The 56,525-nt window shown below is 74.4% G+C and carries 50 protein-coding genes (1 of these 50 running past the window's edge); 24 read left to right on the forward strand and 26 right to left on the reverse strand.

Annotated features, from left to right (window positions below; genetic code table 11):
- Nucleotides 1-175: 175 nt before the first annotated feature.
- Together ACGF0D_RS28265 and ACGF0D_RS28270 are read right to left on the reverse strand one after the other, a co-directional pair.
- A complete protein-coding gene (locus ACGF0D_RS28265; protein ID WP_392920989.1) occupies nt 176-2,479 on the reverse strand; it encodes a glycosyl hydrolase family 18 protein in 2,304 nt (767 codons plus the stop codon).
- Between the two features lie 183 nt (nt 2,480-2,662).
- Complete coding sequence (locus tag ACGF0D_RS28270; protein ID WP_392920991.1) at nt 2,663-3,067, reverse strand: RidA family protein; 405 nt, start codon at nt 3,065-3,067, stop codon at nt 2,663-2,665.
- 259 nt (nt 3,068-3,326) lie between these two features.
- On the opposite strand from ACGF0D_RS28270, the gene ACGF0D_RS28275 reads away from it, so the two are divergent.
- Complete coding sequence (locus ACGF0D_RS28275; protein ID WP_392920993.1) at nt 3,327-4,100, forward strand: enoyl-CoA hydratase family protein; 774 nt, start codon at nt 3,327-3,329, stop codon at nt 4,098-4,100.
- Between the two features lie 50 nt (nt 4,101-4,150).
- On the opposite strand, the gene ACGF0D_RS28280 is transcribed toward ACGF0D_RS28275, so the two are convergent.
- A complete protein-coding gene (locus tag ACGF0D_RS28280) occupies nt 4,151-4,909 on the reverse strand; it encodes a maleylpyruvate isomerase family mycothiol-dependent enzyme (protein WP_392883940.1) in 759 nt (252 codons plus the stop codon).
- Between the two features lie 115 nt (nt 4,910-5,024).
- Here ACGF0D_RS28280 and ACGF0D_RS28285 point away from each other — a divergent pair, with 115 nt between their 5' ends.
- Nucleotides 5,025-5,780 (forward strand): acyltransferase, encoded by a 756-nt coding sequence (locus ACGF0D_RS28285; RefSeq protein WP_392883939.1) that lies wholly within the window; start codon nt 5,025-5,027, stop codon nt 5,778-5,780.
- Between the two features lie 111 nt (nt 5,781-5,891).
- On the opposite strand, the gene ACGF0D_RS28290 is transcribed toward ACGF0D_RS28285, so the two are convergent.
- Nucleotides 5,892-7,220 carry a PucR family transcriptional regulator gene (locus ACGF0D_RS28290; RefSeq protein WP_392920995.1) on the reverse strand — a complete coding sequence of 443 codons (1,329 nt, stop codon included), beginning with the start codon at nt 7,218-7,220 and terminating at the stop codon, nt 5,892-5,894.
- 149 nt (nt 7,221-7,369) lie between these two features.
- Here ACGF0D_RS28290 and ACGF0D_RS28295 point away from each other — a divergent pair, with 149 nt between their 5' ends.
- A complete protein-coding gene (locus ACGF0D_RS28295) occupies nt 7,370-8,338 on the forward strand; it encodes an esterase/lipase family protein (RefSeq protein ID WP_392920996.1) in 969 nt (322 codons plus the stop codon).
- A gap of 105 nt (nt 8,339-8,443) precedes the next feature.
- Here ACGF0D_RS28295 and ACGF0D_RS28300 read toward each other — a convergent pair whose 3' ends face one another.
- Together ACGF0D_RS28300 and ACGF0D_RS28305 are read right to left on the reverse strand one after the other, a co-directional pair.
- Nucleotides 8,444-9,016, reverse strand: a complete 573-nt coding sequence (locus ACGF0D_RS28300) for a HutD family protein (RefSeq protein ID WP_392920998.1) — start codon at nt 9,014-9,016, stop codon at nt 8,444-8,446.
- 108 nt (nt 9,017-9,124) lie between these two features.
- Complete coding sequence (locus ACGF0D_RS28305) at nt 9,125-10,408, reverse strand: MFS transporter (protein WP_392920999.1); 1,284 nt, start codon at nt 10,406-10,408, stop codon at nt 9,125-9,127.
- A 17-nt stretch (nt 10,409-10,425) separates the two neighbouring features.
- On the opposite strand from ACGF0D_RS28305, the gene ACGF0D_RS28310 reads away from it, so the two are divergent.
- Together ACGF0D_RS28310 and ACGF0D_RS28315 are read left to right on the forward strand one after the other, a co-directional pair.
- Entirely contained in the window at nt 10,426-11,706 is a 1,281-nt protein-coding gene (locus ACGF0D_RS28310) for an ROK family protein (RefSeq protein WP_392921000.1), read from the forward strand.
- A gap of 103 nt (nt 11,707-11,809) precedes the next feature.
- Nucleotides 11,810-12,928, forward strand: coding sequence for a PLP-dependent cysteine synthase family protein (locus ACGF0D_RS28315; RefSeq protein ID WP_392921002.1), 1,119 nt, complete (start codon nt 11,810-11,812; stop codon nt 12,926-12,928).
- A gap of 163 nt (nt 12,929-13,091) precedes the next feature.
- Here ACGF0D_RS28315 and ACGF0D_RS28320 read toward each other — a convergent pair whose 3' ends face one another.
- The 5 genes from ACGF0D_RS28320 to mscL form a co-directional block, all read right to left on the reverse strand.
- On the reverse strand, nt 13,092-13,400 hold the full coding sequence (locus tag ACGF0D_RS28320; protein WP_392921006.1) for a DUF6191 domain-containing protein: 309 nt from the start codon (nt 13,398-13,400) through the stop codon (nt 13,092-13,094).
- 48 nt (nt 13,401-13,448) lie between these two features.
- Nucleotides 13,449-15,947 carry a right-handed parallel beta-helix repeat-containing protein gene (locus tag ACGF0D_RS28325; protein ID WP_392921009.1) on the reverse strand — a complete coding sequence of 833 codons (2,499 nt, stop codon included), beginning with the start codon at nt 15,945-15,947 and terminating at the stop codon, nt 13,449-13,451.
- 307 nt (nt 15,948-16,254) lie between these two features.
- The gene (locus ACGF0D_RS28330; protein ID WP_392921011.1) at nt 16,255-17,130 is read right to left on the reverse strand and encodes an MOSC domain-containing protein; all 876 of its coding nucleotides are present in this window, start codon (nt 17,128-17,130) and stop codon (nt 16,255-16,257) included.
- A gap of 208 nt (nt 17,131-17,338) precedes the next feature.
- Nucleotides 17,339-18,118, reverse strand: a complete 780-nt coding sequence (locus ACGF0D_RS28335; RefSeq protein WP_392883927.1) for a DUF6643 family protein — start codon at nt 18,116-18,118, stop codon at nt 17,339-17,341.
- A 429-nt stretch (nt 18,119-18,547) separates the two neighbouring features.
- The gene (mscL, locus tag ACGF0D_RS28340) at nt 18,548-18,994 is read right to left on the reverse strand and encodes a large conductance mechanosensitive channel protein MscL (protein ID WP_392921014.1); all 447 of its coding nucleotides are present in this window, start codon (nt 18,992-18,994) and stop codon (nt 18,548-18,550) included.
- A gap of 445 nt (nt 18,995-19,439) precedes the next feature.
- Between mscL and ACGF0D_RS28345 the strand changes: the two genes are divergently transcribed.
- Both ACGF0D_RS28345 and ACGF0D_RS28350 read left to right on the forward strand, forming a co-directional pair.
- Nucleotides 19,440-20,726 carry a glycosyltransferase family 4 protein gene (locus ACGF0D_RS28345; protein WP_392921016.1) on the forward strand — a complete coding sequence of 429 codons (1,287 nt, stop codon included), beginning with the start codon at nt 19,440-19,442 and terminating at the stop codon, nt 20,724-20,726.
- Between the two features lie 141 nt (nt 20,727-20,867).
- On the forward strand, nt 20,868-21,545 hold the full coding sequence (locus ACGF0D_RS28350; protein WP_392883969.1) for a thiol:disulfide interchange protein DsbA/DsbL: 678 nt from the start codon (nt 20,868-20,870) through the stop codon (nt 21,543-21,545).
- A 112-nt stretch (nt 21,546-21,657) separates the two neighbouring features.
- On the opposite strand, the gene ACGF0D_RS28355 is transcribed toward ACGF0D_RS28350, so the two are convergent.
- A complete protein-coding gene (locus ACGF0D_RS28355; protein ID WP_392921019.1) occupies nt 21,658-22,413 on the reverse strand; it encodes an SAM-dependent methyltransferase in 756 nt (251 codons plus the stop codon).
- Nucleotides 22,414-22,490: 77 nt separating this feature from the next.
- A complete protein-coding gene (locus ACGF0D_RS28360; RefSeq protein WP_392921022.1) occupies nt 22,491-23,639 on the reverse strand; it encodes a glycosyltransferase in 1,149 nt (382 codons plus the stop codon).
- A gap of 57 nt (nt 23,640-23,696) precedes the next feature.
- Between ACGF0D_RS28360 and ACGF0D_RS28365 the strand changes: the two genes are divergently transcribed.
- A complete protein-coding gene (locus ACGF0D_RS28365) occupies nt 23,697-24,467 on the forward strand; it encodes a glutamate racemase (protein WP_392921024.1) in 771 nt (256 codons plus the stop codon).
- Nucleotides 24,468-25,090: 623 nt separating this feature from the next.
- On the opposite strand, the gene ACGF0D_RS28370 is transcribed toward ACGF0D_RS28365, so the two are convergent.
- Nucleotides 25,091-26,083 carry a polysaccharide deacetylase family protein gene (locus ACGF0D_RS28370; RefSeq protein ID WP_392921026.1) on the reverse strand — a complete coding sequence of 331 codons (993 nt, stop codon included), beginning with the start codon at nt 26,081-26,083 and terminating at the stop codon, nt 25,091-25,093.
- Nucleotides 26,084-26,640: 557 nt separating this feature from the next.
- Between ACGF0D_RS28370 and ACGF0D_RS28375 the strand changes: the two genes are divergently transcribed.
- From ACGF0D_RS28375 to ACGF0D_RS28385, 3 genes are all read left to right on the forward strand, one after another.
- Nucleotides 26,641-26,913: a hypothetical protein gene (locus ACGF0D_RS28375; RefSeq protein WP_392883918.1), complete on the forward strand. Its 273-nt coding sequence runs from the start codon at nt 26,641-26,643 to the stop codon at nt 26,911-26,913.
- 280 nt (nt 26,914-27,193) lie between these two features.
- Nucleotides 27,194-27,745 (forward strand): sugar transferase, encoded by a 552-nt coding sequence (locus ACGF0D_RS28380; RefSeq protein WP_392921028.1) that lies wholly within the window; start codon nt 27,194-27,196, stop codon nt 27,743-27,745.
- A gap of 10 nt (nt 27,746-27,755) precedes the next feature.
- Nucleotides 27,756-28,244, forward strand: a complete 489-nt coding sequence (locus tag ACGF0D_RS28385) for an NUDIX domain-containing protein (RefSeq protein ID WP_355260830.1) — start codon at nt 27,756-27,758, stop codon at nt 28,242-28,244.
- Nucleotides 28,245-28,324: 80 nt separating this feature from the next.
- On the opposite strand, the gene ACGF0D_RS28390 is transcribed toward ACGF0D_RS28385, so the two are convergent.
- Nucleotides 28,325-28,864, reverse strand: coding sequence for a PTS-dependent dihydroxyacetone kinase phosphotransferase subunit DhaM (locus tag ACGF0D_RS28390; RefSeq protein WP_392883915.1), 540 nt, complete (start codon nt 28,862-28,864; stop codon nt 28,325-28,327).
- Between the two features lie 438 nt (nt 28,865-29,302).
- On the opposite strand from ACGF0D_RS28390, the gene ACGF0D_RS28395 reads away from it, so the two are divergent.
- The 4 genes from ACGF0D_RS28395 to ACGF0D_RS28410 all read left to right on the forward strand — a co-directional run bounded on the left by ACGF0D_RS28395 (nt 29,303) and on the right by ACGF0D_RS28410 (nt 32,637).
- On the forward strand, nt 29,303-29,530 hold the full coding sequence (locus ACGF0D_RS28395) for a DUF397 domain-containing protein (RefSeq protein ID WP_392883967.1): 228 nt from the start codon (nt 29,303-29,305) through the stop codon (nt 29,528-29,530).
- Nucleotides 29,531-30,263: 733 nt separating this feature from the next.
- A complete protein-coding gene (locus ACGF0D_RS28400; RefSeq protein WP_030058989.1) occupies nt 30,264-30,758 on the forward strand; it encodes a hypothetical protein in 495 nt (164 codons plus the stop codon).
- A gap of 130 nt (nt 30,759-30,888) precedes the next feature.
- Entirely contained in the window at nt 30,889-30,972 is an 84-nt protein-coding gene (locus ACGF0D_RS28405; protein WP_350526312.1) for a putative leader peptide, read from the forward strand.
- Nucleotides 30,973-31,140: 168 nt separating this feature from the next.
- The gene (locus tag ACGF0D_RS28410) at nt 31,141-32,637 is read left to right on the forward strand and encodes an acyl-CoA dehydrogenase family protein (RefSeq protein ID WP_392921030.1); all 1,497 of its coding nucleotides are present in this window, start codon (nt 31,141-31,143) and stop codon (nt 32,635-32,637) included.
- A gap of 60 nt (nt 32,638-32,697) precedes the next feature.
- On the opposite strand, the gene ACGF0D_RS28415 is transcribed toward ACGF0D_RS28410, so the two are convergent.
- Nucleotides 32,698-33,705 (reverse strand): aminoglycoside phosphotransferase family protein, encoded by a 1,008-nt coding sequence (locus tag ACGF0D_RS28415; RefSeq protein WP_392921060.1) that lies wholly within the window; start codon nt 33,703-33,705, stop codon nt 32,698-32,700.
- Between the two features lie 748 nt (nt 33,706-34,453).
- Between ACGF0D_RS28415 and ACGF0D_RS28420 the strand changes: the two genes are divergently transcribed.
- Nucleotides 34,454-35,935 (forward strand): hypothetical protein, encoded by a 1,482-nt coding sequence (locus tag ACGF0D_RS28420; RefSeq protein ID WP_392883912.1) that lies wholly within the window; start codon nt 34,454-34,456, stop codon nt 35,933-35,935.
- 108 nt (nt 35,936-36,043) lie between these two features.
- On the opposite strand, the gene ACGF0D_RS28425 is transcribed toward ACGF0D_RS28420, so the two are convergent.
- Nucleotides 36,044-36,601, reverse strand: a complete 558-nt coding sequence (locus tag ACGF0D_RS28425) for a PAS domain-containing protein (RefSeq protein WP_392921031.1) — start codon at nt 36,599-36,601, stop codon at nt 36,044-36,046.
- A 288-nt stretch (nt 36,602-36,889) separates the two neighbouring features.
- On the opposite strand from ACGF0D_RS28425, the gene ACGF0D_RS28430 reads away from it, so the two are divergent.
- On the forward strand, nt 36,890-38,401 hold the full coding sequence (locus ACGF0D_RS28430) for a HEAT repeat domain-containing protein (RefSeq protein ID WP_392883909.1): 1,512 nt from the start codon (nt 36,890-36,892) through the stop codon (nt 38,399-38,401).
- A 123-nt stretch (nt 38,402-38,524) separates the two neighbouring features.
- Here ACGF0D_RS28430 and ACGF0D_RS28435 read toward each other — a convergent pair whose 3' ends face one another.
- Complete coding sequence (locus ACGF0D_RS28435) at nt 38,525-39,367, reverse strand: undecaprenyl-diphosphate phosphatase (RefSeq protein WP_392921062.1); 843 nt, start codon at nt 39,365-39,367, stop codon at nt 38,525-38,527.
- A 253-nt stretch (nt 39,368-39,620) separates the two neighbouring features.
- Entirely contained in the window at nt 39,621-40,316 is a 696-nt protein-coding gene (locus ACGF0D_RS28440; protein WP_392883908.1) for a class I SAM-dependent methyltransferase, read from the reverse strand.
- A 335-nt stretch (nt 40,317-40,651) separates the two neighbouring features.
- Between ACGF0D_RS28440 and ACGF0D_RS28445 the strand changes: the two genes are divergently transcribed.
- On the forward strand, nt 40,652-41,059 hold the full coding sequence (locus ACGF0D_RS28445; protein WP_392921064.1) for a DUF4396 domain-containing protein: 408 nt from the start codon (nt 40,652-40,654) through the stop codon (nt 41,057-41,059).
- Between the two features lie 144 nt (nt 41,060-41,203).
- On the opposite strand, the gene ACGF0D_RS28450 is transcribed toward ACGF0D_RS28445, so the two are convergent.
- Entirely contained in the window at nt 41,204-41,749 is a 546-nt protein-coding gene (locus ACGF0D_RS28450) for a PadR family transcriptional regulator (RefSeq protein ID WP_392883906.1), read from the reverse strand.
- Between the two features lie 135 nt (nt 41,750-41,884).
- Between ACGF0D_RS28450 and ACGF0D_RS28455 the strand changes: the two genes are divergently transcribed.
- Nucleotides 41,885-42,655, forward strand: a complete 771-nt coding sequence (locus ACGF0D_RS28455) for an alpha/beta fold hydrolase (protein WP_392921033.1) — start codon at nt 41,885-41,887, stop codon at nt 42,653-42,655.
- A 100-nt stretch (nt 42,656-42,755) separates the two neighbouring features.
- Nucleotides 42,756-43,679 carry an aminoglycoside phosphotransferase family protein gene (locus ACGF0D_RS28460; protein ID WP_392921035.1) on the forward strand — a complete coding sequence of 308 codons (924 nt, stop codon included), beginning with the start codon at nt 42,756-42,758 and terminating at the stop codon, nt 43,677-43,679.
- 33 nt (nt 43,680-43,712) lie between these two features.
- Here the strand turns inward: ACGF0D_RS28460 and ACGF0D_RS28465 are convergent, their stop codons facing one another.
- The 5 genes from ACGF0D_RS28465 to ACGF0D_RS28485 form a co-directional block, all read right to left on the reverse strand.
- Nucleotides 43,713-44,576: a biotin-dependent carboxyltransferase family protein gene (locus ACGF0D_RS28465; RefSeq protein ID WP_392921036.1), complete on the reverse strand. Its 864-nt coding sequence runs from the start codon at nt 44,574-44,576 to the stop codon at nt 43,713-43,715.
- Nucleotides 44,577-44,645: 69 nt separating this feature from the next.
- Nucleotides 44,646-45,272: a 5-oxoprolinase subunit PxpB gene (pxpB, locus tag ACGF0D_RS28470; RefSeq protein WP_392921038.1), complete on the reverse strand. Its 627-nt coding sequence runs from the start codon at nt 45,270-45,272 to the stop codon at nt 44,646-44,648.
- Nucleotides 45,269-46,033, reverse strand: a complete 765-nt coding sequence (locus ACGF0D_RS28475) for a LamB/YcsF family protein (protein ID WP_392883963.1) — start codon at nt 46,031-46,033, stop codon at nt 45,269-45,271. The genes pxpB and ACGF0D_RS28475 overlap by 4 nt, the downstream gene beginning before the upstream one ends.
- 174 nt (nt 46,034-46,207) lie before the next feature.
- Entirely contained in the window at nt 46,208-46,765 is a 558-nt protein-coding gene (locus tag ACGF0D_RS28480) for a hypothetical protein (RefSeq protein ID WP_392921040.1), read from the reverse strand.
- Nucleotides 46,766-46,945: 180 nt separating this feature from the next.
- Nucleotides 46,946-47,998 carry an IPT/TIG domain-containing protein gene (locus ACGF0D_RS28485; RefSeq protein WP_392921042.1) on the reverse strand — a complete coding sequence of 351 codons (1,053 nt, stop codon included), beginning with the start codon at nt 47,996-47,998 and terminating at the stop codon, nt 46,946-46,948.
- 209 nt (nt 47,999-48,207) lie between these two features.
- Between ACGF0D_RS28485 and ACGF0D_RS28490 the strand changes: the two genes are divergently transcribed.
- The 4 genes from ACGF0D_RS28490 (at nt 48,208) to ACGF0D_RS28505 (ending at nt 56,284) form a co-directional block, all read left to right on the forward strand.
- On the forward strand, nt 48,208-49,725 hold the full coding sequence (locus ACGF0D_RS28490) for a hypothetical protein (protein ID WP_392883961.1): 1,518 nt from the start codon (nt 48,208-48,210) through the stop codon (nt 49,723-49,725).
- 135 nt (nt 49,726-49,860) lie between these two features.
- A complete protein-coding gene (locus ACGF0D_RS28495) occupies nt 49,861-50,736 on the forward strand; it encodes a hypothetical protein (protein ID WP_392921043.1) in 876 nt (291 codons plus the stop codon).
- A 117-nt stretch (nt 50,737-50,853) separates the two neighbouring features.
- Entirely contained in the window at nt 50,854-55,416 is a 4,563-nt protein-coding gene (locus tag ACGF0D_RS28500) for a hypothetical protein (protein ID WP_392921044.1), read from the forward strand.
- A gap of 100 nt (nt 55,417-55,516) precedes the next feature.
- Nucleotides 55,517-56,284: a metallophosphoesterase gene (locus tag ACGF0D_RS28505; RefSeq protein WP_392921046.1), complete on the forward strand. Its 768-nt coding sequence runs from the start codon at nt 55,517-55,519 to the stop codon at nt 56,282-56,284.
- A gap of 15 nt (nt 56,285-56,299) precedes the next feature.
- On the opposite strand, the gene ACGF0D_RS28510 is transcribed toward ACGF0D_RS28505, so the two are convergent.
- Nucleotides 56,300-56,525 carry the 3' end of a hypothetical protein gene (locus ACGF0D_RS28510; RefSeq protein WP_392921048.1) on the reverse strand. It continues 299 nt past the right edge of the window, so the window shows 226 of its 525 coding nt (coding positions 300-525); its start codon lies beyond the right edge, outside the window — the gene reads right to left on this strand; it ends in the stop codon at nt 56,300-56,302.

Genomic DNA, 56,525 nt, shown 5'->3' on the forward strand with positions numbered 1-56,525 from the left:
CCCCGCCCCCGGGGGGGGGCGCCCCCCCGGGGGGGGGGGGGGGGGGGGGGGGGGGGCCGGGGGGGGGCGGGGGGGGGGGCCCGGGGGGGCGGGCCCCCCCCCCGGGGGGGGGGGGGGCCCCCGGCCCGTTCCGTTCGTGGCGCCGTTCCGTTCTGTTCGTGGCGCCGTTCCGGAGCTACCTGAGCCCGGTGTCCAGCGCGGACATCAGGGTGCCGGACGGGGTGTCGCCGGACATCTCCCAGATCATGCCGCCGAGCAGGTTCTTCGACTTGAGGTAGGCGGTCTTCTGCGCGATCGACCAGGCGTCGTCGAAGCTCCACCACTGCCCGCCGGCTCCCGTGTAGCCGTACGTCGCAACGGACTTGGGGTCGTGGTAGACCTTGAGGCCGGAGAGGCTGGTGATCAGGTTGTTGTACCCGCGGGTCCCGGCCTCGTCGCTGAACTGGCCCGGTGCGGCGCCGTTCGCGGACTGCCAGGCGCCGTTCGCGCCGCCGTCCGCGACGCTCTGCCAGCCGCGCCCGTAGAACGGGAAGCCGATGGTCAGCTTGCGCGGGTTGACGCCGGCGTTCAGGTACGTCTGGACGGCCGCGTCGATGCTGAAGTGGGTGGTGTAGGGGTCGTTCGGGTCCTGGTAGAGGTTGGAGGCGTGGCCGGTGCGGTTCGGCTCCCAGGAGTTGTCGCTGCCCGAGCCGTGGAAGTCGTAGCCCTGGACGTTGGCGATGTCCAGCGAGCCGAAGATCCTCGAGAGGTCCCAGCCGGCGGCGACCTTCGTCGGGTCGGCCGGGGTGAAGGCGGTGAGCAGCTTGTGCGAGCCGCCCAACGCGTCCAGCTGCTTGCGGAATTCGGCCAGCAGCAGGGTCAGGTTGTTCTTGTCGTTGGCGCTCCAGTGGTTGCCCGGGTGGCCGTCGCCGGAGCCGGGCCACTCCCAGTCGAGGTCGATGCCGTCGAAGATGCCCGCGGCCACGCCGTCGCCGCCGGCGCCGTTGTAGGCCGGCAGGTTGCCCTTGATCCAGGTGTCGACGCAGGACTTGACGAACTTCTGGCGGGACGCGTCGGTGGCGGCGGCGTCGGAGAAGTACTTGGAGTAGGTCCAGCCGCCGAGCGAGACGACCACCTTCAGGTTCGGGTACTTGGCCTTGAGCTTCTTCAACTGGTTGAAGTTTCCGCGGAGTTTGCCCCAGCCGTCGTCGGCCACGCCGTCCACCGACTGGTCGGCGCTCATCGCCCGGCCGTAGTCCGCGTCGGCGTCACCGGCGCCGGTGCCCTGGTCCGGGTCCTCCGGGTTGCCGGTGGTGCCCTTGGTGACGCCCGCCATGCAGGTCAGGTTGACCGGATCGATGTTCTCGAAGGCGTAGTTGACGACGTCGAGCTTGGCGGCGGCGCCCGAGGTGTCCAGGTTCTTGACGAAGTACTGGCGGCCGTAGATGCCCCACTGGACGAAGTAGCCGACCCGGGCGTACTTCCCGGCGCCGACCAGGTCCGAGGTGGTCACGGTGAGCGGGGCGGAGGCGGGCGAGGCGTTGTCGGCGGCGTCCCGGGCCTTCACGGTGAACGTGTAGGTGGTGGACGGCGAGAGGCTGCCGACGGTCGCGCCGAGCGTGCCGCCGGTGACCGTCGCTACCAGGGCGCCGCCCTGGTAGACGTCGTACGCGGCGACCCGGACGTTGTCGGTGGCGGCGTTCCAGGCGAGCGTCACGTCCGTCGAACCGACCGTCGTGGCCCGGAGGTTGGCCGGTGCGGTGGGCGGCGAGGTGTCGGTCGAGGGGTCGAAGGTGGACGCGGTGACGGACGCGCTGAGCGGGCCGGTGTTGCCGCGGCTGTCCTTGGCCCGGACGCTCAGGGTGTACGAGGTGGCCGGGGTGAGACCGCCGACCAGCACGCTGGTGGACGGGCTGGAGGCGAGCACGGCGCCGCCGCTCAGCACGTCGTAGGAGGCGACCGGGAAGTCCCCGCCGGTGGCCGCCGGCCAGCTCAGCGCGAGCGTGTGCGCGGTGGACCCGGTGACCGTCGGGGTGCCCGGCGCGGACGGCGGGACGTCCGCCGTGCCGTCGCACTTGTCGCCGTTGATACGGCAGTTGAGCGGGGTGGAGACCGGGCCGCTGCCGACGAACCAGAAACTGTACGGCTCGGTGGTGCTGTGGGCGTTGACGGTGGAGTTGTAGAACGCGGCCGTGGCGGTGACGTGCCGGCCGTTGACGGTCGCCGTGCCGTTGTAGCTGTTGCCGATGGTGACGCCGGCCGGGAGGTCGAACTCCAGGGTCCAGCCGCTCACCGCGGTCGCGTTGTCGTTGTGGACGATGTAGGTGCCCTGCCACCAGGAGCCGTTGTCGGCGGTGGTGAAGGTGGCGGTGAGCTTCCCGGCGGCGTTCGCCGGGGCGGCCAGCGCGGTGAGCGCGACGAGGGGCAGGAGCAGGACGGAGACCAGTGCGAGCAGTCTGCTGCGCACGCGCGGGCGCCCGGCCCGGGATCGAGCGGACATGGTTCTCCCTGTGGCTGTGGGGGTTGAACAGGGTGACGTAGAACCTTGGTTGATCCGTGATTGGCCCGTGTGCGATCGATGCCTGTGCCGTGGGGAGGCAAGGCATGGGAACTGTAGGAGGACTGGACCAATGCGTCAACAGGTCTGTACCACTGGGGAGAGGGTGCGCGGCGCCCGCGCCGGCTAGTCCCGGACGACCGCCATCGCCTCGATCTCGATCAGCACCTCGGGCAGGAACAGCGCCGCCACCTGCATGGCGGAGGAGGCGGGCAGCGGGCCGGAGCCCAGGCACTCGTCGCGGGCCTCGCGGATGGCCGAGAGGTAGGAGATGTCGGTCATGAAGTAGGTGAGCTTCACGACGTCGTCGAAGCCGGCTCCTGCGGCGGCCAGGCAACGGCGCAGGTTCTCGAAGATCTGCCGTGCCTGCGCCTTCGGGTCACCCGCGCCGACCAGGTTCCGGCGCTCGTCGAACGCGACCTGGCCGGACACCTGGACGATTCGGCCGTTGCCGTGGACGACCTGGGTGTAGCCGGTGCCGGGGGCGACACCGGGCGGCTCGGTGATGTGGGTGAGGTGAGAGGAGGTCATGACGCGGATCCTGATCCATGATCCCTCGTGCCCGCAAGCCCGGCCCCGCCACCGCGGCGGCTCAGCGCTCCACCACGGGCAGTTCGCGCGGGAACGGCAGGTCGGCGGAGGGGAATCGGGCGACCGGGGCGGCCGTCGGACGGGTTGGCTCTGGCCGAGCGGCGGGTGGGCGTGCCAGAGTCGTCCGGGCGTCGTCCGGGCAGCCCCCGGGCCGCGTCCGCAGTCCGACCCACCCTCAGCCGGAAGGCAGGCCCCGCCGATGACCAGCGCAGTGCCCCTCGTCCACGTCAGTACCGCCGACGCCGTCACCACGCTCACCCTCGACTCGCCGCACAACCGCAACGCGCTCTCCACCCGGCTGATGGCCGAGCTGCACGCCGGGCTGGCCACCGCCGCGGCCGACCCGGAGGTCCGCGCGGTGGTGCTCGGGCACACCGGCAAGGTGTTCTGCGCGGGCGCGGACCTCTCCGAGGCGACCGGCGCCGACCCGACGGTCGGCCCGCGCGGCCTGGTCGAACTCCAGCGGGCGATCGTGGACTGCGCCAAGCCGGTGATCGCCGTCATCGACGGGCACGTCCGGGCCGGCGGCCTCGGCCTGGTCGGCGCGGCGGACCTCGCCGTCGCCGGACCGGCCTCGACCTTCGCCTTCACCGAGGTGCGGCTCGGTCTCGCGCCCGCCGTCATCTCGCTGCCGCTGCGCCCGAAGCTGGACCCGCGCGCCGCCTCCCGCTACTACCTCACCGGCGAGGTCTTCGACGCCGCCGAGGCCGCCCGGATCGGGCTGATCACCAGCGCCACCGACTCCGCCGAGTCCACCGGCGTGGTCCTGAAGGGCCTGCTGGACGCGCTGCGCCTGGGCTCCCCGCAGGGCCTGGCGGAGTCCAAGCGGCTGGCCAACGCCGAGGTGGTGCGCTCCTTCGAGCGGGACGCGGACGAGCTGGTGGAGCTGTCGGCGCGGCTGTTCGGCTCGGAGGAGGCGCAGGAGGGGATGCGGTCGTTCCTGGAGAAGCGGCCCGCGCGCTGGGTGCGCTGACTGCGGTCCCCGGGCGGGTCGGCGCCACGCCCGAGGAACGGCCGTCGCGATCAGATCGCGGCGTCCCGCCAGAGGTCGAGCAGGCCCTCGTCGCCGATCGCCTGGACCTTCCCGGCCCGCCGGGCGGGCAGCCGGTTCCACAGCAGCACGTAGAGTTCGTCGGCGGGGCCGGTGAGGGTCAGGTCGGCCGGCTCGGAGCCCCCGTCGGTGGTGACGGCCGGCGGCTCCTGGGTGATCGTCAGGTGCCAGGAGCCGGCGCCGTCGGTGGCCCGGACCCGGAGGGTGCGCGGCCGGTCGCTGCGCAGCTTGGACCGGCTGCCGGCCATGAAGCCGCTCAGCAGCTCGTCGATGCCGTCCAGGGCGAGCGCGGTGTCCACGGTCGGACCGGGCACCCCGGCGGCCGCGTCGGCGTCGTGGCGGTGGATGGCGGTCTCGTGGGCCTGGCGCCGGGCCCAGAACGCCAGCGGGCTGGGCGAGGGGAGGAAGCTCCAGCACTCCACGTCGGCGGGCGCCGCGGTGAGCGTGTCCAGCAGGGCGGCGTGGCCCTCGCGGTACCAGTCGAGCAGTGCGGCGTCCGAGGGCAGCGGCCCGACGGCGGCCTGCGCGTCCGCCTCGTCCAGCGGCGCCCGCAGGCCCCGGGAGGGGAACGCGGCGGCCCAGCGGTGCACGGAGCCGATGTGCCGCAGCAGGTCCGTCAGCTGCCACTCGGGGCAGGTCGGAACAGGGGCGGACAGTTCGGTGCGGGCCGCGGCCTCGGCGAGCCGGGTGCCCTCCTGGCGCAGCGCGTCGATGTGCTCGGTGATCTCCATGGGACGGAGTCTTCCACCGCGGTCGGCCGGGGGTCGCGGATTCCGGACATTCCTTCGGACCTTCCGGACGGCTCCCGGCGGACGGGCGGATGCTACGGGCCGGTAACGTGAGCGCATGCCGATAACCCGTTCCCTTCTCTCAGCCGTCCGGACCGGTGGCCGTCGCGCCGCCGGACGCCTCGTCCACCGGGGCTGGCGCTGGGTGCAGCGGACCGGCGCGGTCAGCAACCGCAACCCCGGCCCGTACCGGTTCGGCGAGCTGGGGGACGGCACGACGCTCACCTTCCCGCTCGGGGCGGTGTTCAACGAGCAGTGGATCACCATCGGGCCGTTCTCGATCATCGGCGAGCGGGTGACCATCAGCGCCGGGTTCCTGCCCGGGCTCGACCTCGGACCGGAGCCGATCGTGCGGATCGGCGGCGGCTGCGTGATCGGCCGGGACAGCCACATCGTCGGCCACCAGTCGATCGTCATCGGTGACGACGTGTGGACCGGTCCCGGCGTGTACATCAGCGACCAGGCGCACGAGTACCGGGACACCGAGCTGCCGATCGGCAAGCAGTGGCCGCGCAACGAACCGGTGGAGATCGGCGCGGGCAGCTGGATCGGCACCGGCGCGGTGATCCTCCCGGGGGCGCGGATCGGCCGCAACGTGGTGGTCGCGGCGGGCGCCGTGGTGCGCGGCGAGGTGCCCGACCACAGCGTGGTCGCCGGCGCGCCGGCCAAGGTGGTGCGCCGCTGGACCGAGGAGGAGGGCTGGCAGCCGCCGCTGCGCCACGACGCTCCGCAGCCGGTGCCGGACGGTGTGACCGCGGAGCAGCTGCGTGCCCTGGTCGGCTGGGACCTGCGGCTGCCGGGGGAGCAGGGCTGACCTCGCCGGCCGGGTGCCATGGACGGGTCTGGGGGCCTTGGGCGGCCCTGAGGGCCTTGGCCTTGGGCTGCCTTGGGTTGCTATGGGTGGCTCTGGGCGGGCGGCTTCGAACTAGCCGCTGAGGGAGGACTGTTCGGCCGTGCGGGCGGCGATGGCGGCGGTGATCCGCGGGACGTCGGCGGGGCGACTCGGATCCAGGCCGGTCAGCGCGGCGATCCGGCGCAGCCGGTAGTCGACGGTGTTCGGATGCAGGTGCAGGGCGCTCGCGGTGTGTCGGCGGTTCAGACCCCCGGCCAGATGGGTGTGCAGGGTGATGAGCAACTCCCCGGCCCCGGCGAGCGGTTCGAGCAGCGCGGCGAGCCGGGAGCGGGCCTGGCTGGGCCGGGTGAGCTGGTACTCCAGCAGGACGTCGTCCAGCCGGTGCAGCCCCGGCGGTCGTCCGAACGCCCGTGCCACGTCCAGGACTTCGTAGGCGAGGGCGGCCGCTGCGGGCACCTCGGCGGGGCCGGCCGAGGCGGCTCCGACCAGTACGGGAGCGCCGGCCGCCCTGGCGGCCGCGGCGAGGGCGGCGGCGAGCAGCGGCCAGGGCGGCTCGTCGGTGTCGTCCTCGCCGGCGTCCTCCTTGTCCGGGCCGGGTGACGGGCCGAAGGGGATGAGTACCATGCCTCCCGTGGGGGTGAGCGCGGTGAGTGCCGACTGCCGGGTGCGGTGGTCGAGTTCGGCTTCGAACCGGTGGAGCTTGCGGCGGGCGGCGATACCCTGGTCGACGCCGGGGGCGTGTTCGTCGGGGTGGTCGGCGACGGACAGGCAGAGCACGGCGTACCCGGCGGGCAGCCGGAGTCCGGCGCGGTCGGCGGCTTCGTCATAGGAGGTGCCCGCGAGCAGCGCGCCGAGCAGGGAGCGCCGGGCCGCGCCCCGCCGGTCGGCTGCCGGACGCCGGCCCTCCAGGAAGCCCGCACCGGCGGCGGTGGCCGCCTGGCGGAGCTGGTCGAGCAGCAGCCGGTTGAGGACGAGCAGGTCAGCGGTGTCGCCGTCCCGGGCGTACCGGGTGGCGAACTCCCAGCAGACCTCCAGCCCGAGATGGTGGGCGAGCAGGACGGCGTCCAGTGGCAGGCCCTCCTCGGCGCGCCGGGCGGCTGACTCCCGGACGGCGGCGAACTCCTCGGCGGAGGCGGGGAGTCCGGTCCGTACGGTGTGGGCGAGGGCGCGGATGCGGCGCTCGGTGTCCCTGGTCAGTTCGCCGGCGAGCTGTTCGCGGGGCAGCCGTCGGTAGACCGGTACTCTCTCCAGCAGGGCGGAGGCCACGGTCTCGGCCAACTCCCGTGAGCCGCCGAGCAGCCGCTGGTCGGCCGGGAGCCCGCCGATCACGGGGACGCGCCAGTGCGGAGTCCGGCCGGTGGCGTTCGGGGGCGTGCAGTCGGGTGCGTTGTGACCGGTCACAGAGAACACCGTCCAGGTCTGGGGGACGCCCAAGGGCCGGGCCGGAGGGGCGACCGCATGATGGAGCCCTCGGGTTACCTGTTGGTAACAAACTTCCGCTGTGGAGGCAACAGTTGAGAACCCCACTTCTCCGCTTCTCCGCAATTCCCGTGCGTGGCAGGGCCGGTGGTGCGCTGGGCGTGCTGCTGCTGGCGGTGGCGCTGCTGGTCGGTGCGGCGGTGTCGCCGACCAGTGCGGCCGCTGTGGCTGCTTCGCCTGCCGCCTCGCCCGCCGGTTCGCCCGCTGCTTCGGCGGCCGCTCCGCCCGCTGCTTCGGCCGAACTTCCGCCGGACGGTGACACGGTGGCTTCGCCGCCGGGCGCGAACGACTGGACCTGCCGGCCGAGCGCGGCGCACCCCGACCCGGTGGTCCTGGTGCACGGCACCTTCGCCAACCGCTACGAGAACTGGCTGGCGCTCTCCCCGCTGCTGAAGAGCCTCGGGTACTGCGTCTTCGCCCTCGACTACGGGACCGTCCCCGGCGTCACCTCCAGCGGCAGCGGCCTGCTGCTGCCGATCGGCGGCCTCGGGCCGGTCCCGGAGTCGGCGGCCCAACTCGCCCGGTTCGTGGACCTGGTGAGGAACGCGACCGGTGCGGCCAAGGTCGACATCGTCGGGCACTCGCAGGGCGGCATGATGCCGAACTACTACCTCAAGTTCCTCGGCGGCGGGTCCAAGGTCGGCAGGATGGTCGGGCTGGCACCGTCCAACCACGGCACGACGCTCGACGGGATCGTCAACCTGGCGTCGTTCTTCCCGGGCGTCACGGACCTGGTCTACTCGCTCTGCCAGGCCTGCCGGGACCAGGCGGTGGGCTCCGACTTCAACCGGCTGATGGCCTCCCGGCCGGACACCGTCCCGGGCGTGAGCTACACGGTGGTCTCGACGGTCTTCGACCTGGTCGTCACCCCGTGGCAGACCCAGTTCCTGAACGGTCCGGACGTCGACAACCAGGTGGTGCAGGCGCACTGCCCGGTGTCGCTGGTGGAGCACGTCGCGATCGCGTTCTCGCCGACAGCGCTGCACCTGGTGACCAACGCCCTGGATCCGGCGCACGCCACGCCGGTGCTCTGCGGGTGATGCGGTGGCGGCGCTCCTGCCTCCGGGACGGTCCGGGAGGTGGGAGCGCCGCCCTTCGCCGGTGTGCCGGTCTTCGCTTCCTCCGGGGTGTCGGCCGGTCGGCTGTCAGGGGGCGGCGCGGAAGGTGACGACGGCGGTGGTGCCGTCCGGGTTCAGCTCGTACGCGTCCGGGGCGTCGAGCAACGCGGCGTCGTGGCGGGTGAGTTCGACGCCGTCGACGGTCGCCTTGCCGGCGAGGCAGACCAGGAGGACGGTGCTCCCGTCCGGGACGCCGACCGTGGTGCCCGCCGTCGCCATGCTCACCGTTGCCTCGATCCGCCCGCGACGCGTCATCACGTTGAAGTCCACCACCGGGCCGGCCGGCAGTCGGCAGTCGGTGGTGGCGTCGCCGGAGAAGGCGAACGGCCGGAACGGTGCGTCGACCAGCTGCTCGGCGCCGTCGACGGTGAGCACCATGCCGGCGCCCTCGACCAGGGTGATCACCCGGTCGATCCCGGGGAACGGGGAGAACGGTCCGGCCGTGGCGACGTCCGCCAGGCTGACCCGCCAGTCGAAGGCGTCCAGCCCGGCTCCGGTTGGGAACCCGGCGACCTCCCTGGTCACCCCGCCCCCGTTGAGCCACGCCGTTGCCGGGCGCTCGCTCGCCCGCAGTACCTGGAAGCGTTCGCTGGTCGTCATGGCCCCGCATCCTGTCACATGGTGGACGACAGCTGACAGATGACAGATTTCATCAGCTGTTATCTGTTATCCGTCGTCCGTCGTCCGTCGTCCGTCGTCCGTCGTCCGTCAGCTGTCGGGTGTCACCCGGTCGCCCGTCGCCCGCCGTCCGACCGACAGCGGCAGGAGCGCCGCCACCGTGGCCGCGAGCGCGACCGTGGTGAGGGCCAGCGGCAGTCCGGCCGCGTCCGCCAGGAAGCCGATCACCACCGGGCCGATCAGCATCCCCCCGTAGCCGAGTGAGGAGGCGAACGCGACGCCCTGCGGTCCGCCCGCCGCGCCGGCCCGGGCGAGCGCGAGCGGGAAGAGGTTGGCCAGTCCGAGGCCGACCAGCACGAAACCGCAGATCGCCACCGGCACCACCGGCGCCAGGGCGGCGACCAGCATGCCGGCCGCCGCCGTCAGCCCGCCGAACAGCATCAGCCGGGTCTGGCCGAGCCTGATGGACAGCCAGGTGCCGCCGACCCGTCCGCCGGCCATCGCGAACGCGTACGCGCCGTAGCCGGTGGCGGCCACCACGGAACTCGCATGGACGTCGTCGGACAGGTGGAGCGTGGTCCAGTCGGCGATCGCGCCCTCGCCGTACGCGGTGCAGAGCGCGGTGAGGCCGAGCAGCAGGACGAGCAGCCGGGTGCGGCCACCGGCGGAGCCCGCGTCCGCTCCCGTGCGGCCCGCGCCGCCCGTACGGCTCGCCCGGTCCGGCGCGACCTGCTCCGCCGCCGGGCTGCGCAGCAGGACGATGCCCGCGGCGATGGTGACGGCCATGCCCAGCACCGCGCTGAGGGCGAGCGCCCACGCGGTGCTCAGCGGTCCGGCGACCAGTCCGCTGACCCCGGTGCCGGCCAGCCCGCCGAAGCTGTACCCGGCGTGGAAGCTGGGCATCACGGGCCGCCGCAGCTGCGCGACCAGGTCGACGGCGGCGCTGTTCATCGCGACGTTGGCTCCGCCGTACCCCGCGCCGAACAGCAGCAGCACCCCGCCGAGCGCCGTGACCGAGTGGGCGTGCGCCGGCAGGGGGACGGCGAGGCTGAGCAGGGCGAGCGAGCCGACGGTGACCGGGCGCGGGCCGTACCGCAGGCAGAGCCGGCCGACCATCGGCATGGTGAGGACGGCGCCGATGGACAGGCAGAGCAGGGCGAGCCCGAGGGAGCTGTGCGAGGCGCTGACCTGGCTGCGGACGTCCGGGATGCGGACGACCCAGGCGGCGAAGAGGAAGCCGTCGATGGCGAAGAACGCGGTGAGGGCGACACGTGCAGGGCCCCAGGGGCTGTCGGTCGCCGGGGGTGTGCTGCGAGACTGGGAGGAGGGGGCGTCGGGTCTGATGCGTGAACCGATTTTGTTTCGAAGCGACACAAAGTCACAATAGAGGCGTGCAGCTCTCACCATCAAGCCCGAGGCCCGGTACCGGGAACGACTCCGACGCGCAGCGCGACAGCCACCGCCGCGCGGCTCCCGACCGGGGCCGGACGCTGCTCGGCCCCGCGCTCTCCCTGATCCACACCGGCCAGGCGCCGACCCGCTCGGCGCTCACCCGCGCGCTGGACGTCACCCGGGCCACCGCCGGCGCGGTCACCGCCGAGCTGGAGGCGCTCGGGCTGATCACCGTCGACTCGCGCCCGGCGGGCGGTGGCCGGGGCCGCCCCTCGCACCGGCTCGCGATCGACCCGCAGGGCCCGGTCGTGGTCGCCGGGCAGATCCACGCCGACGGACTGAGCGTCACCCTGGCCGGCCTCGGCGGGCTGCTCGACCCGCCCGTCCACCTGCCGCTGCCCGCCGCCACCGACCCGGTCCGGATGCTGCGCGCCGTCGCCGTGGCCGGCGCCGACCTCGCCCGCGCGACCGGCCGCCGCTGCCTGGGCGCCGCGCTCGCGCTGCCCAACCCGGTCACCGAGCCGGACGGCACCGCCCTCGCCGCGCTGCACTTCGCCTGGCCCAGCGGCACCCCGGTCGCCGACCTGTACGACGTCGAGGTCGGCCGCGCCGACCACGGCCCGAACGCGCTGCGCCCGCTGCCCGCCGCGGTCGCGAACGACGCCAACCTGGCCGCGCTCGCCGAGTACCGGCACGGCGCCGGCCGGGGCGCCCGCCACCTGCTCTTCGTCACCTCCGGCCACCGCGGCGTCGGCGGCGCGCTGGTCATCGACGGCCACCTGCACACGGGCAGCGCGGGCCTCGCCCTGGAGGTCGGCCACCTGACGGTCGATCCGCAGGGCCGGCCGTGCATGTGCGGCAACCGGGGCTGCCTCAACTCGGAGACCGACCCCGACGCGCTGTTCGCCGCCGCCGGACTCACCCCGGAACCGGGGCGCCCGCTGCTCGACCAGGCGCGCGAGCTGTGCCGCGCGGCCGCGACGGACGACCGGGCGCGGGTAGCGGTGGAGCACGTCATCGACCGGCTCGGACTGGGCCTGGCGGGCGTTGCCAACATCCTCAACCCCGACCGGGTGGTCCTCAGCGGGCTGCACCTCCACCTGCTGGAGGCCGCGCCCGACCGGCTGCGGTCGGTGGTCGCCGAGCGCAGCCTGTGGGGGCGCAGCGGGCGGGTGCCGATCGTCGGTGCGGAGCTGGCGCACGGTGCGCTCGCTGGCGCGGCCGAGCTGGGCTGGGGGCCGTACCTGGCGGACCCGCAGTCGGTGCCGGTTCAGTCCTGAGAGCGATAAGCGGAAGCTGGCCCTTCGAAAACGGTCACTTATCGTGACTCTCATACACTCGTAGTGAGCAATTTGGGGGGTCACCACGAGGGAGACAGCGACCATGAGCATCCAGTCCGGCATCGAGCCGACCGCCGACGTCGACCGCTCCGACCCGGAGTACCGGGCCTGGCTCAAGGAGGCGGTGCGCAAGGTCCAGGCCGACGCCAACCGCTCCGCCGACACCCACCTGCTGCGCTTCCCGCTGCCCGCGGAGTGGGGGATCGACCTCTACCTCAAGGACGAGTCCACCCACCCGACCGGCTCGCTCAAGCACCGCCTGGCCCGCTCGCTCTTCCTCTACGGGCTCTGCAACGGCTGGATCCGGCCCGGCAAGCCGGTGATCGAGGCCTCCAGCGGCTCCACCGCCGTCTCCGAGGCGTACTTCGCCCAACTCGTCGGCGTGCCGTTCATCGCCGTGATGGCCAAGAGCACCAGCCAGGCCAAGATCGACCTGATCCAGTTCCACGGCGGCGAGTGCCACCTGGTCGAGCGCTCGGACGAGGTGTACGAAGCCTCCGCCCGCCTCGCCGAGGAGACCGGCGGGCACTACATGGACCAGTTCACCTACGCCGAGCGGGCCACCGACTGGCGCGGCAACAACAACATCGCCGAGTCGGTCTTCGCCCAGCTGCGCCTGGAGCCGCACCCCGAGCCGGCCTGGATCGTGGCCACCGCCGGGACGGGCGGCACCTCGGCGACCATCGCCCGGTACGTCCACTACATGCAGTACGACACCCGGATCTGCGTCGCGGACCCGGAGAACTCCTGCTTCTACGACGGCTGGGTGCGCCACGACCCGGACGCCGTCTGCGAGAGCGGCTCGCGGATCGAGGGCATCGGGCGGCCGCGGATGGAGCCGAGCTTCGTCCCGGGGGCGATCGACCGGATGATGAAGGTGCCGGACGCCGCGTCGATCGCCGCCGTGCGGGTGCTGGAGCAGGTGCTCGGCAAGAAGGCGGGGGCCTCCACGGGGACGGGCCTCTGGAGCGCGCTGCGGATCGTCGCCGAGATGCGGGAGGCCGGGCGGACGGGCAGCGTGGTCGGGTTGATCTGCGACCCCGGGGACCGCTACCTGGACAAGTACTACTCGGACGACTGGCTGGCCGGCGAGCGGATCGACATCGCGCCCTACCGGGCGGCGCTGGAGTCCTTCCTGGCCGACGGCATCTGGACGGCGTGACGCGAGGGGCGGGCCCGCGAACAGGTGCCGGCTGACAGATGACAGCGGACCGATGACAGCCGACAGATAACAGATAACAGCTGACGGATGACAGATTTCAGATTCTGTCAGCTGTCATCCGTCGGCTGTTCGTTGTTCGCCGTCACCCGTCACCCGCTACCCGTCACCCCGTCACCCGCCGGATCACCGCCCGTCCGCCCGCGAGGTCGATCCCCGTACGCTTCGGTGCGCCGTCGTGTTCGTCGTCCCGCAGCACCAGCTCGACCCGCCGCTGCTCCAACTGCACCCGCTTGCTCGGGTAGAGCAGCGCGTGCAGTTCCTCCGTCGCGGTCGCACCCGTGCCGCGCCCACCGTCGGATCCCGCCGCCGGCCGGGCGCGCAGCCGCCGTACCACCGCGCCGAGGAAGAACACCACGACCAGTCCGGCCGGCAGCAGCAACCCGCCCGCCGCGCCCGTCAGCAGTACACCCATGCCCGCCTCAACGGCCCGGCACGGCGGGCGAGTTCCCCGACCGGGGCCCTACGGCAGCGGTGCCGCCGGCAGGTCGGCCGGAACGAGCAACTGGAGCTCCTCCGTCGACGGGTCCGTGAGGTGGGCGACGCGCACCGCGTGCCGCTCGACCATGGTCTCGAAGACCTGCCGCGCGGTGCGCCCGTTGCCGAAGCTGGGTCCGCGCTCCAGCCCCCCGAAGTGCTCCAGCAGCGCCTGCTCCGTCTCCTCGGAGAGCGCGTACTCGTGCTCGGCGCACTGCGCCCGGGCGATCTCCAGCAGCTCGTCCGCCGTGTAGTCGGGGAAGCCGATGGTGCGCGAGAAGCGGGACGAGACACCGGGGTTGGCGGAGAGGAAGCGCTCCATCTCGGCGGTGTAGCCCGCCACGATGACGACCACCTCGTCCCGGTGGTCCTCCATCAGCTTGACCAGGGTGTCGATCGCCTCGCGCCCGAAGTCCCGGGCCCCGTCCTCGGGCGCGAGCGCGTACGCCTCGTCGATGAAGAGCACCCCGCCGCGCGCCCGGTCGAAGGCGGCCGCGGTGCGGATCGCGGTGGAGCCGATGTGTTCGCCGACCAGGTCCACCCGGGCCACCTCGACCAGGTGCCCGCGCTGCAGCACCCCGAGCGAGGCGAGGATCTCGCCGTACAGCCGGGCGACGGTGGTCTTGCCCGTGCCCGGTGCCCCGGTGAAGACCAGGTGCCGACGCAGCGAGGGCGCCTTGAGCCCGGCCTGGCGGCGGCGCCGGCCGACCGAGATCAGGTCGATCAGCGTGCGCACCTCCTGCTTCACGGTGGCCAGCCCGACCAGCGAGTCCAGCTCGGCGAGCGCCTCCTCGGCCGGGCGGCAGTCCGGGATCGGCGAGATCGCCGACGCGGCCCCGGACGTCGCCAACGCCGAGACCGCCGCGGTCAGTTGGGCCGTCCGCGGCGCCGGCACGTCGGTGGACCCGTACGGCGCCCCCAGCCCCGAGCCGCGCCCGGACGCCGGTCCCGACCCCAGCCCGGGCCCGGCCCCGCCACCGGGAGCGGCGGGGGCGGCCGGCACCGGAGCGGCCGCGACGTCGTCCGAGATGCACCCCTCCGTGACCGGACCGGGCTCGGAGAACTCGAACCCGGCCCGTTGGTTGTGCTCCGCCCGGCACCGGGTGAGCTGGGTCCGGCAGCCGTCGATGATGTGGAAGCCGAAGCCCTTGCCCTGGGAGACCCGGCAGTCCTCGAAGGTGCCCCGTCCCTGGGCCGAGACGTACACCCCGGCGTCCGTGCTGGCCCGTACGGTGCAGTCGCGCAGCACCGGGTCGGCTCCCTTGGTGACGATCACGCCGGTGGCCACGTCGGAGATCTCGCAGTCGGTGAGCAGTCCGCCGCTGCCGTGGTCGCGGAACCAGAGCCCGGTGCCCGCCTCCTGCACCCGGCAGGAGGCCAGGGAGACGGTGGCCCCGCCGCTGACGGAGACCGCCGAGCTGCGGATCCGGCTGAACGAGCAGCCCTCGGCGGTGGCGGCGGAGTCCCGGTCGAGGACGAACAGGGCGTCCGGCAGGTCGTGCAGCGAGCAGTCGGTGAGGGTCAGCCGGGCGCCGTCGCTGACCCACAGCGCCGGGTACTCGCCGGTCGAGCCGTGGATCTGGCAGGACTCGGCGACGGCCTCGGTGCCCTGGTCCCAGACGGACAGCGCCCCGCGCCCGAAGTCCCTGATAGTGCTGTGCGCGAGGCTCAGCCGGGCGCGTCCGCGCAGGTCGGCGCCGTTCTCGGGCAGGTCGTGCACCCGGCAGCCGGTGAGCACCAGCTCGGCCTCGCCGTCCAGGGTCAGACCGTTGCCGGTGACCCGGTGGATCTCGCAGTCGACCAGCCGGCCGCCCGCCTGCGCGTCGGCCTGCACGCCGCTGCCGCGGATCTCGTAGATCTCGCAGCCGGTCAGCTCGGCCGCGCTGCCGGGGTCGGAGAGCAGGACGCCGGCGCCGGAGGCGTGGTGGATGCGGCAGCGGTCCAGGGCCGCGGTGGCGCCACCGAGGACGGCCAGTCCGGCCTGGCCGGCGGCGGCGACCTCGCAGTCCTCGAAGGCGGCGGCGGTGTCCGCGCCGCGCAGTCGCAGTCCGAGCCCGCCCGGGTTGGTGACCACGCAGCCGCGCAGGGTCGGCCGGGCGCCGTCGGCGACCTCGATCCCGGTGGCCGAGCGGGTCTCGATCCGGCAGCCGCTGAAGGCGGGGGCCGCCTCCGGTCCGGTGACCAGGACGGCCGGGGTGGAGCTGTCGCCGCCCTCGACCACGAGGTCGCGTACGGTCGCGGCGGCGGTCACGGTGAGGGCCACCCCGGAGGGCGGGTCGATCCGGACCGTCCCCGGGCCCTGGGCGGGGACGATCGTCACCGGTTTGTCCAGCAGCACGTTCTCCCGGAACGTGCCCGGCCGGACGGTCACGGTGTCGCCCGGTTCGGCGGCGGCCAGGGCCTCCGCGAGCGTGTCGTACTCGCCCGCGCGGCGACGCCAGCGGGATGCGCTGTCCTGGGTGACCCGGACCCTGTGCTCAGCCATGACGGTCTGTCGTCCCCACCTTCGTCGAGCCGGCGATCATCGGGCCGAACGCGCGGGTGTGCGCGGGCCGCCCGCCCACCGTAGCGCGCCCACGTGGGTGGTCCGGCCGCCCGCGGTCGCGCGGACACCGGTAGCGCTCAGCGCCGCCACAGGTTCCGACCACTTGTTTCAACGAGCGCGCACAGCGGTGGTTCCGTCCGGGACGCGCCGGTTCCGGAGCACGGCACGCGCCCGGCGTCCGCCCGTGCGCCCGGCGTCCGCCCGTGTCTTCGGCGTCCAGCCATGCCCGCAGCGTCCGCCCAAGCCCTCAGCGTCCGCCGGCGGGCCAGTGCGCCCCGTCCTCCAGCACCTCGACCTCGTCGCCCAGCCGCAGCGTGCCGAGCGCGTCGCCCTCGACCCCGGCCGGCCGCTCGGGGATCAGGTTCTGGCCGAACGCGGCCTTGTTCATCAGCCGGTGGTGCTTGGCCAGGGTGCGCAGCGGTTCCTTGCCGCGCCGCTCGCCGGTCTCCTGGTCGGTGGTGGTGACCACGCAGCGGCCGCAGGGCTTGACCACCTTGAAGGTGACCGAGCCGATCCGGATCCGGCGCCAGGTGTCCTCGGCCCACGGCTCGGCGCCGCCGACCACCACGCTCGGGCGGAAGCGCTCCATCGGCAGGGTCTCGTGGCCGTCGGGGTGTTCGGCGGCGATCAGTTCGTTGAGCCGGTCCAGCGAGGCGGTGGTGGTGAGCAGCAGCGGGAAGCCGTCGGCCATCGAGACCCGGTCGTCGGCCGCGCCGTACTCGGGGTCGACCGGCCGGGCGCGCGGGTCGTCCAGGTGCACCAGGCGGTAGTCGCCGAGGTGCTCGGCGATCCACCGGTGTGCTTCCTCGGCGGCCTGCGCGGCGTGGAAGCGGGTGCCCCAGACCTCGACGTCGGCGAGCGCGTCGCCGGACGCGACGGCGGGGGCGGGGACCTCGATCCGGGAGCCGTCGGGGGCGGTCAGGGTGAGGACGCCGTCGGGCAGCAGTCCGGCCCGGATCTGTCCGAGGGCCGGGTTCTCGCGCTGGCTGACGAACCGTCCGGTCGAGTCGGCGAGCATCCAGCGGCGGTCTCCGGCCAGACCCCAGGGGTGGACCACGGCGCTTTCCGGGCTCAGGCGGTACATCGACTTGACGGGATAGACGTGGAGTCCGGTGAGGTGCATTCCTCCATCCTGCCAGCCGGCCGGCCCGGGGCCGCAGGTCAGGGGCCCCGTATGCGCACGGACCGCCCGGGACGCCGTGGGGGGCGTGCCGGGCGGTCCGTGGATGACCCGTTTCTCCGTTCGCCCGGCGTACGGGGGGCGCCGGGTGCTGCTCAGGTGGTGCGGGTGCGGGCCGCGTGGGGGACGGCCTCGGGGCGTCAGCCGCGGTTCAGTAGCCCTGGCCCTGCGGCTGGTAGCCACCCTGGAACTGGCCGGGCTCGTTGTACCCGCCCGGGCGCTGCGGCTGCATCGGGCGGACCGGCGCGACCGGCGCCATAGCCGGGCGCAGCTGGGCGCCGCCGAAGGACTGCTCGCCGCCCTGGCCCTGGAAGCCGGGGCCGCCGGCGGTCGGGCCGCCGAAGGACTGCTGGCCGGCGAAGCCCTGCGGAGCGGCGGGCTGGCCCTGGCCGAAACCGCCCGGGCCGCCGGCCGGCTGCGCGCCGAAGGACTGCTGGCCACCCTGGGCGCTGATGAAGGTGTTCTGGCCGCCGAAGCTCTGGCCGCCGGTCGGCTGGTAGCCGCTGCCGGTGGACTGGGTGAAGGCCGGGGTGCCGGTCTGCGGTCGCTGGTACGGCTGGGGGGAGCCGTAGCCGGGGACCGGCGGCTGCGGGGCGGCGTACGCCGGCGCGGGCTGCGCGGGGATGTACGCCGTGGCGGGGCCGGCGGAGGGACCGCTGCTCGGGCCGGGGCCCAGGGCGAGGCGGGCGGGCGGCAGCGCGGGGAGGTTGCTGCCGGCACTTTCGTACCCGTTGCCGTACCGGTTCTCGTGGGACTGGCCGAGGCCGGATCCGTAACCGGAGGACAGTGCCGGCGGGAGGGCGGCCGGCACGTTGATGGGCGCGATCTGGGGGACGCCGCGCTCAGCCACGAGGCTGTCGTAGATCGGCGTTCCGGAGGAGAAGGACGGAGAGGGGTAGCCGACTCCGTCGTAGGAGCGGGGCGAGGTCATGGGGCATACGGTAAGCCCACAACGCGCCTACTGAGGAGAGCGGGAGGGGGAGCAGTTCGAGTGTTTACACAGTCTTCGCTCGCACAAAGGTTTCGAAAGTAGGAAAGCCGGACATTCCGGCGTCCGGTTCCGGACAACCTTGGCGCCCCGTCAGTGATCGAACAGTGGCCGGACGGAGGCTGCGGGAGGCCTTGTGGTGACCGGCCGGTGGACGGCCGGGGGTCCTGCGGAGAAACTTTTTCCGGACAGGCGTGCGCGGGCGCATTCGAGCCCCCGCCGTGGGGGCGACGGGGGCTCGTGAATGTTTCGGGAATAAAGTCCCCGTCAGTTTCTCCGGGGGTTCGATCCGGGCCCGCGACCTGCGCAGTCGGCCCGATGCGGGTCCGGTGCCGACCGGGCGACGGGCCGGCGTCCGCCCGGTTCCCGCGGTCAGTGCGACTGCAGCGCCTGGGCCTGTGCGGGCAGAACCGGCTTGGCGACCTCGGAGGTGCAGAAGGAGCACCGGGTCGCGGCGGCCGGGATGGAGCTCAGGCACTCCGGGCAGTCCACCTTCACGGCCGGGGCGGGCTTGGCCGATTCGAAGCGGGCCTGGAGCTTGCCGACCGGCAGCACCACGGCGAAGTAGATGACGGCGGCGGTCAGGGCGAAGCCGATGACCGCGTTGACGAAGAGGCCGTACGGGAACCGGGTGCCGGCCACGTCGAAGGTCTTCTGGGTGAAGTCGCCGACGGCGCCGGACGCGACGCCGACCAGCGGGGTGAGGAAGGCGCTGACGAACCCGGTGACGACGGCGGTGAAGGCCGCGCCGATCACGATGCCGACCGCGAGGTCCACCACGTTTCCGCGCAGCAGGAAGCTGCGGAATCCCTTGAACACCGGGTGACTCCAAATCAGTACGGGGCAGGGGGAGATGGGGCGGCACGGCGGGTGCCGCCCCGGCCGGACATCCTGCCGACCGGCCCGGGCCGAGGTCCAACCGCGTTCACCCGAACCGGGTAACGGCCGCCGGGCCCCGCCGTCACGGGCCGGGCGGGGCGGGGGCGCTCCGCGTACCGGTCTTTCGCCCGTCGAACAGCCGACCCAAGTCGACGGCGCGACGCGGCATTTGACACCGGCACACGACGATCCCGGACGGCGCCGACCCGGCGCGACGGGGTGAAACGGAGCGCGGCAGGGGGCGAGACGGGGCGCACGGCGGTCGCATCCGGCGCACGACGGCGGCCCTGTGGCGCACATCGGGTGTACAAGTGCGGGCGGATGGGCCACCATCAGGTTGCGCGAAGGGGATGTACCGGGCGGAGCACTGTGCCAAGGTCGGTCCATGCCCGACCACTCGTCGGCCGATCCGGCCGGAAACCGTCCGCGTGTCCTGCATCTGATCAGCGACTCACGCCGTGGCGGCGCACAGAACTTCGCCCGTGACCTCCACCGGGAACTGAGTCGTCGGGGGCAGTCCTCCGAACTGTGCGCCCTCGCCCCGCACCCGGCCAACCACGTCTGCCCCGCCGGGGCGGGCCGGGATTCCGGAGGTCGGGATTCCGGGCACCGGGATCACGCAGGCCGGGGCTCCGGGAGCCAGGACTCCGCAGACCAGGGCGCGGAGTCCGCCGATCCGGCCCCTGGGTCCGCGGACTCGGCCGCCGCCGACTGCTCCGCCGCCGCCGCGCTGCGCTCCGCCGCCGTACTGGGCCCCGGCCGGCTGCACCCGAGCACCCTGCGGGCGCTGCGCGCCGCCGCGCGCGCCGCCGACGTGGTGCTCGCCCACGGCTCGGACACCCTGGCCGCCTGCGCCCTCGCGCTGGCCGGAACCCGTACGCCCTTCGTCTACGTTTCGGTCGGCCACCCGCGCTACTGGACCGCCAACCGGCTGCGCCGGGTGCGCGGCGGCGCGCTGATGCACCGCGCGGCCGCCGTCACCACCCTGACCGACGAGGCGCGCGTCGTCCTGGAGGAGCAGTTCCGGCTGCCCGAGGGCAAAGTGCACGTGATCCCCAACTCCCGTGCCGCCGAGAGCTATCCGCCCGCCGACGGCCGGGACGACCGGCGTGCCGCGCGGCACGCGCTGGGCCTGCCGGCCGACGTGCTGCTGGTCGCCTGGATCGGGGCGATAGCCCCGGAGAAGCGACTCGACCTCGCCCTCGACGTGCTCGACCGGCTGCCCGACGTCCGCCTGGCCGTCGCCGGGGACGGACCGCTGCGCGAGACGCTGGCCCGCCACCCGGCCGCCGCGCGCGCCCACTTCCTCGGCCCGCTTCCCGACCCGGCCCCGCTCTACCGGGCCGCCGACGCGCTGCTGCTGACCAGCGACAGCGAGGGCGTACCCGGTGCCCTGATCGAGGCGGCGCTGGCCGGGGTACCCGCCGTGGCCACCGACGTCGGCTGGGTGCGCGAGGTGGTCCGGGACGGGGCGACCGGCGCGCTGGTCGCCCCCGGGGACCCGCTCGCCCTCGCCGAGGCACTGGGCAAGGTGCTGGCGGTCAACCGGGCGGGCCTCGGCGCGGCGGCCCGGGCGCACGCGCTGGAACACTTCGAGCTGGGCGCCGTCGTGGACGCCTGGCAGCAACTGGTCGCCGAGGTGTGGACGGCGGGACCGGAAGGCACCCGCTGACCAGTGCCGCCACCTTGCCCCGTCAGGTGGTCCGCCCCGTCAACAGGCTTGGCGCGGGTGCGCCGTCCGGGCGAATCCGGCGCGGCCCGTACCGCGGGAACCGGCCGGTAACGGACCGCCGCCAGCACACTGCCCGGTGTGATGAACTCGAAGTCGCTGTTGCGGTCCACCGTCCTGCTTGCCGTCGCCGTGGGGATCGCCGCGTCCCCTGTCCAGGCCGGCGCGATGACCCACCAATTCCCCCACAAGGGTGCCAAGTTTGTCAGGCTCGACCACCCGCAACCGGTTCGCGACAGCACCCGGACCGAGGCGGCCGAGTTCTTCTGGTACGACTGCGGTCACTCCCAGGCGCTCGAACAGCCCTTGCAGGCCTGGGCGGAGAAGCACCGCGCCGATGTCGTGCTGCGCCGCATCCCGGCCATCTGGCCCGGCAGTCGGGAGGAGGCCGTGCAACGCGGCCACGCCCGGCTGTACTTCACGCTGGAGCGCCTCGGCCTGGTCGACCGCCTGCAGGCCGGCGCCTTCCGCGCCGTGCACAACGAGGGGCGCGACGTCACCAGCGAGGCCACCGCCACCGACTGGGCCGTGACCCAGGGCGTCGACGCCGAGGCGTTCGGCCGGGCGTACCGCTCCGCCGAGGTGACGGGGTCGGTCGACGAGGCCGCCGCCGCCTTCACCCGTTACGGCGTCGCCGAGTTGCCGACGGTCGTCATCCAGGGCGAGTACCGCACCTCGCCGACCCAGGCCGGCGGCGTCGCCGCGATGCCCGAGGTGCTCGACCAGCTGGTGCAGAAGGAGCAGGCGAAGAACCGCCACTGAGCTCTCGCGCCGACTCCCTCACGTCGACTTCTTCGCGTCGACTCCTTCGCGTCGACTTCCTCGCATCGACTTTCTCGCGCCGAACCGGAAGTGGCCGGTCACCGTGGGGCGTTCACTCGCCTCGGTCGCGGCGCAGCAGGTAGGTGACGAAGCCGAGCGTCCCCCGGTAGCCGTGGAGCCATCCGGTGCGGTGCCGGTCCGCGGCCTCGCGGGCGGCCGCCGCGCCGGGGTGGTCCGGGTGGTCCAGGGCCCACTCGGCCAGCGAGCCCGTCCAGGAGAACTCGTACTCGTCCCACTCCTGTTCGGTGCTGACGTGCCCGAACAGCGGCGTCCAGCCGTCGGCCAGCACCCGGTCGGTGGTCGTCGCCAGATCCGCGAAGTCCTCCCGTTCCGCGCCCAGCCCGTCCAGTGCCGCCCGCGACGGTTCGCACTGCCAGAACCCCTCGCCGACCAGCAACCTCCCGCCCGGGGCCAGGAGTTCGCGGGCCGCGGCGAGCGTCGGCAGCAGACCGTCGAACGCGTGGGTGGCGCCGACGCACAGCACCAGGTCGAAGCGCTCCTTCGAGGAGAACTCCCGGGCGTCCAGGTGGTGCAGGCCGATCCGGCGGACCACGCCGAGCGCGGTGGCGACCTCCCGGGCCCGGGTCAGCGCCGCCGCGTCCAGGTCCACGCCCACCGCCCGCCAGCCCGGTCCGGCGGCCAGCGCCCGGAGCAGCCAGGCACCCTCGCCGCAGCCGAGGTCCAGCGCCAGGCCCTGCTCCGTCCCGGCCATGGCGCGGTCCAGCAGCCGGGCCACCGACTCGTCCGCCAGCGGAGCCGCGATCGGGTGACGGGCGTGGGCGAGGCGGGAGATCTGCTGACGGTCCATTCGAGCAGTATGGATCGGGGCGGCCCGCCGCGCAGCGGGTTCCGTAGGGGGTTCTCGGGAGGATCCCCGGGGGTTCCTCAGGCCCGGGAGTAGGTCCGGCCCTTCCACGCCGCGCCGCGGCCGCGCCAGTGCTGCACCGCCGAGTCCACCGTCATCAGCAGGTACAGCGCCGCGGTGAACGGCAGCAGCAGCACGGCCGCGGCCGGCTGCCCGTAGTACCGGACCATCGGCAGGTACGTGCCCGCCATCAGAGCCCACGCCGCCCCGCCCGCCGCGGCCACCGCGGGTGCTCCCGCCACCAGCCCGGCCACCGTCGCCACCGGCGGCACCAGGTACACCAGGGCCAGCCCCGACACCGTCCCGAGCAGCAGCAGCGGCGAGTGCCTGAGCTGGGCGTACGCGCTGCGCGACACCATCCGCCACAGCTGCTCCAGCCGCGGGTACGGGCGCACGCTGTCCACCTCGTCGGCCAGGCCGAGCCAGGTCCGACCGCCGGTGGACTTCACCGCCCGGGCCAGCGACACGTCGTCGATCACCGCACCGCGGATCGCCGCCACCCCGCCCGCCCGCTCCAGCGCCTCGCGCCGCACCAGCGAGCAGCCGCCGGCCGCGGCCGCCGTCCGGGCGCCCGGACGGTTGCTCCGGCGGAACGGGTACAGCTGGGCGAAGAAGTACACGAAGGCCGGCACGATCAGCCGCTCCCAGCCGGTCTCCACCCGCAGCCGGGCCATCTGGGACACCAGGTCCAGCCCGTTGCTCTCGGCGGCGGCCACCAGCTCGGCCAGCGAATCCGGGCCGTGCGCGATGTCGGCGTCAGTCAGCAGCAGGTACTCGACGTCCGGACCGGCCAGGGCCACGCCGTGCCGCAGCGCCCACAGCTTGCCGGTCCAGCCCGGCGGCAGCGGGGGAGGGGAGGTGACGGTCAGCTCCAGGCCGTCGATCGTCCGCAGCTCCGCCGCGAGTGCGCCGGTGCCGTCCGAACTGTGGTCGTCGACCAGGATCACCCGGGCCCGCCCCGGGTACTTCTGCGCGAGCAGCGTCGGCAGGCTCACCGGGAGCACCGACGCCTCGTCCCGGGCCGGCACCACGATCGCCGCCTGCGGCCAGCGGACCGGCGGGCGGTGCGGCGGCAGTCGAACGTCCGTGCGCCAGAACGAGCCGTGGCAGCACGCCAACCAGAGCCAGACCAGCAGGGAGAACGCGGCGATCCACAGCAGGACGGTCACCCCGGCAGTCTGCCGCAGAACGGGGCCCGGCGGGCGGATCGACTAAAGTCTTGACCCGTGAAGATCGCACTGATGGACTCCGGAATCGGCCTGCTGGCCGCCGCCGCCGCCCTTCGGAAGCTGCGCCCGGACGTGGATCTGGTGCTCTCTTCCAACCCGGCCTCGATGCCGTGGGGGCCTCGTACACCGGAAGAGGTCACCGAGCTGGCCCTCGGCTGCTGCCGGGCCGCCGCCGCCCTCGAGCCCGACGCGCTGGTGATCGCCTGCAACACCGCGTCCGTCCACGCGCTCGCCACCCTGCGGGACGAACTGGAGCCCGGGCTGCCGGTCATCGGCACCGTCCCGGCGATCAAGCCCGCCGCCGCGCGGGGTGGTCGGGTCGCCATCTGGGCCACCCCGGCCACCACCGGAAGCGCCTACCAGCGCGGGCTGATCCACGACTTCGGCGGTTCGGCGGACATCACCGAGGTCGCCTGCCCGGGCCTCGCGGACGCTGTCGAGCACGGCGACGACGAGGCCGTCACGGCCGCCATCGCCGACGCCGCCTCCCGCACGCCGGCCGGTACCGACGTGATCGTGCTCGGCTGCACCCACTACGAGCTCGTCGACGACCGCATCCGCGCCGCCGTGGCCCCGACCGCCTCCCCGGCGCTCGCCCTGTACGGCTCCGCCGACGCCGTCGCCGCCCAGGCCCTCCGCCGCGTCGCCGACCCCACCCGCACCGGCACCGGCACCCTCACCGTCCTCCACGCCGGCGCCCCCGCCACCCTCCCCCCGGCCGCCGCCCTCTACCCCCAGGGCAGCACCCTCGCCACCCTCATCGGCTGACCCGCCACAGAGGCCGACCAGCACGGGAAGTCGGCCCGACCGACTTCCCACGCCGAGTGCCCACCGCACCCGGCCCCTCGGTGGCGGCACGCGCGGGAAGTCGACTTGGCCGACTTCTCATGCGGCGTCTGCCCTCTCGGGGAAGTCTCTACGCGCATAGATTCGCCGCTTGCGGGCCCAGTTGTGCTGGTGTTGCACGGGAAGTCGACCTGTCCGACTTTCCGTGCGACCTGTGTGGTCCCCACCTCGCCCTGCATTGAACGACTGCCGCGCATGGGCCGTCGGTGCTGGCGTGCGCGAGAAGTCGACCTGGCCGACTTCTCGTGTGCCCGCCTGTGGGCCTGGTTTCTGGGGCGCTTTGGTTTCTCCAAAGGCCTGGGTTGTGATTGGTGGGCGCGAGAAGTCGACCCGGCCGACTTCTTGTGCGGGGGCCGGTGGATGGGCAATCGCGGCAGTGTCGACTTTTCGTGCGTGGTTGGTGCTCTGGCATTCCTGGTGGCAGGCGGGGGCTCGAGAAGTCCCCTGGTGCTGGGGGGAGGGGATCTACTTGCCGGCGGATCAGCCCGTGTGGTGCGCACAGGAAGTCGACCGGGTCGACTTCCTGTGCGGCGCGGGTGGGGTCGTCAGGCGACGGCTTGGCGGCGCCAGCGGCGGTAGGCGGGTTCCAGGCCGGAGAGGATCGTGTCGAAGCGGCGGGTGCTGGTGGTGGAGTCGACCTGGAGGCGGCTGATCTGGAGGGGGTGTGAGGGGAGGCGGGGGCCCAGGCGGTGGTCGGAGAGGAATCCGAGGCGGTAGCCGAGTTCCTGCAGGACGGTTTCAGCGCGGACGTCGTGGCCGCCGTCCGGGTAGGCGAAGGCGATCGGCGGTTCGCCCAGCCAGCGGGTGAGGGCCTCGTGGGCGCCGGTGATCTCGGTGCGCACGGTGTCGTCGTCGCAGCGCCCGAGGCAGGGGTGCCCCTGGGTGTGGTTGCCGATCGCGACGCCTCCGTCCCGCAGGGCGAGCAGGTCGGCCGGGGTCAGCTGTTCCTGTCGGGGCGGCCGGCGGTCGGCGCTGACCCGTAGCTCGTGCAGGCTGCGCCGGCGGTCCGGGTCCGGCATGGCCTTGAGTCGCGGGAGCAACTGGGAGGGGTGTCCGCAGTCGAGCGAGCGGGCCCGGCCCCCGTGCCGGGCGAGGAAGTCGGCCTCGTGCCACCAGAACGGCCGTTCGGTGCCGATGAGTTCCGAGATGACGAACGCGGTGGCCGGAATCCCCCGGGCGTCGAGGGCCGGCAGGGCGTGGGTGAGCACGCTCCGGTCGGCGTCGTCGAAGGTGACCAGGACGCTCCGGGGAGGCAGGGGCCGCCGCTCGGTCACGGCCTGGAGGACCGCGCCGAGCGAGACGGGTGTGGCGAGCCGCTGGAGACGGTCGAGCTGGGCGCCGAAGGAGCGGTGGTCGGTCACCCCGTGGTACGCGAGTACGGCCAGCCGTTGGGCGGCCCGGGCCCGGAACAGCGGCTGGACGGGGGCGAACCGCAGCCATTCGCCCCGAGCGTCCTGCTGTTCCGTGTCGACGGCTGTCCGGTGGCGGCCCCCGCCGTCCCGGCGCGCGCTGTCCCGATGCGTGCCGTCCCCGTGCACGCCGTCCCGGTGCGCGCCGTGGCGATGCTCGCCGTGAAGAAGCTCGCTGTGTGGATGCCCTCCGCGCGGATGCCCGCCGTGCGGGCGGTCCGCCGTGCAGGCGACGGGTGGAGGCAGCGCGCGCACGCCGGGTGCCGGCCGGGCGCGGGCCGTGGAGATCGATGTAGTGGACTGGGACTGCGGCACGGTTCCCCCTCGTTCGCCGAGCGGCGTGGCGGTACCGCCGGAGGACGGAGCCCGGCCTCCGACTCCAGGGGCGGCGGCTCCGCTCCTGGACTTTCCTGTTCTCGGTGGGGGGTTCACACCCGTCCCCCGAACGGCTCCTGGATCACTCAATGCCATTGAGACCGCTGCGTCGGACGGATGGTTGTGCCGGGGGGACGAGGATTTTTCGTGGACTGATTGTGGAGCTGGAATGCCCGTGCAGACGTCTCGGACACACTTCGCGGTGGCCCCGGCGAGCCCCTGACCTGCCCGAATCCTCCGGTCGCACAGTGCGTTCGAATGATCACTCCCTGCGGGCTGCCGCCCGCGCCGCCCCGGGGTACCTTGGGCTCATGGCAGATGCGGACCGTGACCCCTTCCACCTTCACGGGGCCTCCCGGATGGCTCGCGCGTGCAGTGGCGGAGCCCTGGTCACCCACCAGCTCCCGTTGACCCTGGTGGGCCTGGCCTGCCTGGCGCTCGGTATCGTCGTGGCCGTGTTCGTGCCGGACAGTGACGGGCCGGCCTGGGCGATGGCGGTGGCCGGCTGCCTGGCCGCCGGAGTCCTGCTGCTCGGCCGGATCGCCTTCGGCGTGTTGCGTGACCGGCGCCGCGCCGCGCTCTGAGAACACCCCGGCCGGGTACCGGCCGTTCGGTGGGCGAGTTCCCCCGGCCGTCGCCCCCACCTCGTAGCGTCGATCGCCCTCGGCATTCCGAAACGGCGGATCGAGCGAAATTGGTCAGACCGACTGAATATCGTCCAGTCGGACAATCGTGGACCCTCTTCTTTCCCCATTCCCGGAACGGCGGCCACGTCCCGCCTCTACTGTGAATGCGTTCTTCCGGCTCGAGGCGCCGCGGAGGGGGAGCGATGGGCGGTAGACCGGACCGTGCCGTGGCCACCTCATGAGACGCGTCGGCGACCTCGCCGTCATCGCCCTGGCCGCGATCGTCGCGCTGCCGCTGGCCCTGCTGATCGCCGTCCTGCTCCGCCGCACCACCGGCGGCCGGGTCCTCCAGCGGCAGACCAGGACCGGCCGGCACGGCCGCGAGTTCCAGATCCTGCGCTTCCGGACCGACGGGGACGACCGGCTCGCCGTCCTGCTGCGCCGCACGGGCCTGGACGAGCTGCCGCGGCTGTGGAACGTGGCGCGCGGCGAGATGGGGGTCATCGGGCCGCGGCCGGCCGGCCCCGAGCAGGTGGGGCGCTACTCCCGCCGCGAGCGCGGCCGACTCGCGGTCCGGCCCGGCCTCACCGGCTGGGCCCAGCTGCACGCGCTGAGCCGCAGCCGGACGCCCCGCCCGCTCAGCCGCCCCGAGTGGGCCGAGCTCGACCTCTGGTACGTGGAGCACCGATCGCTCGGGCTCGACCTGCACATCCTCGGGCTCACCGTGCTCGCCCTGCTGCGGCCCGACACCGACCGGGCGCTCCGGGTCGGCCCTGAACCGCCCCGCTAGGCTGCGCCCCATGGCCATTCCCCCCTTCCTCGCCGAACTCCGCGCAGTCGTGGGCACCCGTCCGCTCTGGCTGAGCGCCGTCGTCGCCGTCGTGCTGGACGACCGTGACCGGGTGCTGCTCGCCCGCCGAGCCGACGACGGCCGATGGGCTCCGGTCGGCGGCATCCTCGACCCCGGCGAGCAGCCCGCCGACGGCGTGGTGCGCGAGTGCGAGGAGGAGACCGGGGTGGTGGTCGTGCCCGAGCTGCTCGCCTCCGTCACGGTCTCGCCGCAGGTCACGTACCCGAACGGCGATGTGACGCAGTACCTGGTGCTGACCTTCCGCTGCCGCGCGGTCGGCGGTGAGGCGCGGGTGAACGACGACGAGTCGCTGGAGGTCGGCTGGTTCGGGCTGGACGAGCTGCCGCCGATGATCGAGAGCGAGCACGAGCGGCTGCGCCACGCGCTGGAGTGCGAGGGCCCGGCGGTCTTCACCTGGGAGGGCAAGGAGCGCCCCTGAGCCCGCGCCCCGCGCCACATCTGCCACACCTGCCCGCCCACGGCCGAGCCCGCCCACACCCCCGAGCCCGCCCACGCCGTTCAGCCCTTGTACTGCCGGTAGGCCTCCTCCGCCGCGTCCAGCACCGCGGCCAGGTCCCCGCCCGCGGTGGCGGTCGCGGCGGCGGCCACCGCGCCCTCGACGAACGGCGCGTTGGCGAACCGGACCGGGAACGGCAGCCCGTGCTCGTCCGCCTCGGACAGCAGCGCGCGGACGGTGGTGACCGCCCGGCCCAGGTCCGCGAGCACCACCACGCCGTGGCCCTGGTCCACCCGGCGGGTCGCGGCGGCGACCAGGACCGCGCTGATGCCCGGCCCGTCCGATGGGTCGCCGCCGGTCGCCGCGATCGGCGCGGGGGAGTCGGATCCGGTCAACACCAGCGCGAGGGAGCGTACGGCGGTGGCCAGTTCCTGGCTGTGCGAGACCAGGACGATCCCGACCCGTCCGTGCGCGGCGGGCCGGGCGGGGGTCGGCCGGGGCAGCGGGGTGCGCGAGGGGGGCGTACGGGGTGCCGGGGGATGGGCCGAGGGGGCGTCGGAGATGGGGATGACGTCGGCGCGGGTGCCGTCCCGGCGGCTCATCGGCTGCTCCCTTGAGCGGATCGGTGGGTGGAACGTTCGGGCCGTCAGACAGCTCGGACCATCAGACAGTTCGGGCTATCGGACAGTTCGGACCATCAGACAAAGCGTTCGAATCCAGTATTCGGGCCCGACGGCTCGGTGGGACAGCACGGCGGCGGCCCGGCCTCCATGGAACCGCCGACGGCCTCCGGGTTCCCCGGGGCCCCGGGCCGGGAAGGCCGTCGGGCGGCGCCCTGGCAGCACTCTGGCAGCTGCCCGCCGCCCCCGCCGGTCGGGACACGCCTCGACCCCTCCTCCGGCCGTGCCCGTCCCCGCTCGGGGGAGTCCTCGTCAACCCGCTGACCGGGGCCGGGCGGTGTGGCTAGGCTGGCTCCGGAATGCCGTCGGGAGGAGATCGGTCAAGTGGGATCCAACAGCGGGACGGACACGGAGGCCGGCGTGGCGCAGCCGGAGCTGGCGCGGAACGGGAAGCCCAAGGTGGACTTCACCGGCGCGGAGTGGCTGTGCAGCAGTCAGGGCGTCGGGGACGTGCAGATCGCCTTCGTGGACGGGTACATCGGGATGCGGGACGGCCGCCAGGAGAACGGGCCGGTCCTGGTCTTCACGCCGGGCGAGTGGCGGGCCTTCGTGCTCGGCGCCCGGGACGGCGAGTTCGACCTCACCTGAGGCGGCGCGCCGGGCCGTTCACGGCGGGAGCGGACCCCCGACCGACGGGGGTCCGCTCCGCAGGCGATCTTTCGGGTCCGAACATCACAAGTGATGATCCATTGAGCGTGCCACGTCATAATTTCTGTTGACTGTTAGACAAACGCAGCTCAGAGTAAGAGCACAGGCAGACGCCGTGCCCACCGCCCCCACGCGGCCAGACACGGCGCCTGCTGTGCGGCCCGGCAGTTGCCAGGCCATCCTCCCAGTCATCCCCTGCGCACCGGGGGTGCGTCGGCCGGTCCCGGCCCCACGATGAGGCCGGCAGTCGCCGGGAGGTTTGGCGCCGAAGCCGAGAGCGACTCGGATAGCGGCACCGGTGCTCGGGACCCGCACGCCCCCACGCGGCGGCGTCCCGAGCAGATCCACGGGAGCGACGGGCCGGGGCCCCGCGGATCTGGCTTGTGGTGCATGGAACTGTTGGCTTGTGTTTGTGCTGTGTGCGACGACGAAGCTGGGTGCTCGGCAGTTCTGCACGACAAGTGCACGGTGAGGGAAACGCGTGTAGGGCCGCGTTGCGACATACCGTCCCCCCGGAGGGTGAAACCCGGAACGGCTGTCGTGCTGAACCGAACGTAGCCCGGACGGTTGCTCAGAGTCAACATTGGTCTCTGAGCGTCGATCTCCCGGCCGCCCCTCGGCGGTGCCCCACCCACCTCGCGAGCGTGGTGTGCCGGGCACGTACGATGTTCCCATGTCTTTTCTCCGCCGTCGCTCCGGACAGCCCGCCGGCCCGGACTTCGACGTGCTCGCGATGGACCCGGGCGACTGGCCCGGTGACTTCGGTGCGGCCATGATGACCGGCCCGGACGGCTCCTGCCAGGGGATTTTCCTGCGCTACGACCTGTTCGGCGGCAGAGGCCCGGCGATGTTCATCGGCAACCTCCCCGAGGGTTCGCCCGCCCGGGAGACCGGCGACGACGTGCCGTTCGAGGTGCGTCAGCTGCTCGCGGCGCTGGAGAACGACGAGCCGGTCGAGTTCGTCTCGGCCGAGGACTTCCCGGTCATGCTCGGGGACGACCTGCTGATCGTGAAGAAGGTCAAGGTCAGCGAGGAACGCGTGTTCTGCGCCCAGTTCGGCCGCAGCGACGGCGTCCTGGTCACCATCGCCTCCTGGGACCGACCGATTTCGGACGACCTGTATCAGCTGCTGAAGCCGCTCCCGGCGGACATGTTCCAGCAGGGCTGATCCCGGCGGAGCCGCCCGGCTCCAGCCGACTCCGACCGGCTCCAGCCGACTCCGACCGGCTCCGACCGGCTCCGCCCGGGGGCCGGACGCCGCTTGACGGTATCGATCAACGGTTCGTACAGTCGCGAACATGCCGTGCCGTCTTCCGCTGCTGACCCGTCGCAGGCATCTGGACCTGCGGCGGACCGCCAGCGCGGCGTGTCCGGGCCGCTGAGGGGGATTCCTCCCCCGGCGGCGGGCGGTCGGCCGGGTTGTCCGGTCGGCGCCGAAACCAGGGGCGGCCGTGAGTCGGCCTCCGGGGCCGCCGATCGGTACCGCGCGCCCGTACGGCGTGCCGCCCGCATTCGCCGAGCCCACGCTGCCCGCCCGGAGGCACAGCACCATGACGACCCGCGCCGCCAACCGTTCGACCGCCGATCGTTCGTCCGGGGACCGCGTGTCCGCCGAGCGCTCCGCCGACGGCCGCTCCACCGAGGACTGCTCCGCCGGCGACCGTTCGCCCGGGAGCGCTCCGGCCACGACGGCCTCCGCCGGGCGCCGCTCCCGGACCGTCGCTCCGTCGGCGGATTCCGACCGGTCCGAATCCGGCCATCTCGAATCCACCGGTTCCACACCCACCCGTTCCGCGTCCGCCGGCACCGCCGACCGCGTGCCCGACCGCACCGCGATCCGGACCGCCCTCGCCGGGCTGCCCCGGGTGGTCGACCTGCTGGCGGCCCGCGCAGAGGAGCACGACCGCGACGCGACCTTCCCGTACCAGGGGATCGAGGCGGTCCACGAGGCCGGACTGCTCACCCTCACCGTCTCCGCGCGGTACGGCGGCCCGGGCGGAACGCTCGCCGACACCGTCCGGGTGCTCTCCCAACTCGGCCGCGGGGACGCCTCGGTGGCCGTGGTCACCGCCTTCACCCTGCTCCGGCACGCCGAGCAAGCCCGTCGCGCCGACTGGCCGACGGCCGGCTATCGGCGGCTGCTCGCCGAGTCCCGGCGCGGCCCGGTCCTGGTCAACACACTGCGGGCCGAGCCCGGCACCGGGGTGGGCGAACTGCCCGCGACGGTCGCCCGCCGGGACGGTGACGACTGGCTGCTGACGGGCCGTAAGACCTACTGCGCCGGCGCCGAGGCGCTCGCCTGGATGGCGGTCACCGCACGGACCGACGACGAGGAGCCGAGGATCGGCACCTTCCTGGTCCGCGGCGAGAGCGAGGGTCTGGAGATCGACCCGACCTGGGACCAGCTCGGCCTGCGGGCCAGCGCCAGTCACGACGTCGTGCTGGACGGGGTCCGGGTGCCGGGCGACCTCGCGCTCGGCCTGACGGCCGGTCGCCGGACGGGCCGTCAGGGAGCCGGTGCCGGGGTCGAATCGTCCCGGGCCTCCGAAGCGTCCCGAGTCTCCGAAGCGTCCGAGCCCTCCGAGGCCGAACTCTCCCGCGCCTGGCACGACCTGGCCCTCTCCGCGGTGGCGATCGGCGTCGCCCGGGCCGCCGAGGCCTGGCTGATCCGCTTCCTCAGCCAGCGCACCCCGGCCAACCTGACCGAGCCGCTCGGCACCCTGCCCCGCTACCGGACCGCCCTCGGCGAGATCGAGGCCCAGCTGATCGGTGCCGAGGAACTGGTCGAGGGCCTGGCCCCCCGGGTGGACCGGGGCGAGCCGGAGGCCGTCGCCCGCACCGGACCGGCCCACCTGCTGGCCACCCGGGCCGCGACGGCGGTGGTCCAGCAGGCCGTCGCCCTCACCGGCAGCCCCGGCCTGAGCCGGCGCCACCCGCTGGAGCGCTACCTGCGGGACGTGCTCAGCAGCCGGGTGCACCTGGCGCCGGACGAGACCGTGCTGGAGGCCGCCGGCCGGGCCGCCCTGGAACGGGGCGCCCGGCCGTGAGGCCTTGAGCCGCGGGACCGTCGTCGGACCCCCGCGGCTCAGCGGGGGTCCGACCGTGGCTCAGCGGGTCCCGACCGCGGCGCGGACGGCGCGGCGGGCGAGCGCCGCGTCGTCGTAGAGCCGGCGGATCATGATCCGCTGCTCCTCGCCGGCGCCCGGCACGTCGTACAGCCGGATCTCCCGCATCAGCACCAGCACCAGGTTCACCAGGAAGGCGTCCCGGGCCATCGTGCCGCCGCTCTGGGCGAGTTGGCTGATCTGGCGGCGTGCCGCGGTGTCCCCGGACAGGACGCTCCAGAGCACCGCCAGGTCGTAGCCGGGCAGGTACCAGCCGGCCTGCTCCCAGTCGACCAGCACCGGTCCTGACGGCGCCAGCAGCATGTTGCTGAGCAGGGCGTCGCCGTGGCAGAGCTGGAGCGGGGTGTTGCCGAGGCCGTGCAGCAGGCCGCGCAGGTCGCCGGCGTCCCGGTCGGTGAGCTGGCCCACCGAGTGGTAGCGGGCGATCTCCAACTGGTAGTCCAGGCGCGGCTGGAAGACGTCGGTCGGCGGCCGCCACAGGTTGAGCGTGCGGACCGCGGTGAGCAGTGCCCGCACCTCGCCCGGGGTGGGCGCGTTGACCGGGTGGCGCTCGCGGGCCGCCGGGCGCCCCGGGACGCGCTCCATGACCAGCACGCACCGGTCGTGGTCGGCCGCCACCAGCCGGGGCAGCCGCACCGGCGGACGGTGCCGGACGAACGCCCGGTAGACCGCCACCTCGTGGTGGAAGTCGGCCACCAACTGCTCGAAGTACTCACTCCGCACCGCCTGCGGCGCCAGGCACTTGGCGACCACCGGAGCCCGCCCGATGGTGCCCGCCACCAGGATGTGGCGGCTGCCCTCGCGCAGGACCTGGCGCGGGGTGAACGCGGGACATATCCGCGCGACACTGGCGAGCGCCGCCCGGACCGCCGGGGTCTGGAGCGCCGAGGGGTCGATCCGCTCCGGGCCGCCGGGCTGGACGGGCCGTCGGGCCCGCAGCACCTGGCCGTCGGCCTGTCGGGCCAGCGGCATCCGGCCACCGGCCGGCATGCCCGTGTCGGGGCCGCGCAGGCCCAGCGCGGTGCGGCCGGCGGGGCCCAGCGCCGTACGGCCGGTCGGGACGACCCGGGTGTCCGTGGCCCGGCCCTCGGTGCCGCGCGGAGCCGATGGGCGGCTCGCCGGGGGCACCACCCTGGGGCCGGTGCGGCCGGCGGCTGCGGCGGGGGGGCGCAGCGCGGGGCGGGCCGCGGTGGGCGTGGGGGTCGTCGCTGAGGAGTACATGGGCTGAGGGTGGTCCCTTCCGGTCCGTCGGCGGGTGCTGCCCCGCGGGGGCGGGGGAGGGCCGGTGCCGTGTGCTTCCTGGCGTGACGGCGGCCCTGCGGGTGGTGCGGTACGTCGTGGGGTGCGGTGCTTCACGCGTACGTCGTGCGGTGGGTGGTGCGCGGGCGCCGGGCACGGACGCGGGGTGGGAACCCCTGTTCGGCGGTGTTGTTCCGGCCGTCCGCACCCTGGGGAATGCGGTCGGCCGGACTGCCGTGGCCGTGCCCGGCGCTCCCGCGCCACCCGGCCGCGCCACCCCCTCGGGTGAGGACCGGGAGCGCCCCGTGCCACCGTCGGGGGACAGTCCCGACGCTGGTGGGACGCCGCCCGACCCGGGGGCGAGGTGGCGCACCCCTACAACACACCCGTCGGGCACTGGCTTTGTAGTCTGGCGGGCCCTGGCGAACGGTGGCGAATGCTCGCCCGGTGCTCGCCGGAGCCTCTAGCCTCGGATCAGCCGAGGAACCTGGGGGCTTCGTTGAGTAGGGAACCCAACACCCGACTGGCCGATCTGTTCGTCCTGACCGGATGGTCGAAGGGCGAGCTGGCGCGGCTGGTCAACCGTCGGGGTGCCGCGATGGGGCAGCTGCAGCTGTCCACCGACACGTCGAGGGTACGGCGTTGGATCGAGCAGGGGGAGATCCCGCGCGATCCGGTGCCGAGGGTGCTGGCGGCCGTGTTCACGGAGCGGCTCGGACGTGTCGTCACCACTGAGGACCTCGGTCTGGAACGACACCGGCCCACCAGGTCCGGGGCGGACGCGTCCGCAGCAGTGCCATGGTCGCCGGATCGAACAGCCGCGGTCCTCACCGAGTTCACGGGAATGGACCTCATGCTGAACCGACGTGGATTGGTGGGTGCCGGAGCGGCGCTCACGGCCGGGGCGGTCATCGCCGACTCGCTGAAGGGCTGGTTGTCCGGGGACGCGGTCGCGTACGCGGCCTCCGTCCCCGGGCCACGACAGGTGGTCACCGGGAGCGGAGTGCACCCGGCGGTGGACGTGTACGACGCGGGCCCGGTCGGGCTCGACGAGGTGGAGTCGCTGGAGCATTCGGTACAGGTGTTCCGGGCCTGGGACGCGGCCCGCGGCGGCGGCTTGCAGCGCAAGGCGGTGGTCGGTCAACTGAACGAGGTCGGCGGCCTGTTGACACACCGGCACGCACCCGCCGTGGAGCAGCGGTTGTGGCTGGTCGCGGCCAACCTGGCGGTGCTGGCGGGCTGGATGTCGCACGACGTGGGCCTGGAGCCCACCGCCCAGAAGTACTTCATGATCGCGGCCGACGCGGCCAAGGAGGCCGGCGACCGGCCGAGGGCCGGCGAGGCGATCTCCCGGGCCGCACGGCAGATGGTGCACCTGGGCCGGGCCGACGACGCGCTCGAACTGATGGCGGCGGCCAAGGCGACCGGTGGGCGGCCGGCGCCCGGAACGCGCGCCATGCTCAACACCGTCGAGGCGTGGGCGCACGCCTCGATCGGGCACTCCCAGGACACCTACCGGCTGCTCGGGGAGGCCGAGGAGCTGTTCGGCGAGGAGGCGCCGGAGCCACCGCCCTCGTGGATGCAGGTGTTCGACGAGGCGGAACTGCGCGGCATGCAGGCCCTGGTGCTGCGCACGCTCTCCGAGCACGACCCGGGGGCGGCTCCCGAGGCCCGTCGGCACGCGGAGCGGGTGATCACGCTGCGGGAGGGCACCGGGCAGTTGCGGTCGGCGCTGTTCGACCGGATCACCCTGGCCTCGGTGCACCTGATCACCGGCGAGCCGGACGCGGCGCAGTTCCAGGCCAAGATGGTGATGAACCTGATCGGCCAGAACTCCTCGCACCGGACCTGGGACCGGCTGCGCGAGATGTACCGGCTGACCGCGCAGTATCGGGGGCTGCCGGTGGTGGACGAGCTGCGGGAGGAACTGGGCCGGGCGCTGCGGACGGCGGACGCCAAGAACCGGCCGCGGCTGACCTGACGGGCCGACGGGGGAGCCCCGGGCGTGCGGGCCCGGGAGCGAGTGGCTCCGGGGGTGCGTGCCTGGGGGGTGCGTGCCCGGGGGTGCTGCCCGGGACGGGGCGTCGGCTCAGGCCGGCGGGGCCGGGCGGAGCAGCATGTACAGCGCGACGACGGTGCCGTCCGTGCCGAGGACGGGCTCGCCCGCGCACTCGACGCCGTCGTGCCGCCCGTCGGGGCGGCGGATCCGCAGGGTGCCGGCGGCGTGGCGGCCGTGCACCAGGGCGTCGGTCATCATCCGCCGCAGCAGCGGCCGGTCCGCCTCGGGGAGGCGGTCGGGCAGCCGGTCGAGGCTGAGCGGGCCGTGGGCCGGATCGCAGCCGAGGAGGAGGTACGTCTCCTGGCTCCAGCGGACCCCGTCGGTCAGCAGGTCCCATTCGGCGGAGCCGAGCAGGCCGTCGTCGATCCCGTGGTGGTCGCCGCCGTCGCCGAGGTACGGGCCGGACGGCTCCTGTGCCGTGCCGTCCACTCTGCCGTCCGTTCCGCTGTCGGTGTCACCCGTGCCGTCGCCGCCGCCCGCGTCGGCCGCGGTGCCGCGGCCGACGCCCGGCGCGCCGCTCCCGCCCGTCGGGGCGCCGTCCACCGTGGCGGCTCCCGGCGGGCGGGTGGCGCCTAAGGGCATGGTCATGGCGGACCCATCGCTCGGGTGCGGCCCGCGGCGGGCGGGTCGTTCGGACAGTGAGGAAACTGTCGCACAGCGTCGTCACCCGTGTGGGCGATTTGGACAGAACGCAGGCAAAGTTCCTCTGGCATATGCCACTGTGGCCGGAGCCTCCGTCGCCCTGTGTGCGGAAGAGGTCCCGAGGCGGTAACCTTCGGTGATTCCGGCGCCCGGGCGCCCACCGCAGTACCGACCAGAGACCCCGGCGACGGAAATCCCGTTGCCACTACGACCGCCGCAACGGATGCTGACCTCATGTTCGAGCCAGTGATAGCACCCAGTGCCAGCCTCCTAGGCCTCCTGCAGAGAGGTCGCGGAGACGGGCAGCTCCACGCGCTGGCCGCCGATCGTGCCGAGGCCATCGCCGCGCTGGAGGAGTGCGTCACCAGGGACCCGCGAGCCGACTGGCAGGTCGAGAGCCGGTCCCTCTACTACGCGCGCATCTACATGGAGCTGGAAGCTCCCCTCGAAGGCATCGAGGACCACCTCCACTCCGCCGAGGACCTGATCACCGACGACGAGAGCCGCACCGGCCTCGCCCTTTCCGTCCTGGGCCACCTCGCCGCGTACGGCCGGCGCGACGCGCTTCTGATGCTGCGCGAGTACGCCGCCACCGGCGCCAACTGGTCCTGGGCCCTCGACGAACTCGCCCTGCGCGACGACGACCGCGGCCTGCTGCTGCTCGGCACCGCCGTGCTCGACCGCTTCGCGCCGGGCCCCGAGGGCGACGCCGAGCTGCGCGAGTTCATCCGCAACGCGTACGAGCCCCGGCCCTGGCGGCTGTGGGCGGCCTACCACCCCAGAGTGGCGGCGGCCAGCGAACAGTCACCCTTCGACCTGTGGCAGCGCCAGGTCAACCGCAGCGGCGTCACCCCCGGGTGGTCCACCGCCGACGTGCTGGCCTGGGCCGACCAGGGCGAACTCGGCGGCCTCGGCGTGGGCGCCTTCCTGGGCCGGCCCGACGCCCGCCCGGAGCCCGCCCGCGGCACCGACGCGGAGTCCGGCCCCGACGCGGTGGACCGCCGCGCCGCCGCGGCCGCCCGCTGCCTGACCGCCGTGGTCCGGCCGGAGGACCACCCGCTGCTGTTGGAAGCGGCCCGCGACGGCCTGCCGGGCGCCCGCCGGGCCGCCCTGCGCTACCTGGTCGACCAACGCGACCCGGCCGCCGCCGAGCTGATCGAGGCCGCCGCCGCGGACGTGGACGACCGGATCGTCCGGGCCGCCCTGGAACTGCTCGGCCGGATGCGCGGCCCTGAGGTGCTGGCACACGCCCGCCGCTGGGCCGACCCGGCCAGCGGCGGCGCCGACAGCGCGCTCGGCGAGGCCGCCGTCCAGTTGCTCGCCGACGCCGGCGAACCGGCCGACGCGCCGCTGGTGGTGGCCGGGCTGCGCCGCTGGATCTCCGTGCGCGGGGTCAGCGGCACCGGGCTCGGATCGCTGGTGGACGGCGCGGGGCGGCTGGCCGCCGCCGACGCCGTACCGGTCCTGCGTCACATCTACGGGGAGGCCGCCTCCTCTGAACTGCGCCGACGCGCCGCCCAGGCGCTGGCCGCGACCGACGTGCACTTTCCCGAGGGGCCCGCCGTCGAGTGCCTCTGGGACTGCGAGGAGTCCACGCGTGAGCTCGCCGCGCGCCATGTCGCCACCACGGGCGACGCGCGTGTGCTGGAGCGGTTGCGCAGGCTCGCCGCCGACCCGGCCGAGGAGGCCGAGGTCCACGCCGCCGTACGCGGCCGACTGACCGCCGCCCGGGAATTCGGGCGTTAGAGGGCCTGTCGTCGCGTCGACAGGCCGGGTCCTCAACGTTCGGTGGGCCGGGACACCGTGTCGGTGTCCCGGCCCACTCGCTTTCCGCGGGTCCGTGTTTCTGGAACCGGGTTCTACTTCGATCTACTTCACCGCGCCCGCGTCCGGAGCCAGGACGCCGCCGAAGACCAGCCCGATGATCAGAATGCCGAGCAGCACCCGGTAGACCACGAACGGCATGAAGCTGTTGTTCGAGATGTACTTCAGGAACCAGGCGATCGCCGCGTAGCCGACCACGAAGGCGATCAGGGTGGCCAGGATGGTCGGTCCCCAGGCCGGGGCCGGGCCCTCGCCGATCTTGAACAGCTCCAGCGCGCCCGAGGCGAGCACCGCCGGGATGGCGAGCAGGAAGGAGTAGCGGGCCGCGGCCTCCCGGCTGTAGCCGAGCAGCAGCCCCGCGCTGATCGTGCCGCCGGAGCGGGACACGCCCGGGATCAGCGCCAGCGCCTGGGCGAGGCCGTAGATGCCCGCGTGCGGCAGCGTCAGGTCGGTGATCGGGCGGGCGTGGCGGACGGCCCGGGTGCGGTCGGCGAAGGCCAGGATCAGGCCGAAGACGATCAGTGTGGTGCCGATGATCCGCAGGTCGCGCAGGTGGGTCTCGATGGTGTCCTGGAACAGCTTGCCCAGGATGCCGATCGGCAGGGTGCCGATGATCACGAACCAGCCCATCCGCGCGTCCGGGTCCGAGCGCAGGGCCGGGCGGAACAGGGACAGCACCCAGGTCCTGATGATCGAGGCGATGTCCTTGCGGAAGTAGATCAGCACCGCCGTCTCGGTGCCGAGCTGGGTGACGGCCGTGAACGCCGCCCCCGGGTCGTCCCAGCCGAACAGGGCGGAGAAGACCCGCAGGTGGGCGCTGGAGGAGACCGGCAGGAACTCGGTGAGCCCCTGGATCAGGCCGAGGACGGCCCCGTGGAACCAGGCGATCACCGGGCACCCGCCGGGGATATCGGTCGGGCGTGGGGCAGGGGCGGCATGGGCGGGTCCTTGCGGGTCGGAAGGGCGTTCGGGACCGCCATGACCCGCCGGGCCCGCGGGCCGCGCGCGAGCCAGGCGCGCGGCTGATGGTACGGGGTGAAGGTAACGGTTCTTTGTTCACCCTTTGTTCCGGCTTTGCGCACAGGTGCACTGCCGGGGTCGGAGGGGCGCCGGGGGGTACCGGTCGCCGGAACGCCGGTCGCTAGAGCACCGGCCGCGCCCGGACCCAGGTGCGGTCCGCGGTCAGGTAGCGCTCGACCACCAGGCCGGCCTCCGCGAGCGCCCCTTCGAAGGCCTCGGTGCTGAGCGGGCGGGACAGGAAGGTCTGCGACCAGGTTCCGTCCGGGAAGTCGTACTCGAAGCGGACCGAGTTGACGCCGTCTCCGACCGGCGTGGCCGAGACCAGCCGGGCCCGGGCGTCCGGGCCGATCGAGTTCTCCCGCGGCACGTTCAGGTGCCAGTCCTCGCCCTCGCGCTGCACCAGCACGCAGCCGTCCTCGGTGACGTGCCGTCGGCAGGTCTCCAGCAGGCCCCGGCGGACCGTCACGTCACCGGCGTGCACCAGGAAGGAGGCGAGCATGACGACGTCGAAGTGCTCGCCGAGGTCCAGCCCCTCGATCGGGCTGCGCACCGTGCGGACGTCGGCGCGGACCCGGGCCAGCATGTCGGCGGACTCGTCCACGGCGGTCACGGTGAAGCCGCGGTCGGCCAGCGGGTGCGTCATCCGGCCGACGCCGCAGCCGAGTTCGAGGATGCGCGCGCCGGGCGGCACGGCCGCCTCGATCACGTCCGGGGCGTCGCCCACGGGCAGGCGGCTCCAGACCTCGACGGCGCAGCCGTCCGGGGTGATCGGGCCCGCGCCCGTTCCGTCGTAACCCTCGCGTCGCTCAGATGCCATGCCGTTCATCGGAACACGGACGGGTGTGCGGGGGGAAGAGGGCGTCGGGAAGGGGTTGTCGCATACCCCATGGGGGTATATGTTCGGCGTCGACGGAGTGAGAGGAGCGGGCGCCCGACAGGGTGCCGGAGCAAGTGGAGGACGACATGGCGCACCCCGCGCAGCACGGGCACCACGAGCACGCCGACCAGGGGCGGGTCGCTCGCGGGCACCACGGGAGCCATGGGAGCCACGGGCATCCCGAGCACCACGGGCACGACGGGCACGACCACGCGGGCCACCACCAGGCCCACGCCGGTGGCGGAGCCGGCTGGCGGACGGCCGCGCAGGCGACCCTGCACTGCCTCACCGGCTGCGCCATCGGCGAGATCCTCGGCATGGTGCTCGGCACCGCCTTCGGCCTCCACAACGGGGCGACCGTGGTGCTCTCGATCCTGCTGGCGTTCGTCTTCGGCTATGCGCTGACCATGCGTGGCGTGCTGAAGGCCGGTCTCGAGGTCGGTGCCGCGGTCAAGGTCGCGCTGGCCGCCGACACCGTGTCGATCCTGGTGATGGAGCTGATCGACAACACCGTGATGGTCACCGTCCCGGGGGCGATGGACGCCGGCCTCCGTGACCTGCTGTTCTGGGTGGCGCTGGCCGGCTCGCTGGCCCTGGCCTTCGTGCTGACCGTTCCGGTCAACAGGTGGATGATCGGCCGGGGGCGCGGCCACGCCGTGGTGCACGCCTACCACGGGCACTGATCCCGCTCCGGGGTGCCGGAGACTCTCGCCTGCGGCCCGTGCCGACCGTTCGACGGTCGGTGCGGGCCGCGGCGCGTTGTGGGCGCGGCCCGTTCGGCCGGCGCGTCGGCCGCGTTCGGGTCGCGGTGTGTTCGGGGGGCCGGTCTACGGTGCGTCCGGCCGCCCGTCGCCCTCCAGCTCGGCCAGGGTCGCGTGCAGCCAGGCGAGTTCGGCCTCGGTGGTGGCGCGGGCGACCAGCAGCAGCCCGCGCCGGAACGGGTCGGTGAACTCCTCGGCGCCGACGGGGCGGTCGCCCTCGTAGAAGAAGCTGGCCGGCTCGGCGAGGAAGGCCAGCCGGCGGCGGAGCACGGCGGCCTGGGCGGCGGGGTCGGCGAGGTGCCGCAGGAAGGCGAGCAGGGTGAACCAGCGGTTCTCGTCGCTGACGTCGAGCGCCTCGGGCTCGCGGAGCCGGTCGAGCAGTGCGGCGCGGCCGGCCTCGGTGAGGTGCAGGGTGTGCCGGGGCGCGGCGGCGCTGCCCGGCTCGGTCTCGCGGACCAGCAGGCCGTCGGCCTCCAGGCGCTTGATCGCGGGGTAGAGCGTGCCGTCGCTGATCGGGCGGACATGGCCGGTGAGCGCGGCGAGGTGGCGGCGCAGCTCGTAGCCGTGCAGGGGGCGGTCGTACAGGAACCCGAGGATCGCGAGCTTCAGCATGGGGCCACTCTCTCAGATCTCTCCCTCGAAGCATGGATATCTCGCTATCGCGATACCTCGACTTCGATGTATCGTCCTGGTCGTCCGCCGGACTCCGCAGGGACCGGCACCCCTCTGGAACAGGAGCGAGCGAGCATGCGCGAGACCCCCGTCACCCCGAACGGCGACCGGATCCGCTGGGTCGAGCTGCCCGGTGCCGAGCCGGCCCGGCTCTACCTGCACGGGCTCGGCGCCAGTTCGCCGGCCTACTTCGCGGCCGCGGCCACCCACCCGCTGCTCGCCGGCCGGCGCTCCCTGCTGCTGGACCTGCTCGGCTTCGGCCTCAGCGACCGGCCGACGGACTTCGGCTACACGCTGGAGGAGCACGCGGACGCGGTCGCGGCGGCGATGGCGGCCGCCGGGGCGGACCGGGTCGAGGTGGTCGGCCACAGCATGGGCGGGGCGGTGGCGATCGTCCTCGCCCAGCGGCACCCGCGGCTGGTCGAGCGGCTGCTGCTGGTGGACGCCAACCTGGACCGGATCGACCCCGACCGGAGCCACCCCGGCAGCAGCGGCATCGCGGCCTACGCCGAGGATGAGTTCCTGGCCGGAGGCCGGGACGAAGTCGCCGAGCGGGTCGGCCCGTTCTGGTGGTCCACCATGCGGCTGGCCGGACCGGAGGCGCTCCACCGCAGCGCCCGCTACCTCGCGCGGGCGACCGTGCCGACCATGCGCGAGCTGCTGCTCGGGCTCGACCTCCCGCGCACCTTCCTGCATCCGGCGGCGGACGGCGAGCCGGCGGGCGCCGACGCCCTGCGCGCGGCGGGCGTACGGGTGGTCGCGGTGCCGGACTGCGGGCACAACATCATGCTCGACAACCCGGACGCCTTCGCGGCTGCCGCGGCCGCCGCGCTCGGGCAGGGCTGAGCGCAGGGCGGGCGCAGGAGGGCTGAACGTGAGCGACGCAGGCCGCCCGCCGCCCGCCCGCCGTAGGCTGGGGCGGACCGCCCGAGAGGAGCCCGCCCCGATGCCCGTCGAGGTCCCGCCCGCGCTGGCCGCGTCCCTGGAGGAGTTCCTCGGCGCCGAGGGGCGCGCCTGGGTGGCCCGACTGCCCGCCCTGGCCGAGGAGTTGCTCGACCGCTGGGAGCTGCGCCCGGACGGGCCGGTCGCGCACGGCGTGGTCGGGCTGGTGCTGCCGGTCCTTCGCGCCGACGGGTCGCCGGCCGTGCTCAAGCTCCAGCCCGTCGACGAGGAGACGGTGGGCGAACCGCTCGCGCTGCGGACCTGGGACGGCCGCGGCGCCGTCCGGCTGCTCGACCACGAACCGGCCACCGGCTCCCTGTTGTTGGAGCGGCTGGACCCGGCGCGCTCGCTGCTCGCCCTGCCCGACGACCTCGCGGCGCTGGCCGTGATCGCCGAACTGCTCAGGGAGTTGACGCGTCATCAGGCACCGTCCGGGCTGCGGACCTTGGCGGGTACGGCGAGTGACCTGCTGGACCGCGCCCCGGCGGCCGTCGCCGCCCTCGCCGACCCGGCGGAGCGGCGCCTGCTCGCCGACTGCGCGGCCGCCCTGTGCGAGGTCCGCGCCGACCCCGGCGACCGGCTGCTGCACTGGGACCTGCACTACGGCAATGTGCTGGCCCCGCTCCCGGGCAGCGGCCGGGCGCCCTGGCTGGCCATCGACCCCAAGCCGCTGGCCGGCCACCCGGGCTTCGAGCTGCTCCCGGCGCTGCGCAACCGCTGGGCGGACCTGGTGGCCACCGGGGACCCGGCCCGGGCGCTGCGGCGGCGCTTCGACCTGCTCACGGAGGTGCTGGAGCTGGACCGCGGGGTGGCGGCGGCCTGGACGCTCGCCCGGGTGCTGCAGAACGCGGTCTGGGCGGTCGAGGAGGGCGCGGCACGACTGGACCCGGACCAACGGGTCGTCGCCGAGGTGTTGTCGGGGCGCTGAGCGCGGAGCCTGCGCGCCGTTCGGCGTTCCCGCTCAGCGCTCCCGCAGGGGCACGAAGCGCACCGGCGTCCCCGGCCGGGCCTGTGCGGCGGCCGCGAGGTCGCCGGTCGGCACGACGCCGACCACCGGGTAGCCGCCGGTGGTCGGGTGGTCGGCCAGGAACACCACCGGCTGCCCGTCCGGCGGTATCTGCACCGCGCCCAACACCATGCCCTCGCTGGGCAGTTCACCGTTCCGGGCGCGGGCGACCGGCGGGCCCACGGTGCGCAGCCCGACCCGGTTGCCGGTCGGCGAGACCAGGTACCGGTCGCGGCCGAGGCGGGCCACCGCCTCCGGGGTGAACCAGTCCGTGCGCGGTCCGAGCCGCAGCCGCAGCACCAGCTCGGCCGGGGGAGCGGGCAGCGGCACCAGCTCGGGCCGGGCCCGGTACGGCGGCGGGGTGCCGACCGGCAGCCGGTCCCCGGCGGCGAGCGGGGCCGGCCCGAGCCCGGAGAGCAGGTCCGCCGAGCGGCTGCCGAGCACCGGCGGCACGGCGATCCCGCCCGCCACCGCCAGGTAGCCGCGCACCCCGGCCGTCGCCGCCCCCACCTCCAGCACGGACCCGGCCGGCACCACGACCGGTGCGCCCCATGCGGCGGGCCGCCCGTCCACCCGTACGGGCGAGGGCGCGCCGGTGACGGCGACCAGCACCGTCCCGACGGCCCGCAGCGCGACCCCGCCGAGCGTGGTCTCCAGCCCGGCCGCCCCGGCGTCGTTGCCCACCAGTCGGTTGGCCGCCCGCAGCGCCGGTTCGTCCAGCGCCCCGGCCCTCGGCACCCCGAGGTGGGCGACCCCGCGCCGCCCGAGGTCCTGGACCGTGGTCAGCGGCCCGGGCCGTTCCACCACCAGCTCGTTCAACTCCGGCTCCCCTCGGGGTCTCTCCGACCAGTGGCGTCGCACGCCCGGCGGGAACTGTTTGGACACGTCCTACGCCCGTTCCACCGTGAAGCGGACCCTGGTGCCCGGGGCCAGCGGGGCCGGCGGCTCCCGGTCGGCGTCCCAGAGGGTGAGCGCCGTGCGGCCGATCAGCTGCCAGCCGCCGGGGGAGGGGTGCGGGTAGACGCCGGTGTACGGGCCGGCCAGGGCGACGGAGCCGGCCGGGACGGAGCTGCGCGGGGTGGCCCGGCGCGGCACCTCGTACCGCGCGGGGAGGCCGGTGAGGTACCCGAAGCCCGGGGCGAAGCCGCAGAACGCGACGACGTACTCGGGTTCGGTGTGGATCCGGACGGCGGCCTCCTCGGACACCTCCCACAGCGCGGCGACCTCGGTCAGGTCGGCGCCGTCGTACACGGTCGGGACCTCCACCAGCGGCCCGGGCGTCGCCCCGGCCGCCGTCGGACGGGCGCTGCGCAGCAGCGCCGCCACCGCGTCGACGTCCGCGACGCCGTCCAGCAGCAGGGTGCGCGCGGCCGGTACCAGCTCCTCCACCGTGCCGAGCGCCCCCGCCTCCCGGCGCTCGCTCAGCCAGCCGTACAGCGCCGCCACCTCGGGCGTCCCGGGCAGTTCGACCAGCAGGGCCCGCTCGCCGACCCGGTGCACCGCCCGGACCGTCACGTGAAGGCCTCCACCCGGACCCCGGCGGAGGCCAGGGCGCCGCGGATCCGCCAGGCGAGCTGGGCGGCCCCGGGGGTGTCGCCGTGGACGCAGAGCGAGCGGGCCTCGACGGGGATCCGCTCGCCGCCGGAGGCCTCCACCATGCCGTCCCGGGCGATGCCGACGGCGCGGGTGATGACCGACTCGGGGTCGTGCACCACCGCGTCCGGCTCACGGCGCGGTACGAGGGCGCCGGTGCGGGTGTACGCGCGGTCGGCGAAGGCCTCGGCGACCACCGGGAGGCCGACGCCCTCGGCCACCTCCAGCAGCAGCGAGTCCGGCAGGCCCAGTACGGGCAGCGGTCCGTCGCAGACCGCGCCCGCCCGCAGCACGCCGGCCACCACGGCCTCGGCCTGCTCGGAGTCGCCGACCACCCGGTTGTAGAGGGCGCCGTGCGGCTTGACGTAGGAGACCTTGGAGCCGGCCGCGCGGGCGAACACCTGGAGGGCGCCGATCTGGTACGCGATCTCGTCGGCGAGCTCCTCCGGGGGCACGTCCATGGCGCGGCGGCCGAAGCCGGCCAGGTCGCGGTAGGAGACCTGGGCACCGATCCGGACGCCGCGCTCGGCCGCGAGCGCGCAGACCCGCCGCATCGTCGACGGGTCCCCGGCGTGGAACCCGCAGGCGACGTTGGCGCTGGTCACCACGGACAGCAGGGCCTCGTCGTCGGTCAGGGTCCAGCGTCCGAACCCCTCGCCGAGGTCCGCATTGAGATCGATCACCGCATCGGCCACGCCCGTCCGCCTCCCAGCAGCTGTTGAGCCAGATGGTAGGGCCTGCGGATGAAGGCCGTTGCCCGTGACCCGGAGCCCCGCGGGCGCCGCGGCGTGTGCCCGGGAGTGCACGCCCCGGGGCGGCGCTGCGAGGGGTGGTGCGCGGCCGGGGGCCGGCGCGCGTCAGAGCGCGGGCGCCGGTTCCCGGGAGGCGCGCTCCAGCGGCCGCAGCGCCCGCAGCACGATCAGCAGCGGTATGACGCCGAAGACTCCGAACGACATGTCGATGAATCGCCATGCCACCGGAATCCCGCGCAGCGGACCGCAGACCAGCGCCAGCGGGATGACGGCCCCGCAGGCGAGCACGGCCCAGCGGATCACCCAGATGTTGCGGACCGGGTCCTTGAGCGGTCCCCAGAAGGCGGCGGCGATCACCAGGTGGGCGAAGGCCAGCCAGTCGGTGCCGTAGGCGAGGAAGGGGTAGCGCCCGTTGGTCTCGGCGAGGCCGGTGTGGACCCGCTCCAGCCAGGCCGTGGCGGCGGGGGCGCGGTCGCTCAGCGGGGCGGCCGGGCCGGAGGCGAAGTCGACCAGCCAGCGGGTCTCGGTCTCCAGCGGGAACGCGGTGAGACCGCTGAGCACCAGGCAGACCAGGAAGAACCAGAGCCACCGTCGGACCTTGCGGAGGATGACCGCCGGGTCGCCGTCCATCTCGTACACCTCCATGCCGAGCATGCCGAGCATGCCGAAGTACAGGCGGAGCCTTGTGCCGCCTGCGCGGAACCGACTCTAGACCCATCTTTTGAACATGTTCAACATGCCTTCCAGGGGAAGGACGGCGGCCGGAACGCACCGGTGCCCGGGTTCCGCGGAACCCGGGCACCGGTGGGGGGTGGCGCGCCGCACGCGGCGCGCGGACGGCCGCTACGCCGTGTAGGTGTACGTCGCCGGCGCGCTGGTCCCGCCCGGCGTGGTGACGGTGATGCCCACCGGCCCGGGCTGGGCGCCCGCCGGGGCCGTGGCCGTGCAGGCGGACGCGCCGCAGGAGACGTGGGTGGCGGGAACCCCGCCGAAGGCCACCGTCCCGTACGTCAGGTTGCTGCCGGACACGACCACCCGGGTACCCCCGGCGGCCGGGCCGGAGGCGGGGGACAGGCTGCCGATCGCCGGCGCGGCCGGGGTCGGCGGGGTGCCGGTGTAGTCGAAGGTGACCGGCGCCGCGGCCGTGCCGCCGGGCGTCACCACACTGACCGGGGCGCTGCCCGAGCCCGCGGGCGTGGTCACCGTGCAGGCGGTGTCGGTGCAGCGGCCGGGCGCCGGGAGGCCGCCGACCAGCACCATGCCGTTGGCCAGGTTGCTGCCGCTGACGGTCACCGCGGTGCCGCCCGCGGCCGGGCCGGTGGCGGTGTCGAGGCCGGTGACGGCCGGGGCGGCCTGGACGGTCGCCGGCAGGTGGCTCTTGCTGACGAGGTCGTAGCCGGAGATGTGCCCGGTCGGGTCGCTGTCGTTCGGGTTGGCGATCGTCGCGGTGATCGCGCCGGCGATCGGCACGCCGGGCGTGGTGGCCAGGTTGAGCTTCATGAAGTTGTAGCTGCCGGGCGCCCGGGTGGCGGTGAACACGGCTTCCAGGTGGCGGTGGTCGGGGGAGAGGGCCGTGGTGAAGGTGTAGTCCGGCGGCGTGGGGAAGAACATCGCGCCGTCGGTGGTGACACCCGGCGGCAGGTCGAGGGTGATGTGCGTCGGCCCGGTCAGGTCCGCGGTGCCGGACGTGGTCCAGCTCACCCACATGTTGCCGGTGGTGAAGAAGCCGCCGGGGTAGTTCCCGCCCTGCGACACGGTCACGTGCTGGGCGGAGGCCGACGGGGTGTCGGCCGGGGCGGCGGTCGCGGTCGCACCGGTGGCGAGGACGGCGCCGGTGGCGAGGGTGGTCACGGACAGCGCGGCGGCGAGGCTCGCTTTGGCCAGTCGGGTGATCATAGGTCGATCATCACCGAACCAACGCGCCGCCCTCACGGTTTTCTCGAATACGAGTTCGGGAATGGCGGAATTCCGTCGAAACGACGTTCCGAATCGGTCACCCGCACCGCCGCCCACCTGCTGCTCCGCCCGCCCGCAAGGTCCGTTTCGGTCGATGTCGGTGCGAACCTCTAATCTTGTCCCCCGTGACCGCCATCGCAGACCCGCCCATCGAGCCCGGCCTCCGCCCGCCCGCCGGCCCGGCCGCCGCCGCGCGCCCCGCGCCGGGCCCCGCCGCCGACGAGGGCCTGGCCCGCCGGCTCAAGGCGCTGGCCTGCACCGCCCCGCTGCACGACCTGGACAACCGCAAGGTCAACCTGGCCGGCGAGTACGGCGGCTACGCGATGGCCGAGGTCGGCCTCGCCGCGATCGACCTGGTCACCCTGAACATGGACTTCGACACCGGGGCCGACCGCGAGATAGTGCTCGCCCGGCTGCTGCCCAGGGTCGCCGCCCAGGCCGTCGACCGCCCCGCCACCGAGCACGAGCGGGTCGCCCGCTGGGTGCTGGAGTCGATGATCAACGTCGGCAGCGTGGACCGCGGCTTCCGCGCCGTCTACGGCACCTTCGGCGCGGACGGCGAGTACATCCGCCGCGACTACGACTTCAAGCTGATCGAGGAGGTCCCCGGCCCCGACGGCGGCGTCTACCTGCGCACCACCGACGAGGCGGTCAACGTCCTGGTCGGCGCGCTCGACACCGACGTCACCTCGGCCCAGATCGCCGCCGAGGTCAAGCTGGAGGTGCTGATCCGCCGCGGCCGCCTGGCCGACGCCCAGCTCGCCGCCGAGCAGGCCCGCTACCGCACCGTCCAGTACGCCGAGACGCTGCGCCGCGCCCTGGACGCCACCCGCCGCAACGTCCGCGCCGTCGACTGGATGCGCGCCATCCCCGATCTCATCGAGGAGGCGCTGGACCACATCGCGGACCGCTACCGGCACGAGAACGCGATTCTCACCAACATCCGCAAGGCCCGCGACGAGGCCGAGGACCCGGAGCACAAGCGCCGCGCCGCCGAACTGGTCGACATCGTCAAGGACTGCATCCGCCGCCACACCCAGCTCCAGACCCGCCTGCTGGAGGCCGGCCCGCTGTTCCGCGCGGAGCAGGACCGGCAGGCCTTCGCCACCCCCGGCGCCCGCAGCGGCATCGACCTCTACGGGCAGCTGCTCGCCCCCGTGCTGCGGCTGCCGATAGAGCAGGCCGTCCGCCCCACCGGCGCGTTCTTCGCCCGCGGCGCCGGCCTGCGCACCCCGGTCTCGGTCCGGGTCGCCGACCTTGTCGACCTGCTGCTCACCCCGCCGGTCGAGCGCGAGCACCTCGGCGCCGAGCTGCCCGACCCCGACCTGGTCGCCACCCCGGACGACAGCCGGTTCTCCGAGGCCCAGCTGGAGTCCGCGATGGTCCTGCTCGACCTGCCCCCGGACGCCCCCCGCCGGCTCTCCGGCCTGCTCGCCGACGCCCGCAAGCAGGACCCGGACCTGCCCTACCTGGTCGCCCTGCTCGCCGTGCACGCGGCCAGCCCGCCGGTCGGCACCGCCTACCGCCAGGGCGAGGAGCGGCTGCTGTTCGCCGTGGACGACGGCACCCCGCTGCGCGACCCGGAGTTCGGCGGCGCCGACCTGATCGTCGGCAGCGCCCTGCTCGACGCGGTCGGCATGGCCGCCGACCGCAAGGACGCCGGCTGACCGGCCGGGCCGCACCCCGCCGGAACCGGCCCCGCCGGCAGCTGACCCCGCCGCAACGACCTCGCCGCAACCGACCCCGCCGGAACCGACCTTGACGAACCGTAACCACCGCGCCACCCCCGAGGAGCACCGCCCGTGACGACCCACCACGACACGTCCTGGGCGGCCGAGAGCGAACCCGCGGCCCCCGCGCCGATCACCCCGGCCGACGTCGCGGACGCCGCCCGGCTGGTCTCCTTCGGCCTCCAGGCCAAGCTGCTGCCCGCCCGGGACGCCGAGTACGCCGAACTGGTCCGCCGCCACCGCGAGGACCCGCCGTTCGCCCGGCTCGCCGACGCCATCGCCACCGGCATGGGCCTGGTCGTCCTGGAGGTCTCCCCGCGGGCCGGCATGGCCGTGGCCGCCGGCGAGGACTCGCTGTTCGCCGTCCGGCTGGGCGACTACTCGCGCCGCGCCGCCTCCGAGTCCACCGACCGCTTCCTGCACGGCCTCGCCCACCTGGCCGTCGCCGCGATGGCCTTCCCCCGCCCCGAGGACCTCGCCGACGACGGCTACCTCGGCCGGATCACCGTCAACGGCGTCGACTCCTTCGTCCGCCAGGCCTGCCGCCGCCTCGAGGAACAGGCCGACGCCGAGGGCGCCAACACCGACCCGGCCTCCGACGCCCCCGGCCTGGAGGCCGCCTGGCGGGTGTGGGCCCGGCGCACCGCCACCGGCGCCACCAAGGACGCCCGCCGGCTCTCCGGCTCCACCATCGGGATCGTCGCCAAGGCCGTGCTGTTCCTGGTCGACTCCGGCTTCCTCCAGAAGGTGTCCGACGACTCCGGCGGCACCTACCGCACCACCGCCCGCTACCAGCTCCAGGTGCGCGACCTGGCGGGCAGCGCGGCCATGGCCGAACTGCTCGACCTCGGCATCGTCGCGGTCTCCGACGGCACCGCCAGCCTGCTGCCGCCGGACACCGGCGACGAACTGGTCGCCGACGCGGGGCTGCCGTTCCACGCGCTCTGAGCCCCGGCGCTCCGAGTCCACCCGCTCCGAGCCCACCGCGCCGGCCGCGGCCCACCCGCCCCGATCCGGCCCGCCGCCCATCCCTCACGCCACGCAAGCCACGGAGAACCGCCGCACATGTACGAGCTCAACCGGGTCCGCCTGTACTCGATCGGACCGGCCGGCGCCCGCTACGCCGACACGGTGCTCGACCTGCGCGGCGTCGGCGAGCCGGTCGCCGACCCGGCCCCGCAGCAGATCGGCCTGTTCGGCGAGGACATCGACGGCCCGGTCCGCCGCCCCGCCCCGGCCGGTGTGCTCTTCCTGGAGAACGGCGGCGGCAAGTCCGTCCTGCTCAAGCTGATCTTCTCGGTCATGCTCCCCGGCCACCGCAACACCCTCGGCGGCGCCAGCTCCGGCGTGCTGCGCAAGTTCCTGCTCGCCGACGACTGCGGCCACGTCGCCCTGGAGTGGCAGCACACCGTCACCGGCGAGCTGATCGTGGTCGGCAAGGTCAGCGAGTGGCGCGGCCGCCAGGTCTCCTCCGACCCGCGCAAGTTCGCCGAGACCTGGTACTCCTTCCGCCCCGGCCCCGGCCTCACCCTCGACTCGCTGCCGGTCGCCGAACGGGTCAGCCTGGCCGGCGACCAGAAGGCCCGCGGCCGCCGCCGCACCATGAAGGGCTTCCGCGACGCCCTCACCGAGGCCGGCAAGGCCCACCCCCACCTCGACCTGGTCTTCGAGGACGGCCACGACCGCTGGACCGAGCACCTCGGCGAACTCGGCCTCGACCCCGAACTCTTCCGCTACCAGCGCGAGATGAACGCCGACGAGGGCGAGGCGGCCGGCCTCTTCGCGGTCAAGCACGACAGCGACTTCACCGACCTCCTGCTGCGCGCCGTCACCGACACCCGGGACACCGACGGCCTCGCCGACCTCGTGCACGGCTTCGCCGCCAAGCTCGGCCGCCGCGCCGAACTCACCGCCGAACGCGACTTCACCGCAGGGTCGTTGGACCTGCTGGAGCGCATCGCCGAGGCCACCACCGCCCGCGAGACCGTCCGCGAGGCCCACCGCACCGCCGAGCGCCGCACCCGCCGCCTCGCCCACGCCCTCGCCTCCCGCGCCACCGCCGAACGCGACCGCGCCCAGGACCTCGCCATCGAGGTCGCCGCCGCCGCGAGCGCCGTCACCGCGGCCGAGGCCGACCGCACCCGGCACAGCCTGATCACCGACGAACTCACCCACCGGCACGCCACGTTGAGCCTCACCGCGGCCACCGCCGAGGCCGCCGCGCTGCGCCGCGAACTCATCGACGCCCGCACCCTGCACTCCGCCTGGCAGGCCGCCGAGGCGGTGCTGCGCCAGCGCGCCGCCGCCGACCGGGTCGCCCGGGTCGCCGCCGCCATCCGCGAGGCCGAGCTGGACGCCGCCCCCGCGCTCGCCGCCCGGGCCCGCGCCGCCACCGCCCTGGCCCGCGCCCTGGAGACCGCCGCCGCGGCCGCCGAGTCCCGCGCCGACACCGAGGAGGAACGCGCCGGCGAACTCCAGGAGGAGGGCGGCAAGGCGCAGTCCGACGCCACCGAGGCCGCCACCGCCGCCCAGAAGGCCCGCAGCGAGGCCGAGCACCTGCGCCAGCGCCTCGCCGAGGTCGAGCAGGAGACCGAGGCCGCCGTCTCGGCCGGCTTCATCGACGCCGACGGCGACGTGGACCCGGCCCGCGCCGCGCTGCACGCCGCCGACGTCGAGAAGGCCGCCGCCGCCGGCCTCGCCCAGGCCCGCACCGCCGCCGAGGCCGCCGCCGCCCGGCTGCGCGAGGCCGCGGCCGCCACCTCGCGCGCCGAACTCGCCGCCGAGCGGGCCGGCGACGCCCGCAAGGACGCCGCCCGCGCCCTCGCCGCCGAGCAGCGCACCGCCGCCCTGCTCGCCACCGAGGAGCGCCTCGCCGACCTGCTCTCCCTCACCCCCTACCAGGAGGGCGCCGAGGAGGACGCCGGCTTCCTCACCCCCGCCCTGCTCGACCGCAACGCCGAGTACCTGCGCGAACTGCTCGACGAGTCCATCGCCACCGCCGAACGCACCCTGTTCGACCTCCGTACGGCCGCCGCCGACGACTCCCGCATCCTCGCCGCCCTCGGCGACGGCGGCCTGCTGCCGCCCGGCCCGGACGTGCTCGCCACCGTCGAGTACCTCGCCGAGCACGGCATCCCGGCCCTGCCCGGCTGGCGCTACCTCGCCCAGTCCGTCGACCCGGCCGACCACGAGGCGATCCTCGCCGCCCGCCCGGAACTGGTCGACGGCGTCGTCGTCACCGACCCGTCCTCGCTGGAGCGCGCCCGCGAGGCCCTGCAGGCCGCCGCCCTGCTGCCGCGCTCCACCGTGGCCGTCGGCGCCGCCGCCTCGCTGATCGCCCCGATCACCGACCAGCCCGCGTTCTTCCTGGTGCCTCCGAACCCGGCCATGCACGACGAGTCCGCCGCCGACGGCGAGCGCCGCGAACTGCGCGCCCGGGCGAGCGCCCGCGAGGAGCACATCCGCGAACTGGCCGGCCGCCTCGGCGCCGACCGCGCCCTCGCCGCCCGCCTCGCCTCCTGGCACGCCAGCTGCCCGCCCGGCACCCTCGCCGAACTCGCGGCCGCCGCCGAGGCCGCCCGCGAGCACGCCGAGCAGGCCGCCGCCGCCCTGGCCACCCTGCGCGCCGACCACGACGAGGCCGAGACCGACCACGCCGCGGCCGCCTCCGCCCACGAGGAGCACCGCGAGGCCGCCCAGCGCGCCCGCCGCCGCGCCGACGCCCTCTCCGGCCTCGCGTTCCGGCTGCGCGAGCGCGGCAACTGGGCCCGCCGCCAGCGCGAACTCGCCGAGGACGCCACCGAGTGCGACCGCCGCCAGGCGCTGTGCGCCGAACGCGCCCGCACCTGCGACGAGGACCGCCGCGCCGCCCAGCGCGCCGCCGACGACGCCCGCCGCACGGCCCGCGCGCTGCGCGCCGAACGCGCCGAGATCCCCGCCGCCGAGCAGGCCGACGAGCCCGCCGAGACCACCCCCGTCGCGCTTCCCGCCCTGCGCGAGGCCTACCGCGCCGCCTCCCAGCTGTACGAGAAGGTCGGCGTCGGCGCCGACCTGCGCGCCGAACAGGCCCGCGCCGAGGGCGACGAGGCCGCCGCCGCGGCCGAACTCGACCGCCTCACCAACAAGGTGCGCACCCGCGCCGAGGAACTCCTCGGCAGCCCCGACGGCGCCGACGGCCCGGCCCGCCAGGCCGCCGCCGCCCGCGCCGAGGAACTGGTCGCCACCATCGAGGCCCGCTCCGCCACCGCCAGCGAGCAGCTCGGCCGCCTGCGCGGCGAGGCCGAGCGCTCCGCCCCCGCCGACGGCGAGGCGCACACCGAGCTGCCCGAGGACCTCGTCCCCACCGACCCGGAGCACGCCCAGGCCCTGCTGCGCACCGCCACCAGCCGCCTCGCCGAGCGCCGCGAGGCCCTGGACGCCGCCCGCACCGCCCACGCCGACCTCCAGCGCACCTTCGACACCGCCCAGGCCGCCGCCGCCGACTTCGACGAGCTGGCCGGCCAGCTGCGCGACGGCCTGCGCGACCACCAAGAGGACCCGGACGACCCGGTCGAGCCGTACCTGGGCTCGCTGGCCGAGGCCCGCAACGGCGCCACCGAGGCCCGCCGCTCCCTGCGCACCGCCGCCGGCGAGCTGTCCTCCGCCGAACTCGCCGTCCGCGACGCCTCCGACGCCCTGGTCCGGCACGCCAACGCGGCCCGCTACGAGGCCGTCCGCACCCCCGCCCGCCAGCAGATCCGCGAACTGCCCGCCTCCGCGCTGCCCGAGCACGCCGCCGCCTGGGCCGCCGCCTTCGCGCCCCGGCTGCGGGTGCTCACCGACGAGCTCGCCCAGCTGGAGAAGAACCGCGGCTCGATCGTGGACCGGCTGCGCGGCCTGGTCGAGTCCTCGCTCACCACCCTGCGCGCCGCCCAGCGGCTGTCCCGGCTGCCCGAGGGCCTGGGGGAGTGGTCCGGCCAGGAGTTCCTCCGGATCCGCTTCGAGGACCCGGACCACGCCACCCTGGTCGAGCGCCTGGGCGAGGTCATCGACGAGGCCACCCGGGCCGCCGTCAAGAAGAACAGCGACCTGCGCCGCGACGGCATGTCCCTGCTGCTGCGCGGGGTCGCCGCGGCGATCGGGCCCAAGGGTGTCAGCGTCGAGATCCTCAAGCCCGACGCGGTGCTGCGCGCCGAGCGGGTCGGCGTCGGCCAGATGTCCGACGTCTTCTCCGGCGGCCAGCTGCTCACCGCCGCCATCGCGCTCTACTGCACGATGGCCGCGCTGCGCGCCAACGACCGCGGCCAGTCCCAGCTGCGGCACGCCGGCACGCTGTTCCTGGACAACCCGATCGGCCGCGCCAACGCCACCTACCTGCTGGAGCTCCAGCGGGCCGTGGCGGACGCGCTCGGCGTCCAGCTCATCTACACCACCGGCCTGTTCGACACCACCGCGCTCGCCGAGTTCCCGCTGGTGATCCGCCTGCGCAACGACGCCGACCTGCGCGCCGGCCTCAAGTACATCTCGGTGGAGGAGCACCTGCGCCCGGGCCTGCCGGCCGCACCGGACCCGGACGGCCCGGCCATCCACGGCGAGATCACCGCCACCCGGATGTTTAAGCGCCCCGCGGAGGTTCCCGCCCAGCCGTGACGGATCCCGTACGGGCGGGCGATCGCCGTGCGGGGGCGGGAGGCTCCCGGGCGGGGGCGAGCGGTTCCCCTACGGCGGTGAACTGACTAGCGTGACGGGCATGCTGACGATCGCGCACCTCAGTGACATTCACCTCGGCCAGGTCCACGGCCGGGACGGCGGCAAGCGCGCGAGGCGGCGGGCCGAGCAGGTGATGGCGTACCTCGACGCCCTGCCCGGCCCGCTGGACGCGGTGCTGGTCACCGGCGACCTCGCCGACCACGGCCTCCCGGAGGAGTACCGGGAGGCCGTCGAGGTGCTCGCCTCCCGGCACCCGGTGCTCACCTGCCCCGGCAACCACGACCGCCGCTCGCCGTACCGGGAGGTGCTGCTGGGCGAGGCGCCGGGGGAGGAGCCGGTCAACCGGCTGCACCGGCTGCCGGGTGCCGACGTGCTGATGCTCGACTCCTCCGTGCCCGGTCGGGACGACGGCCTGCTGGACGAGCGCACACTGGACTGGCTGGACGCCGAACTCGGTGCCGGTCGCAGTGAGTTGCCCGCCCTGGTGGCCTTCCACCACCCGCCGGTGGAACTGCACCTGCCGAACGTCGACCCGATCCGCCAGTTCGGCGAGGTGCGGCTGGCGCGGGTGCTGCGCCGACACCCCCGGGTGGCCGCCCTGTTCTGCGGCCACTCGCACACCCCCGCGGCGACCACCTTCGCCGGCCTGCCGCTGCTGATCGCCCCCGGCGTGGTCTCCACCGTCACGCTGCCCTGCGAGGGCGGCCGCGGCATCTCCTTCGACCACCCGCCGATGCTGGCCTTCCACGTCCTGGACGGGGACCGCCGGCTCACCACCCACTACCGGGCGCTGCCGGTCCGGCGCTGACCGGTTCGCCCGACGCTACGGATGGTTGGTCCGCACCCTGGCCTGGCGCGGCGGCTGTTGCGGTGACTGGCGCGGCGGTTGGTACGGCTGCGGTTGGTACGGCTGTTGGTACGGCTGCGGTTGGTACGGCTGTTGGTACGGCGCCTGCTGCGGCCGCTGCTGCCCGGGCCCGTACGGCTGCGGCGACTCGTACGGCTGCCGGTAGACCGAGGAGGAGTCGCCCCGGGGGACCGGCCGCGGG

The organism is Kitasatospora sp. NPDC048298 (assembly GCF_043201465.1).
Classification (GTDB): domain Bacteria; phylum Actinomycetota; class Actinomycetes; order Streptomycetales; family Streptomycetaceae; genus Kitasatospora.

Coding starts and splice junctions, on each gene's coding strand:
- ACGF0D_RS28265 (WP_392920989.1), bottom strand. CDS start 2,479: ATGTCCGCTCGATCCCGGGCCGGGCGCCCGCGCGTGCGCAGCAGACTG.
- ACGF0D_RS28270 (WP_392920991.1), bottom strand. CDS start 3,067: ATGACCTCCTCTCACCTCACCCACATCACCGAGCCGCCCGGTGTCGCC.
- ACGF0D_RS28275 (WP_392920993.1), top strand. CDS start 3,327: ATGACCAGCGCAGTGCCCCTCGTCCACGTCAGTACCGCCGACGCCGTC.
- ACGF0D_RS28280 (WP_392883940.1), bottom strand. CDS start 4,909: ATGGAGATCACCGAGCACATCGACGCGCTGCGCCAGGAGGGCACCCGG.
- ACGF0D_RS28285 (WP_392883939.1), top strand. CDS start 5,025: ATGCCGATAACCCGTTCCCTTCTCTCAGCCGTCCGGACCGGTGGCCGT.
- ACGF0D_RS28300 (WP_392920998.1), bottom strand. CDS start 9,016: ATGACGACCAGCGAACGCTTCCAGGTACTGCGGGCGAGCGAGCGCCCG.
- ACGF0D_RS28315 (WP_392921002.1), top strand. CDS start 11,810: ATGAGCATCCAGTCCGGCATCGAGCCGACCGCCGACGTCGACCGCTCC.
- ACGF0D_RS28320 (WP_392921006.1), bottom strand. CDS start 13,400: ATGGGTGTACTGCTGACGGGCGCGGCGGGCGGGTTGCTGCTGCCGGCC.
- ACGF0D_RS28325 (WP_392921009.1), bottom strand. CDS start 15,947: ATGGCTGAGCACAGGGTCCGGGTCACCCAGGACAGCGCATCCCGCTGG.
- ACGF0D_RS28330 (WP_392921011.1), bottom strand. CDS start 17,130: ATGCACCTCACCGGACTCCACGTCTATCCCGTCAAGTCGATGTACCGC.
- ACGF0D_RS28335 (WP_392883927.1), bottom strand. CDS start 18,118: ATGACCTCGCCCCGCTCCTACGACGGAGTCGGCTACCCCTCTCCGTCC.
- ACGF0D_RS28345 (WP_392921016.1), top strand. CDS start 19,440: ATGCCCGACCACTCGTCGGCCGATCCGGCCGGAAACCGTCCGCGTGTC.
- ACGF0D_RS28350 (WP_392883969.1), top strand. CDS start 20,868: ATGAACTCGAAGTCGCTGTTGCGGTCCACCGTCCTGCTTGCCGTCGCC.
- ACGF0D_RS28355 (WP_392921019.1), bottom strand. CDS start 22,413: ATGGACCGTCAGCAGATCTCCCGCCTCGCCCACGCCCGTCACCCGATC.
- ACGF0D_RS28375 (WP_392883918.1), top strand. CDS start 26,641: ATGGCAGATGCGGACCGTGACCCCTTCCACCTTCACGGGGCCTCCCGG.
- ACGF0D_RS28380 (WP_392921028.1), top strand. CDS start 27,194: ATGAGACGCGTCGGCGACCTCGCCGTCATCGCCCTGGCCGCGATCGTC.
- ACGF0D_RS28385 (WP_355260830.1), top strand. CDS start 27,756: ATGGCCATTCCCCCCTTCCTCGCCGAACTCCGCGCAGTCGTGGGCACC.
- ACGF0D_RS28390 (WP_392883915.1), bottom strand. CDS start 28,864: ATGAGCCGCCGGGACGGCACCCGCGCCGACGTCATCCCCATCTCCGAC.
- ACGF0D_RS28400 (WP_030058989.1), top strand. CDS start 30,264: ATGTCTTTTCTCCGCCGTCGCTCCGGACAGCCCGCCGGCCCGGACTTC.
- ACGF0D_RS28405 (WP_350526312.1), top strand. CDS start 30,889: ATGCCGTGCCGTCTTCCGCTGCTGACCCGTCGCAGGCATCTGGACCTG.
- ACGF0D_RS28410 (WP_392921030.1), top strand. CDS start 31,141: ATGACGACCCGCGCCGCCAACCGTTCGACCGCCGATCGTTCGTCCGGG.
- ACGF0D_RS28415 (WP_392921060.1), bottom strand. CDS start 33,705: ATGCCGGCCGGTGGCCGGATGCCGCTGGCCCGACAGGCCGACGGCCAG.
- ACGF0D_RS28425 (WP_392921031.1), bottom strand. CDS start 36,601: ATGACCATGCCCTTAGGCGCCACCCGCCCGCCGGGAGCCGCCACGGTG.
- ACGF0D_RS28430 (WP_392883909.1), top strand. CDS start 36,890: ATGTTCGAGCCAGTGATAGCACCCAGTGCCAGCCTCCTAGGCCTCCTG.
- ACGF0D_RS28440 (WP_392883908.1), bottom strand. CDS start 40,316: ATGGCATCTGAGCGACGCGAGGGTTACGACGGAACGGGCGCGGGCCCG.
- ACGF0D_RS28450 (WP_392883906.1), bottom strand. CDS start 41,749: ATGCTGAAGCTCGCGATCCTCGGGTTCCTGTACGACCGCCCCCTGCAC.
- ACGF0D_RS28455 (WP_392921033.1), top strand. CDS start 41,885: ATGCGCGAGACCCCCGTCACCCCGAACGGCGACCGGATCCGCTGGGTC.
- ACGF0D_RS28460 (WP_392921035.1), top strand. CDS start 42,756: ATGCCCGTCGAGGTCCCGCCCGCGCTGGCCGCGTCCCTGGAGGAGTTC.
- ACGF0D_RS28480 (WP_392921040.1), bottom strand. CDS start 46,765: ATGCTCGGCATGCTCGGCATGGAGGTGTACGAGATGGACGGCGACCCG.
- ACGF0D_RS28485 (WP_392921042.1), bottom strand. CDS start 47,998: ATGATCACCCGACTGGCCAAAGCGAGCCTCGCCGCCGCGCTGTCCGTG.
- ACGF0D_RS28500 (WP_392921044.1), top strand. CDS start 50,854: ATGTACGAGCTCAACCGGGTCCGCCTGTACTCGATCGGACCGGCCGGC.
- ACGF0D_RS28505 (WP_392921046.1), top strand. CDS start 55,517: ATGCTGACGATCGCGCACCTCAGTGACATTCACCTCGGCCAGGTCCAC.